The organism is Amycolatopsis sp. NPDC051106 (assembly GCF_040682775.1).
GTDB lineage: Bacteria > Actinomycetota > Actinomycetes > Mycobacteriales > Pseudonocardiaceae > Amycolatopsis.
On record NZ_JBFBBQ010000060.1, the window covers coordinates 1 to 55,885 of the forward strand.

At 71.5% G+C, this 55,885-nt stretch carries 46 protein-coding genes and 1 pseudogene; 27 read left to right on the top strand and 20 right to left on the bottom strand.

Going from position 1 to position 55,885, the window contains the following annotated elements; translation table 11 throughout:
* Positions 1-344 (bottom strand): annotated as a pseudogene (locus AB0M83_RS33820) (fructosamine kinase); the annotation flags it as partial.
* 55 nt (positions 345-399) lie between these two features.
* On the opposite strand from AB0M83_RS33820, the gene AB0M83_RS33825 reads away from it, so the two are divergent.
* Positions 400-756, top strand: coding sequence for an MmcQ/YjbR family DNA-binding protein (locus AB0M83_RS33825; protein WP_364523345.1), 357 nt, complete (start codon positions 400-402; stop codon positions 754-756).
* Here the strand turns inward: AB0M83_RS33825 and AB0M83_RS33830 are convergent.
* The 5 genes from AB0M83_RS33830 to AB0M83_RS33850 all read right to left on the bottom strand — a co-directional run bounded on the left by AB0M83_RS33830 (position 681) and on the right by AB0M83_RS33850 (position 6,651).
* Positions 681-1,544 (bottom strand): GNAT family N-acetyltransferase, encoded by an 864-nt coding sequence (locus AB0M83_RS33830; RefSeq protein ID WP_364523258.1) that lies wholly within the window; start codon positions 1,542-1,544, stop codon positions 681-683. The genes AB0M83_RS33825 and AB0M83_RS33830 overlap by 76 nt on opposite strands.
* A gap of 56 nt (positions 1,545-1,600) precedes the next feature.
* On the bottom strand, positions 1,601-3,673 hold the full coding sequence (locus AB0M83_RS33835) for a putative Ig domain-containing protein (RefSeq protein WP_364523347.1): 2,073 nt from the start codon (positions 3,671-3,673) through the stop codon (positions 1,601-1,603).
* Between the two features lie 107 nt (positions 3,674-3,780).
* Positions 3,781-4,002: a hypothetical protein gene (locus AB0M83_RS33840; RefSeq protein WP_285478150.1), complete on the bottom strand. Its 222-nt coding sequence runs from the start codon at positions 4,000-4,002 to the stop codon at positions 3,781-3,783.
* A 199-nt stretch (positions 4,003-4,201) separates the two neighbouring features.
* Positions 4,202-5,773: an acyl-CoA synthetase gene (locus tag AB0M83_RS33845; RefSeq protein ID WP_364523261.1), complete on the bottom strand. Its 1,572-nt coding sequence runs from the start codon at positions 5,771-5,773 to the stop codon at positions 4,202-4,204.
* Between the two features lie 287 nt (positions 5,774-6,060).
* Positions 6,061-6,651 carry a hypothetical protein gene (locus AB0M83_RS33850; protein WP_364523263.1) on the bottom strand — a complete coding sequence of 197 codons (591 nt, stop codon included), beginning with the start codon at positions 6,649-6,651 and terminating at the stop codon, positions 6,061-6,063.
* A 56-nt stretch (positions 6,652-6,707) separates the two neighbouring features.
* Between AB0M83_RS33850 and AB0M83_RS33855 the strand changes: the two genes are divergently transcribed.
* Entirely contained in the window at positions 6,708-7,073 is a 366-nt protein-coding gene (locus AB0M83_RS33855) for a DUF488 family protein (RefSeq protein WP_364523265.1), read from the top strand.
* A 46-nt stretch (positions 7,074-7,119) separates the two neighbouring features.
* Here AB0M83_RS33855 and AB0M83_RS33860 read toward each other — a convergent pair whose 3' ends face one another.
* Together AB0M83_RS33860 and AB0M83_RS33865 are read right to left on the bottom strand one after the other, a co-directional pair.
* Positions 7,120-9,513 (bottom strand): glycoside hydrolase family 2 TIM barrel-domain containing protein, encoded by a 2,394-nt coding sequence (locus AB0M83_RS33860; protein WP_364523267.1) that lies wholly within the window; start codon positions 9,511-9,513, stop codon positions 7,120-7,122.
* 82 nt (positions 9,514-9,595) lie between these two features.
* Positions 9,596-10,630: a LacI family DNA-binding transcriptional regulator gene (locus AB0M83_RS33865; protein ID WP_364523269.1), complete on the bottom strand. Its 1,035-nt coding sequence runs from the start codon at positions 10,628-10,630 to the stop codon at positions 9,596-9,598.
* Positions 10,631-10,780: 150 nt separating this feature from the next.
* Between AB0M83_RS33865 and AB0M83_RS33870 the strand changes: the two genes are divergently transcribed.
* The 9 genes from AB0M83_RS33870 to AB0M83_RS33910 all read left to right on the top strand — a co-directional run bounded on the left by AB0M83_RS33870 (position 10,781) and on the right by AB0M83_RS33910 (position 21,875).
* Positions 10,781-12,298 carry a sugar ABC transporter ATP-binding protein gene (locus AB0M83_RS33870; protein WP_364523271.1) on the top strand — a complete coding sequence of 506 codons (1,518 nt, stop codon included), beginning with the start codon at positions 10,781-10,783 and terminating at the stop codon, positions 12,296-12,298.
* Positions 12,295-13,350: an ABC transporter permease gene (locus AB0M83_RS33875; protein WP_364523273.1), complete on the top strand. Its 1,056-nt coding sequence runs from the start codon at positions 12,295-12,297 to the stop codon at positions 13,348-13,350. The genes AB0M83_RS33870 and AB0M83_RS33875 overlap by 4 nt, the downstream gene beginning before the upstream one ends.
* Positions 13,343-14,356, top strand: coding sequence for an ABC transporter permease (locus tag AB0M83_RS33880; protein WP_364523275.1), 1,014 nt, complete (start codon positions 13,343-13,345; stop codon positions 14,354-14,356). The genes AB0M83_RS33875 and AB0M83_RS33880 overlap by 8 nt, the downstream gene beginning before the upstream one ends.
* A gap of 5 nt (positions 14,357-14,361) precedes the next feature.
* A complete protein-coding gene (gene rhaS / locus AB0M83_RS33885) occupies positions 14,362-15,426 on the top strand; it encodes a rhamnose ABC transporter substrate-binding protein (RefSeq protein WP_364523277.1) in 1,065 nt (354 codons plus the stop codon).
* Positions 15,427-15,491: 65 nt separating this feature from the next.
* Positions 15,492-15,836 carry an L-rhamnose mutarotase gene (locus tag AB0M83_RS33890; RefSeq protein ID WP_364523279.1) on the top strand — a complete coding sequence of 115 codons (345 nt, stop codon included), beginning with the start codon at positions 15,492-15,494 and terminating at the stop codon, positions 15,834-15,836.
* Positions 15,833-17,008 (top strand): L-rhamnose isomerase, encoded by a 1,176-nt coding sequence (gene rhaI / locus AB0M83_RS33895; protein ID WP_364523281.1) that lies wholly within the window; start codon positions 15,833-15,835, stop codon positions 17,006-17,008. The genes AB0M83_RS33890 and rhaI overlap by 4 nt, the downstream gene beginning before the upstream one ends.
* A 2-nt stretch (positions 17,009-17,010) precedes the next feature.
* Positions 17,011-19,041, top strand: a complete 2,031-nt coding sequence (locus tag AB0M83_RS33900) for a bifunctional aldolase/short-chain dehydrogenase (protein ID WP_364523283.1) — start codon at positions 17,011-17,013, stop codon at positions 19,039-19,041.
* Between the two features lie 9 nt (positions 19,042-19,050).
* The gene (locus tag AB0M83_RS33905; protein WP_364523285.1) at positions 19,051-20,472 is read left to right on the top strand and encodes an L-fucose/L-arabinose isomerase family protein; all 1,422 of its coding nucleotides are present in this window, start codon (positions 19,051-19,053) and stop codon (positions 20,470-20,472) included.
* A gap of 5 nt (positions 20,473-20,477) precedes the next feature.
* Positions 20,478-21,875, top strand: coding sequence for a rhamnulokinase family protein (locus tag AB0M83_RS33910; protein WP_364523349.1), 1,398 nt, complete (start codon positions 20,478-20,480; stop codon positions 21,873-21,875).
* 755 nt (positions 21,876-22,630) lie between these two features.
* On the opposite strand, the gene AB0M83_RS33915 is transcribed toward AB0M83_RS33910, so the two are convergent.
* From AB0M83_RS33915 to AB0M83_RS33930, 4 genes are read right to left on the bottom strand one after another with little or no spacing between them, the layout of a single operon-like run.
* Complete coding sequence (locus AB0M83_RS33915; RefSeq protein WP_364523287.1) at positions 22,631-23,833, bottom strand: FAD-dependent monooxygenase; 1,203 nt, start codon at positions 23,831-23,833, stop codon at positions 22,631-22,633.
* 48 nt (positions 23,834-23,881) lie between these two features.
* Complete coding sequence (locus tag AB0M83_RS33920; protein ID WP_364523289.1) at positions 23,882-24,490, bottom strand: response regulator transcription factor; 609 nt, start codon at positions 24,488-24,490, stop codon at positions 23,882-23,884.
* On the bottom strand, positions 24,487-25,563 hold the full coding sequence (locus AB0M83_RS33925) for a sensor histidine kinase (protein WP_364523291.1): 1,077 nt from the start codon (positions 25,561-25,563) through the stop codon (positions 24,487-24,489). Before AB0M83_RS33925 ends, AB0M83_RS33920 begins: the two co-directional genes overlap by 4 nt.
* Before the next feature lie 10 nt (positions 25,564-25,573).
* A complete protein-coding gene (locus tag AB0M83_RS33930) occupies positions 25,574-25,963 on the bottom strand; it encodes a hypothetical protein (RefSeq protein ID WP_364523293.1) in 390 nt (129 codons plus the stop codon).
* Positions 25,964-26,095: 132 nt separating this feature from the next.
* Here AB0M83_RS33930 and AB0M83_RS33935 point away from each other — a divergent pair, with 132 nt between their 5' ends.
* The 3 genes from AB0M83_RS33935 (at position 26,096) to AB0M83_RS33945 (ending at position 31,031) form a co-directional block, all read left to right on the top strand.
* Positions 26,096-27,139: a LacI family DNA-binding transcriptional regulator gene (locus tag AB0M83_RS33935; RefSeq protein ID WP_364523295.1), complete on the top strand. Its 1,044-nt coding sequence runs from the start codon at positions 26,096-26,098 to the stop codon at positions 27,137-27,139.
* Between the two features lie 17 nt (positions 27,140-27,156).
* Positions 27,157-27,645, top strand: coding sequence for a DinB family protein (locus AB0M83_RS33940; RefSeq protein WP_364523297.1), 489 nt, complete (start codon positions 27,157-27,159; stop codon positions 27,643-27,645).
* Between the two features lie 173 nt (positions 27,646-27,818).
* Positions 27,819-31,031, top strand: coding sequence for a TIM-barrel domain-containing protein (locus AB0M83_RS33945; RefSeq protein WP_364523299.1), 3,213 nt, complete (start codon positions 27,819-27,821; stop codon positions 31,029-31,031).
* Positions 31,032-31,505: 474 nt separating this feature from the next.
* Here the strand turns inward: AB0M83_RS33945 and AB0M83_RS33950 are convergent, their stop codons facing one another.
* Together AB0M83_RS33950 and AB0M83_RS33955 are read right to left on the bottom strand one after the other, a co-directional pair.
* Positions 31,506-32,042, bottom strand: a complete 537-nt coding sequence (locus AB0M83_RS33950; protein WP_364523301.1) for a DUF305 domain-containing protein — start codon at positions 32,040-32,042, stop codon at positions 31,506-31,508.
* Positions 32,039-32,971, bottom strand: a complete 933-nt coding sequence (locus AB0M83_RS33955; protein WP_364523303.1) for a DUF1996 domain-containing protein — start codon at positions 32,969-32,971, stop codon at positions 32,039-32,041. Before AB0M83_RS33955 ends, AB0M83_RS33950 begins: the two co-directional genes overlap by 4 nt.
* Positions 32,972-33,184: 213 nt before the next feature.
* Between AB0M83_RS33955 and AB0M83_RS33960 the strand changes: the two genes are divergently transcribed.
* The 4 genes from AB0M83_RS33960 to AB0M83_RS33975 all read left to right on the top strand — a co-directional run bounded on the left by AB0M83_RS33960 (position 33,185) and on the right by AB0M83_RS33975 (position 38,019).
* Complete coding sequence (locus tag AB0M83_RS33960; RefSeq protein WP_364523305.1) at positions 33,185-35,317, top strand: discoidin domain-containing protein; 2,133 nt, start codon at positions 33,185-33,187, stop codon at positions 35,315-35,317.
* Positions 35,318-35,876: 559 nt separating this feature from the next.
* Positions 35,877-36,311, top strand: coding sequence for an XRE family transcriptional regulator (locus tag AB0M83_RS33965; protein ID WP_364523307.1), 435 nt, complete (start codon positions 35,877-35,879; stop codon positions 36,309-36,311).
* A 19-nt stretch (positions 36,312-36,330) separates the two neighbouring features.
* Complete coding sequence (locus AB0M83_RS33970; RefSeq protein WP_364523309.1) at positions 36,331-36,921, top strand: hypothetical protein; 591 nt, start codon at positions 36,331-36,333, stop codon at positions 36,919-36,921.
* A 9-nt stretch (positions 36,922-36,930) separates the two neighbouring features.
* Positions 36,931-38,019, top strand: a complete 1,089-nt coding sequence (locus tag AB0M83_RS33975) for a hypothetical protein (protein ID WP_364523311.1) — start codon at positions 36,931-36,933, stop codon at positions 38,017-38,019.
* Between the two features lie 16 nt (positions 38,020-38,035).
* On the opposite strand, the gene AB0M83_RS33980 is transcribed toward AB0M83_RS33975, so the two are convergent.
* Both AB0M83_RS33980 and AB0M83_RS33985 read right to left on the bottom strand, forming a co-directional pair.
* Complete coding sequence (locus tag AB0M83_RS33980) at positions 38,036-38,548, bottom strand: 2'-5' RNA ligase family protein (protein WP_364523314.1); 513 nt, start codon at positions 38,546-38,548, stop codon at positions 38,036-38,038.
* Between the two features lie 33 nt (positions 38,549-38,581).
* Positions 38,582-39,001 (bottom strand): hypothetical protein, encoded by a 420-nt coding sequence (locus tag AB0M83_RS33985; RefSeq protein WP_364523317.1) that lies wholly within the window; start codon positions 38,999-39,001, stop codon positions 38,582-38,584.
* A gap of 155 nt (positions 39,002-39,156) precedes the next feature.
* Here AB0M83_RS33985 and dinB point away from each other — a divergent pair, with 155 nt between their 5' ends.
* From dinB to fdhD, 4 genes are all read left to right on the top strand, one after another.
* Entirely contained in the window at positions 39,157-40,347 is a 1,191-nt protein-coding gene (dinB, locus tag AB0M83_RS33990) for a DNA polymerase IV (protein WP_364523319.1), read from the top strand.
* Positions 40,348-41,018: 671 nt separating this feature from the next.
* Complete coding sequence (locus AB0M83_RS33995) at positions 41,019-41,429, top strand: Lsr2 family protein (RefSeq protein WP_364523321.1); 411 nt, start codon at positions 41,019-41,021, stop codon at positions 41,427-41,429.
* Between the two features lie 618 nt (positions 41,430-42,047).
* On the top strand, positions 42,048-43,358 hold the full coding sequence (locus tag AB0M83_RS34000) for an MFS transporter (protein ID WP_364523323.1): 1,311 nt from the start codon (positions 42,048-42,050) through the stop codon (positions 43,356-43,358).
* A 1-nt stretch (position 43,359) separates the two neighbouring features.
* On the top strand, positions 43,360-44,193 hold the full coding sequence (fdhD, locus tag AB0M83_RS34005; protein WP_364523325.1) for a formate dehydrogenase accessory sulfurtransferase FdhD: 834 nt from the start codon (positions 43,360-43,362) through the stop codon (positions 44,191-44,193).
* Here the strand turns inward: fdhD and AB0M83_RS34010 are convergent.
* The 4 genes from AB0M83_RS34010 to sucC are packed head-to-tail and all read right to left on the bottom strand — an operon-like array spanning position 44,181 to position 47,568.
* A complete protein-coding gene (locus AB0M83_RS34010; protein WP_364523327.1) occupies positions 44,181-45,113 on the bottom strand; it encodes a LysR family transcriptional regulator in 933 nt (310 codons plus the stop codon). The genes fdhD and AB0M83_RS34010 overlap by 13 nt on opposite strands.
* Positions 45,113-45,538 carry a carbonic anhydrase gene (locus tag AB0M83_RS34015; protein ID WP_364523329.1) on the bottom strand — a complete coding sequence of 142 codons (426 nt, stop codon included), beginning with the start codon at positions 45,536-45,538 and terminating at the stop codon, positions 45,113-45,115. The genes AB0M83_RS34010 and AB0M83_RS34015 overlap by 1 nt, the downstream gene beginning before the upstream one ends.
* A complete protein-coding gene (gene sucD, locus AB0M83_RS34020) occupies positions 45,538-46,419 on the bottom strand; it encodes a succinate--CoA ligase subunit alpha (protein ID WP_364523331.1) in 882 nt (293 codons plus the stop codon). Before sucD ends, AB0M83_RS34015 begins: the two co-directional genes overlap by 1 nt.
* Positions 46,420-46,422: 3 nt before the next feature.
* Entirely contained in the window at positions 46,423-47,568 is a 1,146-nt protein-coding gene (gene sucC / locus AB0M83_RS34025) for an ADP-forming succinate--CoA ligase subunit beta (RefSeq protein ID WP_364523333.1), read from the bottom strand.
* A gap of 283 nt (positions 47,569-47,851) precedes the next feature.
* On the opposite strand from sucC, the gene AB0M83_RS34030 reads away from it, so the two are divergent.
* The 5 genes from AB0M83_RS34030 to AB0M83_RS34050 form a co-directional block, all read left to right on the top strand.
* Positions 47,852-49,588, top strand: coding sequence for a thiamine pyrophosphate-binding protein (locus AB0M83_RS34030; protein ID WP_364523335.1), 1,737 nt, complete (start codon positions 47,852-47,854; stop codon positions 49,586-49,588).
* A gap of 11 nt (positions 49,589-49,599) precedes the next feature.
* Entirely contained in the window at positions 49,600-50,829 is a 1,230-nt protein-coding gene (frc, locus tag AB0M83_RS34035) for a formyl-CoA transferase (RefSeq protein ID WP_364523337.1), read from the top strand.
* A complete protein-coding gene (locus AB0M83_RS34040) occupies positions 50,830-52,956 on the top strand; it encodes an acetate--CoA ligase family protein (protein WP_364523339.1) in 2,127 nt (708 codons plus the stop codon).
* Positions 52,957-53,059: 103 nt separating this feature from the next.
* Positions 53,060-54,442: an OFA family MFS transporter gene (locus AB0M83_RS34045; RefSeq protein ID WP_364523341.1), complete on the top strand. Its 1,383-nt coding sequence runs from the start codon at positions 53,060-53,062 to the stop codon at positions 54,440-54,442.
* 55 nt (positions 54,443-54,497) lie between these two features.
* Positions 54,498-55,885 (top strand): OFA family MFS transporter (locus AB0M83_RS34050; RefSeq protein ID WP_364523343.1); only part of this gene is annotated, 1,388 nt, incomplete at its 3' end.

The following is a 55,885-nucleotide window of genomic DNA, read 5'->3' on the forward strand; positions in this document are numbered from 1 at the left end:
GCGCATCGAGGAGCTGAAGAAGCCGCCGGAGCGGCTCGAGGACCTCGACGAGCGGATGCAGCGGACGGTTGCCGTTCGGCCGCCGCGGCCGACGAACGCCCCTCCGGGATGCGGTCGATGACCAGCCAGTTCTCGTCGTGGCCGGCCACCGACGGCACCGGGACCGCCGCCGCCGAGGCCAGCCAGCGCAGGCCCGCCGCCTCGGCCGTGGTCGCCCCTGGAGCGTGCCCGCGCTTGAGCATGACGACGCGGCCGTCGTCGAGGACGGCTTCGCGGAGGTCGCCGGCCATCGGGCGGGACTCGGTGACGCTGTGCCCGGTGAGCCGGGCCACGGGCTCGGTCATGTCCCGCACGGTACCGGCGCGCTACGGTGGCTGTCGCAGACACAGGGGAGCGGCGGTGACGGTGCGGGTCGAGGAATTCGAACGGGTGCTCGGCGAACTGGCGGAGGTCGAGCGGTCCGAGGCGCGCGACTATTCGTCGTTCGGCGTGCGGGGCAAGCGGTTCGGCTACTTCTGGCCGCGGACGCGGACCGTCGGCCTGAAGCAGACGATCTCCGAACAGCTCGCCCTGGTGTCCGAACGGCCGGACGTCTTCGAGGTCCAGTTCACCGCCGGCGGCTTCGGCTGGGTCGTGGTGTACCTCGACGGCATCGACGCCGACGAGCTGGCCGAGCTCCTCTACGAGGCCTGGCGGCTGTCGGCGCCGGAGGAGCTCGTCGCGGAGGTCCCCTTCACCAGGATCGCCCGGGCGTAGAGCAGGTCGAACCCCTGCCGCTGCGCGTTCTGGTGCGACTTCGAACCCGGCTGCGTGGTGACGACGGCGACGTCGCACCCGGCTGCTGCGGCCGCCGCGAGCCGCGCCCGCAGCAGCGCGGTCTGCACACCCTGGCGACGGTGGGCGGGCACGGTCGCCGCGCCGGTGAACTGCGCGATCCCGTCGGTGACGCGGAAACTCGCGCCGCCCGCGAACTCGCCACCGCGCCATGCGGCGTACCGCGTCACCCCGGCCATGTCCGCCATCGCGTCGATGACGGTCTGCCGGGGGAAGTCTTCGTGGGACGGCAGGCCTTCGGTGTCGGCGACGGCGAACGCGTCGGCGACCTCGGACAGCCACCGGTCCAGTTCGTCGTCGCGGATGAGCCGGACGTCCTCCGGGACGTCGGCCTCCGTGACCCGGCGGCCGAGGACGTTCTCGAACGACTCCAGGCGGTATCCGCGCCCGGTCAGGAACGCGCCCAGCGCGGGGTCGGCGAGCTGGCACAGCTCGACCTGCGCCGGCGCGCCCAGCTCGGCGAACGCGGCTTCGACCTCGTCGAGAGCCGCCGCGTCCGGCACCGCGGAGAAGCCCAGCCCGGCGATCTTGTTGAACGGCGAGTCCGCCTCGGCGAAGCTCGCGACGCCGCCGGCGAGCGGCCGCGCGAACCCGATGGTGTCCCCGCGCCGCACGCGCGCGGCGTCGCTGCTTTCGGCGATCAGCCGCGCTTCGGCGCGTTCGATCCGCTCGGCCAGCGCGGTGCCGCAGAAAAGCCGTTCCCCGTCCATGCCCCCACAGTGGCGGACACGGACGGGGAACGAAACCCGATTATCAGCCCCCAGTGTCAGCCCTCGACACGATGCGACGCCCAGAACGACGTCAGGTCGGTCGACCCGGCCGCCGCCTGCGCCGCGGCCTTGAACTCGGCCGTCGTGGACACGCCGTACCAGTGCGACTGGGCGTACGACTTCAGCAGGTTCGCCATCGCCGTGTCGCCGATGGTCCGCCGCAGGTCGTGCAGCGTGCACTTGCCGTAGTTGTAGACCACCGTCGAGTACCGGGACGAATGCGCGTCCCAGTAGGCCATCGAGTTGGTCAGCTTCTCCGCGCTCGACTGCCACGTGATGCCGCAGCCGCTGCCGGTGACTCCGCGGTAGAGGTCGGTGGCGTAGTCGGTGAAGCTCTCGTCCAGCCACGGGGAGTTGTACTCGTCGTCGCCGACGATCCCGTAGAACCACTGGTGCGCCAGCTCGTGGGGGAGTGCCGTCGTGGACACGAGGTCGAGCACGAAGCCCGGGTACTCCATGCCGCCGAACCAGAAGTTGTTGTCCAGCACCACGTCCACCTCGCCGTACGGGTAGTCGCCGAAGCGGCCCGAGTGGACGTCGATCGAGTCGGCGGCCAGCGTCAGCATCTGGTTCGCGCTGCTCGTGGAGATCCCGCTGACCGAGTAGACGTTGACCCGCACGCCCTTGCCGGACGTCGTGGTGATCTTCGCGAACGGCCCGGCGGCCCACGCGAAGTCCCGCACCTTGTTCGCGACGGCGTGCGTGGTGGTCGTGGTGCCGCTGGTCGTCTCGGTCGACGAGCCGGTGGCCGGTGTCAGCAGCGACGTCGGGTGCACGAGGGTGACGTCGAAGTCGCCGATCACCGTGTAGAAGGACTCGCCGTTGTTGGTGTACGGGTCGAGGTGCCAGCCCGCGCCGTCTCGGACGGCCAGCACCGGCAGCGCGTTGCCGATCATGTTGTACGCGCCGTCGTGGCCGAACCGGTCCGCGCCGCTGGGCACGACGATGCTCAGGTCGAAGCCGACGGTCGCGGACTGGCCCTGGGCCAGCGGGCTCGGCAGCGTGACCTTCATGGCCGTGCAGTTCACGCTCAGCGCGGACGCCGTGCCGCCGGTGACGTTCGTGACCGTGATCGGCGTCGTCGGGCAGCTGCCGTGGTAGTTGTCCCAAAGCCGCAGGTAGACCTCGGGCAGCGCGGTCGCCGAGCCGTTGGTGAAGCTGACGCTTTGGTGCCCGGTCCACGTCGTGCCGGCCGCGTTCGAAGTCAGGTTGACCGTGTAGGCGGGGCTGATCGGCGTGCGCGTGGAGTCCGCGGGCGCGGCCGTGATCGTCCAGGCGAAGGTGGCGCTGCCGCTGTTGCCGGCCGGGTCCTTGGCCGTGACGGTCACCGAGGACGTCCCGGCGGTGGTCGGCGTGCCGGTGATCCGGCCGGAGCTCGCGCCGATCGCCAGCCCGGCGGGCAGGCCGGTCGCGGTCCAGGTCAGCGCGTCGCTCTGCGGGTCGGTGGCCTGGACCTGCAGCGACACGGCCTGGCCGGCGGCGCTCGACTGGGCGCCCGGCGAGGTGACGACCGGTGACTGCGGGTTGCTCGTCCCGGTCGTGGTCAGCGAAAAGTCGTCGAGGAGGAAGTTGGTCGCGAGGCTCGAGTCCTCGGTGCCGGTGATCTTGAGCGTGACGGTCTGCCCCAGGTAGCGCGACACGTCGACGGTGCGCTGGACGTACCCGGTGTTCTTGTCGAGGTTCGAGTAGCTCGCGAGGGTGTCGGAACCCGCCTGCACCACCAGCTTGTCGTAGGCGGTGCCGGTGGTCGTCTCCTTGGTGTCGACGTGCGCCCACCACGACAGCGACGCCGAAGCGCACCCGGCGGGGAGCGTCAGCACCTGGGAGAGGGTGTCGGTGTGCGTGCTGCCGTAGCCGTCCAGCCAGGCGTCCATCGTCCCGCCGTGCGCGGGCTCCGCCGTGGTGGCGGCGGAGATCACGCCACTGGTCTGGGTCCACGGCGCGGTACCGCTCTCGAACCCGCCGTTGCCGACGACCTGGTCACCGCAGACCGCGGCGGCTTCGGCCGGCGCGGCGACGACGACTGTGCCCAGCAGGCCGACAGCGGCACTGAGCGCAGCAGAAAGCACCCTCGATCTCATGGGGGGAGTCCTTTCCCGGCCCCGTCCGTCGGGGCCAGGAGAAAGCGTGCGCCGCCGCCGGGGCGGCAACAACCCGCCATGAGTCGGGTTCCGCGTCAGGCCTGCTGGAGCACGTTCAGCAGGATGAAGAGCAGCACGAGGGCGCCGACCACCGCGACCAGAGCCGACACCGCGGACCGGATCATCTCCCCGAACCCCTTGGCCGTGCGGGCCCGGTAGGCGGAGTAGTTCGAGCGTGCCTCGCGGGCGCTGTGGACGCGGCTGCCGACCAGCAGCCCCGCGGCCAGGGCGAGCAGAACGGCGAGGAAAACGGACACGGGAGATCCTTTCGGGGTTCGGGAACGAGGAACGGCCTCATTACTAGACCCGACGGACGTCGCGCGCCATGGCTTTTGGCCGATTCGTTTCCGGGCCGGTCGGCCCTGGTGGGACGCATGTCCCGCGTTCCTCGGAAGGCGGCGGCGCCGCCCCGACGGTATCCGCCGTCTTCCGTGTCACGCAAGGAGTTTTCGGTGGTCAGCCCTCGGTCGCGAGTCCTTTGTGCCGCTCCCGCAATTCGCGCTTGACGATCTTTCCGCTCGGATTCTTGGGAAGCCGGTCCGTGAACACGACGTACTTGGGGCATTTGTAACCGGCGAGGTGTACCTTTGCGTGGTCGATCACTTGCGCAGCGTCGAGAACGGCGCCGTCGCGCGGCACGACGACCGCGGTCACCGCTTCGATCCAGTGTGGATGACCGATCCCGAACACGGCGACTTCGGCAACACCGTCGAGCAGGTACAGCGCTTCTTCGACTTCGCGGCTCGCGACGTTCTCGCCGCCGGTCTTGATCATGTCCTTCTTGCGGTCCACGACGGACAGGTAGCCGTCTTCGTCGACGACACCGAGATCGCCGGAGTGGAACCAGCCGGCGCGGAACGCTTCGGCGGTCTTGGCTTCGTCGCGGTAGTAGCCGAGGGTGGCGTGCGGGCTCCGGTGCACGATCTCGCCGATCTCGCCCGGCGCCACGGGGTTGTCCTCGTCGTCGACGATCCGCGTTTCGACGTTGAGCGAAGGCCGCCCGGCCGAGCCGGCGCGGTCGAGCTGTTCGTGCGGGCGCAGGATCGTGGCCAGCGGCGCCATCTCGGTCTGGCCGTAGAAGTTCCACAGCTCGACTTCGGGCAGGCGCCGGCGCAGCTCGCGCAGCACCTCGACCGGCATCGCCGACGCGCCGTAGTACCCCTTCCGCAGGCTGGACAGGTCGGTCCGGTCGAAGTTTTCGTGGCGCAGCAAGGAGATCCAGACGGTGGGCGGGGCGAACAGTTTCGTCGCGCGTTCCCGCTCGACGGCGGCGAGCAGCGCGGCGGGGTCCGGGCCGGGCAGGATCACGCTGGTCGCGCCGAGGTAGACGTCGACGGAGAAGAAGCAGTCCAGCTGCGCGCAGTGGTACAGCGGCAGGGAGTGCACCTCGACGTCGTCGGCGCTCATGCCCCCGTCGATGACGCACGAGACGTACTGCGCGATGAGCGACCGGCTCGACAGCAGCACCCCCTTGGGGCGCGACTCGGTGCCGGAGGTGTACATGATCCGCAGCGGGTCGTCATCGGCGACGAGGACGTCGGGTGCGGTGCTGTCCCCTTCGGACAGCCAGGGGCCGATGTCCTCCGAGTCGCCGCCGCTGCTTTTCGGGATGCGGCCTTTGACCACGTCTCCTCGCTCGGCCAGTTCGAGGGCTTTGGCCGCGGTCGTCTCGAGGGCGTCCTCGGCGACGAACGCTTTGACTTCGGCGTGGCGGAGGATGTAGGCGATCTCGTCGGCACCGAGCATGAAGTTGACCGGCACGAGGAGGACACCGAGCTTGGCGGTGGCGAAGGCGAGGGCGCCGTACTGCCAGCAGTTGTGGCTCAGCAGGGCGAGCCGGTCACCTTTGCGGAGCCCCCGCGCGGCGAGCGCGCGGGCACAGCGGTTGGCGGCGGCCTCGAACTCGGCGAAGGTGAGCTTGACATCCCCGTCGACGATCGCGAGCTTGTCCGGCAGCCGCAGAGCGGTCCGGCGAAGCAGATCACCGAGCGAGTGCTGCCGGGCGCGGTCGACGAGGTCCTGATCCATCCCGGCAGTCTCGGCCGGGTCGGGGAAACTCGCAAGCTTCAGGCGCGCTCCAGCCAATCGGCGAGGGCGCGGCGGTGCGGCCTGTGGCGTTCGTCTTGCTCGTCGACTTCGGACGACTCGGGCCAGTCCACGAAGGCGAGCGGCGGGAGCCGGCCTGGGCTGGGCACCATCGCACCGTCGCGGTCAGCCGGGCGGTTACCCGAGGATGTGCGCCGCTCGTGTCTCGAGTGGGCGGCATCCCGGCAGTCTCGGCCGGGTCGGGGAAACTCGCAAGCTTCAAGCCGGGATCAGCGGGCGCTGTCGTCGATCTGCACGGGGTAGCCGGCGCGCAGGACGGCGATCGTGGCCGGTGGGGTCAGGACCGGGACGGTTCCTGCCTTGGGCAGCTGCTGCTTCCGGCCGTAGCCGCCGGTCGTCCACGTGGTCAGGTGCCCGTCGACGACGAGTTCCGGGTGGTTGCCGCGGAGTACGAAGACGCCGTCCGGGAGATCTGCCCAGCTCAGTTCGTGGAGCCGGCGGGCGTGGGTGCCGCGGAGCAGGCGTTCCGAGTGCAGCCGCCGGTTCATCTCCGTGGCCGAGGGCGTGCCGGGCCAGGCGTCGCGGTAGGCGGTGTACGCGGGGCGGCGGCACTCGGCGCAGGGCCGGTGCCCGGCGGCGAACGAGACGGCTTCGTCGTGGAAGTACAGGTGCGTGTAGCGGTTCGGCAGCCACTGCTCGCGCCACCTGCCGCCGAACGTGAGCGCGCAGGTGATCCACAGGTCGCCGCCGTGGAAGCGGACGATCTCGTGGCCCCGGTGCAGCACGCCCCGGTTGCCGGTCCACGCGCCGCGCAGCGGGATGTCGGCGATGTCACCGGCCGGCGTCACGCGGTTGCGCACCGGAGTCCTCGCTTTCCGGAGTGGCGGGGCACGCGGGCGCGCCGCAGAATGCGCGCATGCAGCCGACGGTCGTCCGGGTGGCGCGGCTGGCCGACCCGGCCGGGCCCGCCGACGGCGTCCGCGTGCTCGTCGAACGCCTGTGGCCGCGCGGGACCGCCCGCACGGCGGTGGTCCTGGACGGCTGGTACCGCGGGCTGGCGCCGTCCGACGAGCTGCGCACCTGGTACGGCCACGATCCCGGGCGGTTCGCGGAGTTCGCCGAGCGGTACCGCGCGGAGCTGCGCGAACCCGATCGGGCGGCGGCCTTGGAGCGGCTGCGCGCGCTGGCGGCGGGTGGGCCGCTGACGCTGCTGACGGCGAGCGGCTCGCCCCCGATCAGCCAGGCGGCGGTGCTGGCCGAGATCCTCGCCGGCGAGGGGTGACACCGGCCGCGATGGCTGCCGGCGAAGTTCTGCTCCAGCTGCCCAGTCACGACCGGGACCCGCCTTCCGAGCCACTCGCGGTCGTCGTCACCGTCGCGGTTGCCGTCCCCAGCGTGTCGTGGCGGGCGGTCAGCGTCAGCACCCCCGGCGGTCCCGCGAACGGCCGCAGCCACACCGCCGCCGCGCCACCCGTCGCGCCCAGATCCATCGTCGTCTCACCGACCAGCTCCGCAGGGCCGGTCAGCGCCAGCGACACCTTCCCGGTCGCGCCCGCGCGCAAGGTCCCGAAGCGGTCCGAAGCGGACACCACCACGCGAGTCGCGTCGCCGCCGTCGGCGCGCAGCTGCGGGTCGTCCGGGACGCACGCCAGCACGTCGTGGCTCCGATCGCCGCTGAACCGCCGGGACACCACCAGGCGGTCACCCACATAACCGTCGATGCGCAGCTGGGGACGCCGCCCGCGCGGCACCGTCAGGTCGGCGGCGAACGGTGGATACCGGAGGTGCGGGAACTCCGCGCGACGGCTGCGCGCCGAACCCACCGGCCGGTCGTCCAGGAACAGCTCGAGCCGGTCGCAGTTGGACCAGATCGTCGCGGCCCGCCCGGGTCCGGCCGGCGACGCGGTGAAGTCCCAGGCGAACCCGGGCTCGACGACCGCGCGCGCCCGGGGATCGCCCTGCGAGGCGTAGAACGCGGCCGCGGGCTTGGGGATCCGGAAGAAGTCCGAGACGCCGCAGAACTTCGACCCGCCCAGCGAGCGCTGCCAGCCCGACGGGTAGTCGAACGCGCACCACGCGAGCAGCCCGCAGTAGCGGTCGTCGGCGGCGGCCAGGTCGTGGGCCTTCGCGTGCAGCTCGGCTTGCAGCTGCTGGGCCGCGGCGGGGTCCGTCCGGCGGTAGGTGCGGGGGCCGGCGAGGGTGCCGATCGTCTCCGTGACCAGGTACGGGACTCCCGCGCGCGGCGGGCGCAGCTGAAAGGGCGCGCCTCGGCGGGCGGTGTAGTCGTTGTAGGCCAGGACCTCGACGTCGCTGCCGGCGAACCGCGCGCCCGTGGAGCTGGCCAGCGCGCCGCTCGTGGGCCGGGACGGGTCGAGCTTCCGCGCGAGCCGCCCGGTCCGGCCGTACATCGCCGTCGTGCCGTTGGCCTCGTTCACGCGGGTGCCCCACACGACGATGCTGGGGTGGTTGCGGTCGCGGATGATCATGCCCGAGACGTCCCGGAAGTTCTGCTGCTGCCAGGCGGCGTCCCCGATCCGGCCCCAGCCGGGGATCTCCTCCCACACCAGCAGGCCCAGCTCGTCGCACGCGTCGAGGAACGCGCTCGACTGCGGGTAGTGCGAGCAGCGGACCATCGTGCAGTTGAGCTCGCGCCGCAGGATCTCGGCGTCGCGACGCTGCACGCGGTCCGGCATCGCCCCGCCCGCGAACGGGTACCACTGGTGCCGGTTGAGGCCGAACAGCTTGAGCCGCCGGCCGTTGAGGAAGAAGCCGTCCGGCGTGAACGCGGCCTCGCGGAACCCGACCCGGACGACCTGCTGGTCGAGTGCCCGCGGCCCGGACCGGACGCTCACCACGACGTCGCAGAGCGCCGGGTCCTCGACGTCCCACAGCCGGACCGCGCCCAGCCCGCCGACGTCGAACTCGACGGTCTTCGTGCCGACCGGCATCGGCGCGACACCGGTGCTGCCGCGCGCGATCTCCCGGCCGGCTTGCCGCACGGACGCGGTCACCTGCAGCGGCTCCCCGATTGCGACCGTCGTGTCCAGTTCGCAGGTCAGGTGCAGCGACCGAGCGGGACCGAGGACGTCGACCGGGCGGGCGAAGACGTCGGCGAGCCGGGTGCGTGGCACGGTGCCGATCGAGGCCGGCCGGTAGATCCCGGCCGGCTGGTAGAAGTCGATCGCCGAAGGACCCGCCGTGCTCGGCAGGTTGGGCGGGACGTCGAGCTGCCAGCGCCCGTCGACGACCACGGCGAGCACGTTGTCGCCCACCGTCACCTGCGGCAGCTCGACCTCGAAGGGCAGGTAGCCGCCTTCGTGGGTCGCGACGAGCGCGCCGTTCAGGTACACCGACGCGTTCGTCATGACACCGTCGAAGCGGGCTCGCACGCGTTCGGCCGTCATCGCCGCGGTCACGGTGAAGTGCTTGCGGTAGATCCACCGGTCCTGCCACGACGACGGCGGCCAGCCGGTCCACGAAAGCGGCGTCACGCAGTGGGGGAGCTGCACCGGCGAGAGGTCGACCTCGTCGAAACCGAGGTCCGCGCACCCATCCTCGTAGCGCCCGAACAACCAGAAATCGCCCAGCCGCACGGCATCCGGATCCGGCTCGCCGAGCCCGGCCGACCCGGCGACGGTGCCGACGGCGGCCACCCCGAGCAGCGCGGCCCCGCTCGCGGCGAGGAACCCGCGCCGCGACACGCGCGGCTTCTCCTCGGCCATCGACGACCTCCGTGCTCGGTGTCCCACCCCGGGGAATCGCTCCCGACGGCTAAGACGTCACAAGCGAGCGAAGGGTTGGCTCTCAGCGCAGAGTCGAAGCCCGGACCACCAGCTCGGGGGTGAAGACGACCTGCCGGTGCTCGTGGCCCGGCTCGGACTCGGCCAGCAGCAGCTCCGCCGCCGTGCGGCCCAGGCGCCGCCGGGGCTGGCGGACCGACGTCAGCGGGACCGCGGCCGCCGCCGCGAACTCGATGTCGTCGTAGCCCACGATCGCCATGTCCCGGGGGACGTTCATGCGCAGGTTCGCGCACGTCTGCAGCAGGCCGAGCGCCACCAGGTCGTTGGCGCAGAACGCCGCGGTCGGCCGGACCGACGCCGGCAGCCCGGCCAGCCGTTCACCCGCACCGCGGCCGTCGGCCACGGTCAGGGCCGTCGTCGTGAGGTCGACCAGGTGATCGGGGCCGAGCCCGGCCGCGCGAAGGGCCCGCAACGCGCCCAGCCGCCGGTCGCGGACCTGGCCGACCGTCGTGTGGTTGCCGATGAACGCGATGCGGTCGTGGCCCTGCTCGATCAGGTGCCGCACGGCGATCTCGCCGCCGTAGACGTCGTCGACCGCGACCGAGCAGTGCGCGGTTCCGCCGGGCGTGCGGTCGACGACCACCACCGGCGTCCCGCGGCGCGCGATCTCGCCCAGCAGCGGGGCGTCCGGGTCGACCGGCGTGATGAGGATGCCCTGCACCCGCTGCTGTTCGAGGCGGCCGAGGTAAGCCTCCTCTCGCGCGGACTGGTGGGCGCTGTTGCAGAGGAACAGCGAGAGATCGCCGGCGTCGGCGGCGTCTTCCATGCCGGCCGCGACGTCGGTGAAGAACGGGTTGCTGCCGTCGAGCATCACGTACGCGAGGACGCGGCTGCGCCCGGCCCGCAGCTGGCGCGCGGATTCGTTGCGCACGAACCGGAGCTCGGCCATCGCGGTCTCGACCTTGGCGCGCGTGGCGGGGCTGACGCGGTCGGGCCGGTTGAGCACGTTGGACACCGTGCCGAGGGAGACGCCCGCGGCGGCTGCGACGTCCTTCATGCCGGCCGCTCTCGGCTCGGCACCGGACTCCTGGACCGTCATGGGACCCCCTCATTGAAACGTAACATCGCCACGAACAGTCCGGCCGTGAAGACGTTGGGCCACGGTTCGATGGATTCATTGACTTGCTCTTCGCTCGCATAGTAGCGTCACCGCACCAGATTTGTGAAACCTTTCAATCCGGAGGTCGCGATGACGCGGCAGGACTCGGACCGGCCGCCTCTGCTGGAGGTGCGCGGCGTGACGAAGTCGTTCGGCGCCGTCGCGGCGGTCGCCGGGGTGAGCTTCGGCCTGCACCCCGGCGAAGCCCACGCGCTCGTCGGTGAGAACGGTGCCGGCAAGTCCACGATCGTGAAGATGCTCGCCGGGGTGCACAAGCCCGACGACGGCACGCTGCTGCTGGACGGGCGCCCGGTGGAATTCGGTTCGCCGGCCGACGCCAAGGCCGCCGGCATCGCGGTGATCTACCAGGAACCGACGTTGTTCCCGGATCTTTCGGTCGCGGAGAACATCGTGATGGGCCGCCACCCGCGCAAGAGCCTCGGCCGCATCGACCGGGCCGCGATCCGCGCCGAAGCCGACCGGCTGTTCACCCGGCTCGGCGTCCGGATCGACCCGGCCCGCCCGGCCCGCGGGCTGTCGATCGCGGACCAGCAGATCGTGGAGATCGCCAAGGCGCTCAGCGCGGACGCCCGCGTGCTGGTCATGGACGAGCCGACCGCCGCGCTGAGCCGCGTGGAGGTCGAGCGGCTGTTCACGGTCGCGCGGACGCTGCGCGAAGAAGGTGCGGCGATCATGTTCATCTCGCACCGCTTCGAGGAGATCACCGAGCTGTGCCAGCGCGTGACGATCATGCGCGACGGCAAGCACGTCTCCACCGACCTCGTCGCCGACGTCAAGGTCGACGAGATGGTGAAGCGCATGGTCGGCCGGGATCTGGACGCGCTGTTCCCCAAGCAGGACGTCGAACCCGGCGCGGTGGTCCTCGAGGTCGAGGGCCTGGCGCGCGAAGGCGTCTTCCGCGACATCTCCTTCTCCGTGCGCGCGGGGGAGATCGTCGCGTTCGCCGGGCTCGTCGGCTCCGGCCGCTCCGAGGTCGTCCAGGCCGTGTTCGGAGTGGACGAACGCGACGCCGGAACCGTGCGGGTGAACGGGAAGAAGCTCAAGGCGCACTCGTCGCGGGCCGCGATGAACGCCGGGATGGCGCTGGTCCCCGAGGACCGGCGTCAGCAGGGCCTGATCATGGACCTGTCGATCGAACGCAACGTGACACTGCCGCGCTCCGGCGCGCTCGCGAACTTCGGGTTCCTGAGCGGCGCGAGCGAACGGCAGGAGGCGCGGCGCTGGACCGAGCGGCTGCGCACCAAGTACCGCCGCCTCGGTGACCCCGTCGGCACGCTTTCGGGCGGCAACCAGCAGAAGGTCGTCCTGGCGAAGTGGCTGGCGATGGCACCGAAGGTGCTGATCGTGGACGAACCGACCCGCGGCATCGACGTCGGCACGAAGGCCGAGGTGCACCGGCTGATGTCGGCGCTCGCGGCCGAAGGCGTCGCCGTCGTCATGGTGTCGTCCGAACTGCCGGAGGTGCTGGGGATGGCCGACCGCGTGCTGGTGATGCGGGAGGGGCGGATCGTCGCCGAGATCCCGCGCGCCGAAGCCACCGAAGACTCGGTCATGTTCGCCGCGATGGGACAGGGGGCCGCCGCGTGAACGCGACCAAGGTGGCCGCGCCGCCGCGGGAATCGCCGGTGGACCGGCGGTCCTGGACCGCGAACGTCTTCAAGGCCCGCGAATCCGGCATCGTCCTCGCCCTGATCGTCCTGGTCGTGTTCACCGCGACGCAGAACTCCCGGTTCCTGTCCGGCCAGAGCATCCGCGACATCCTGCTCGGCACGGCGATCCTCGCGGTGCTGGCCGTCGGGCAGGCGGTCGTGATCATCACCCGCAACATCGACCTGTCGGTGGGGTCCGTGCTGGGGCTGTCGGCGTTCGCCGTCGGCTCGCTGATGCGGGACAACCCGGGCCTTCCGGTGCTCGTCGCGCTGCTCGCCGGCCTCGCCGTCGGCGCGGTCTGCGGGCTGCTCAACGGGGTGCTCGTCCGGTACGGGCAGGTGCCGGCGCTGGTCGTCACCCTCGGCACGCTCTACGCCTTCCGCGGGGTCAGCTTCTTCTGGGCCGGTGGCCAGCAGATCAACGCCGACAAGCTGCCGGCGTCCTTCCTGGACTTCGGCACGGCGTCGGTGCTGGGGATCCCGTGGCTGGTGCTGATCGCGCTGGTCGTGCTGGTGATCGCGGGGATCGTGCTGCGCAGCTACCGCGCCGGCCGCGAGCTGTACGCGATGGGCTCGAGCCCGCAGGCGGCCCAGCTCGCGGGCATCAAGGTCGGCCGCAACACCAGCGCCGCGTTCCTGGTCAGCGGCGCGCTCGCGGGCCTGGCCGGGGTGCTGTTCGCCGCGCGGTTCGGCACCGTCGACGCCGCCGCGGGCACCGGCTACGAGCTGAACGTCGTCGCCGCGGCCGTCGTCGGCGGGGTCGCGGTGTTCGGCGGCAGCGGCTCGGTCTGGGGCGCCGGCCTCGGCGCGCTCCTGCTGACGGTCATCGGCAGCGCCCTGGCCGTGCTCGACATCAACCAGTTCTGGCAGCAGGCGATCGTCGGCGCGCTGATCCTGCTGGCGATCGGCGCCGACCGGCTGGTCGCCGTCCGGATTGAGAGAACACTGCGAAGGCGCTCAGGAACGCAGGAGAGGGATTCCCATGTCTGACCCCGGGAACCGGTTCGGCCGGCTGTTCAGCTGGGACGCCGCCGTCGTGCTCGTGACGGTCGTCGTGGTGCTGGTGGCCTCCGGCGCCGTCGAGAACTTCGGCACCAGCCGCAACTTCACCTTCCTGCTGCTCGACCTGCTGCCGATCGCGCTGATCGCGCTGCCGATGACGTTCATCATCGTCACCGGCGAGATCGACCTGTCGGTGGCGAGCACGCTCGGGCTGACGTCCGCGGTGATGGGTTCGCTGTGGGACGCGGGCCTGTCGATCGAGACGATCATCCCGCTCTGCATCCTGCTGGGCGCGGTGCTCGGTGCGGTCAACGGCTTCTTCGTCACCGTCCTGAAACTGCCCGCCCTCGCCGTCACGATCGGCACCCTCGCCTTGTACCGCGGCCTGGCCTTCGTGGTGCTCGGTGACGGCGCCGTGGCCGACTTCCCGCGGGCCTACACGGGCTGGGTCACCGGGACCATCGGCGACGGCCCGATCCCGAACGTGCTGATCCCGCTGATCGTGGTGGCGGCGCTGTTCGGCCTCGTGCTGCACGCGACGCCGATCGGCCGCAGCGTCTTCGCGGCCGGCGCGGGCGAACAGGCGGCGCGGTTCGCCGGGATCCGCACCGGGCGGCTCAAGTTCTGGCTCTACGTCGTGAGCGGCGCGGTGGCCGGGATCGCCGGGGTGCTGTGGACGCTGCGTTATTCCAGCGCCCGCGCCGACAACGGCTTCGGCCTCGAACTGGCCGTCGTGGCCGCCGTGCTGCTCGGCGGCGTGTCCATCTTCGGCGGCAAGGGCACGCTCCCGGGCGTGCTCGCCGGAGTGGTCCTGCTGGCGTCGCTGCAGAACGCGCTGCGTCTGCAGGATGTTTCGAACGAAGCCCTCAACATCGTGACCGGCGTGCTGCTCATCGTGTCGGTCCTGCTGCCCAACATCGTGTCCTCGGCCCGCACGGCACTCCGGCGCCGGCACCGAGCGGCCACTCCCAGCGCGGTATCCCCAGAAAGGTGACAAAGATGTCCCGACGGTTCCTCACCGGCGCAGTGTCGGCCGGGCTGGTGCTCGTGCTGGCCGCCTGCAGCGGCACGACGAAGAACGACGACAGCGGGGGGTCCGGCGCCCAGCAGCCGACCGCCGCGGCGAACCCGAACGCCGCGGCCAAGGAAGGCGTCAAGATGGCCTTCCTGCCCAAACAGCTCAACAACCCCTACAGCGACATCGAGGTCAGCGGCGGGAAGGAGGCCCTCGGCGAGCTGAAGGGCGAGTACAAGCTCGTCGGGCCGAACGACGCCAGCGCGTCGTCGCAGGTCAGCTACATCAACACGCTGATCCAGCAGCAGCAGGACGTCATCGGCATCGCCGCGAACGACCCGAACGCCGTGTGCCCGTCGCTCAACCAGGCCCGCAGCGCCGGCATCAAGGTCGTCGCGTTCGACTCCGACGCCGCCAAGGACTGCCGCGACGTCTTCATCAACCAGGCCACCACCCAGGGCATCGGCGAGGCGCTGGCCAAGCAGGCCAAGGACCTTTCCGGCGGGTCCGGCGAGATCGCGGTCCTGTCCGCGACGCCGAACGCCACCAACCAGAACGCCTGGATCGAGGTCCTGAAGAAGGAGCTGGCCAAGCCGGAGTACGCGAACATCAAGCTGGACAAGGTCGCCTACGGCAACGACGACGACCAGAAGTCGTTCCAGGAGGCCCAGGGCCTGCTGCAGTCGTTCCCGAACCTCAAGGTGATCGTCTCGCCGACCACGGTCGGCATCGCGGCCGCCGCGCGCTACGTCAGCTCGTCGAGCTACAAGGGCAAGGTCGCGGTGACCGGGCTCGGCACGCCGAACCAGATGCGCGCCTTCGTCAAGGACGGCACCGTGAAGCAGTTCGCGCTGTGGAACCCGGCCGACATCGGCTACCTCGCCGCCTACGCGGGCGTCGCGCTCAAGTCCGGCCAGATCTCGGGCAAGGAAGGCGAGACGTTCAAGGCGGGCAAGCTCGGCGACTACAAGATCGGCGCGAGCGGTGAGATCGTCCTCGGCCCGCCGACGACGTTCGACGCGAACAACATCGACAAGTTCAACTTCTGATGAGTCCCCGCGGCCGGGCCGGATCGCCGCCCCGGCCCGGCCGCGGGATCCACAAAGGATGGCCAGTGCCCCGATATTGCTTCTGCCTGCAGGTGAAGCCGGACCGGAAAGCCGAGTACGCGCGGCGGCACCGCGCGGTGTGGCCCGAGATGCGGCAGGCCCTGCTCGACACCGGCTGGCGCAACTACTCGCTCTTCCTGCGTGACGACGGCCTCCTGATCGGGTACGTCGAAGCCGACGACCTCGACGCCGCGCAGGCGGCCATGGCGGAGACCGAGGTCAACGCCCGCTGGCAGGCGGAGATGGCGGAGTTCTTCACCGGTCTCGACGGCGGCCCGCCCGACGAAGGTTTTCAGCTCCTGGACGAGGTCTTCCACCTCGAACCCTCCACCGTCGCGGAAGGACAGTGATCGCCGTGGGCGACTTGACGGCCGTGAAACAGGCCCTGCGGGCCCAGCGCATCGAGACGCCGTCGTGGGCGTACGCGAACTCGGGCACCCGGTTCAAGGTGTTCCCGCAACCCGGTGTCCCGCGGACACCCGAAGAGAAGATCGCCGACGCCGCGACCGTGCACCGGTTCACCGGGGTCGCCCCGAGCGTCGCGCTCCACATCCCGTGGGACCGCGTCGACGACTACGGCGCCCTGACCGCGTACGCGCGTGAGCAGGGCGTCGAGATCGGCGCGATCAACACCAACGTGTTCCAGGACGAGGACTACAAGCTCGGCTCGGTCACCAACCCGGACGCCGGCATCCGCCGCAAGGCCACCGACCACCTCCTCGAGGCCATCTCCATCATGGACGCGACGGGCTCGCGCGACCTCAAGCTGTGGTTCTCCGACGGCATCAACTACCCGGGCCAGGACGACATCCGCGACCGCCAGGACCGGCTGGCCGCGGCGCTTCGCGAAGCGTACGACCGGCTGGGCCCGGACCAGCGGATGCTGCTGGAGTACAAGCTCTTCGAGCCCGCCTTCTACGCCACCGACGTCCCCGACTGGGGCACGTCCTATGCGCACTGCATCGAGCTGGGGGAGCGGGCGACGGTGTGCATCGACACCGGCCACCACGCCCCGGGCACGAACATCGAGTTCATCGTGGCGTTCCTGCTGCGGGCCGGGAAGCTCGGCGCGTTCGACTTCAACTCGCGCTTCTACGCCGACGACGACCTGATGGTCGGGGCGGCGGACCCGTTCCAGCTGTTCCGGATCATGTACGAGATCGTCCGCGGCGAGGCGCTCGACCCGTCCTACGGGATCGCGTTCATGCTCGACCAGTGCCACAACATCGAGGCCAAGATCCCGGCGATCATCCGTTCGGTGATGAACGTCCAGGAGGCCACGGCCAAGGCGCTGCTCGTCGACCGGCCCGCGTTGCGCGTGGCCCAGCAGGCGGGGGACGTGCTCGGCGCGAACGCGGTGCTGATGGACGCCTACAACACCGACGTCCGGCCGCTGCTGGCCGAGCTGCGCGAGGACGCCGGGCTCGACCCGGACCCCGTCGCGGCTTACCACCGCAGCGGGTACCAGGAGAAGATCGTGGCCGAGCGCGCCGGTGGCACGCAGGCCGGATGGGGAGCATGACGATGACCGTGCCGGAGCAGCTCATCGCGCGCAGCAACGCGCTCGGAGCCGACCCGCGCAACACCAACTACGCCGGCGGCAACACCTCCGCCAAGGGCGACGTCACCGACCCGGTGACCGGCGCCCCCACGGAGGTCCTGTGGGTCAAGGGCTCCGGCGGCGACCTCGGCACGCTCACGGAGGCCGGGCTCGCGGTGCTGCGGCTCGACCGGCTGCGGTCCCTGGTGGACGTCTACCCGGGCGTCGAGCGTGAAGACGAGATGGTCGCCGCGTTCGACTACTGCCTGCACGGGCGGGGCGGCGCGGCGCCGTCGATCGACACCGCGATGCACGGCCTGGTCGAGGCTCCGCACGTCGACCACCTGCACCCGGACTCCGGCATCGCCCTGGCCACCGCGGCCGACGGCGCGGCGCTGACGAAGGAGTGCTTCGGCGACCGCGTCGCGTGGGTGGACTGGCGGCGGCCCGGGTTCCAGCTGGGCCTGGACATCGCCGCCGTGAAGAAGGCGAACCCGCAGGCGATCGGCGTCATCCTCGGCGGGCACGGCATCACGGCGTGGGGTGCGACCTCCGAAGAGTGCGAGCGGAACTCCCTCGACATCATCCGCACCGCGGAGAAGTTCCTGGCCGAGCGCGGGGTCGCCGAGCCGTTCGGGCCGGTCGTGCCCGGGTTCGAAGCGCTTCCCGAAACCGAGCGCCACGCGCGTGCGGCGGCGTTGGCGCCGGTGGTCCGCGGGCTGGCCTCGACCGACCAGCGCGTCGTGGGGCATTACACCGACAGCGACGTCGTGCTGGAATTCCTCTCGCGGGAGAAGCTGGCGCCGTTGGCCGCGCTGGGGACGTCGTGCCCGGACCACTTCCTGCGCACCAAGGTGCGTCCGCTGGTCGTGGACCTCCCGGCGACTGCGCCCCTCGAGGACGTCGTCACGCGGCTGAAGGAACTGCACGGCGAGTACCGCGACGCCTACCGCGCCTACTACGAGCGGCACGCCGTCGCCGATTCGCCGGCGATGCGTGGCGCCGACCCGGCGATCGTGCTCGTCCCCGGGGTCGGGATGTTCTCCTTCGGCAAGGACAAGCAGACCGCGCGGGTGGCGGGCGAGTTCTACGTCAACGCCATCAACGTGATGCGGGGAGCGGAGGCGGTTTCCTCCTACGCGCCGATCCCCGAGAGCGAGAAGTTCCGGATCGAGTACTGGGCCCTCGAAGAGGCCAAGCTGCGGCGGATGCCGAAGCCCAAGCCCCTGGCCGGGCGGATCGCCCTGGTGACCGGGGCGGCGTCGGGCATCGGCAAGGCCATCGCGCAGCGGCTCGCCGCCGAGGGGGCCTGCGTCGCCATCGCCGACCTGAACGCCTCGGCCGCCGCGGAGACGGCGTCGGAGATCGGGAACGCGGACCAGGCCATCGCGGTCACCGCCGACGTCACCGACGCCGCCGCGGTCCAGGCCGCGATCGACGCGACCGTGCTGGCCTTCGGCGGGATCGACCTGGTCGTCAACAACGCCGGGCTGTCGATCTCGAAGCCGCTGCTGGAGACCACCGAACGCGACTGGGACCTGCAGCACGACGTGATGGCCAAGGGCTCGTTCCTGGTCGCCCGGGCGGCGGCGAAGGCGATGATCGACCAGGGCATCGGCGGCGACGTCGTGTACATCTCGTCGAAGAACTCGGTGTTCGCCGGCCCGAACAACGTCGCCTACGGCGCGGCCAAGGCCGACCAGGCCCACCAGGTCCGCCTGCTGGCGGCCGAGCTCGGCGGGCACGGCATCCGCGTCAACGGCGTCAACCCGGACGGCGTCGTCCAGGGCTCCGGCATCTTCGCCGGTGGCTGGGGCGCCCAGCGCGCCGCCGTCTACGGCGTCGAGGAGTCGAAGCTCGGCGAGTTCTACGCCCAGCGGACCATCCTCAAGCGCGAGGTGCTGCCCGAGCACGTCGCGGCCGCGGTGTTCGCGTTGACCGGCGGCGACCTCACCCACACCACCGGCCTGCACGTGCCGGTGGACGCCGGGGTGGCCGCCGCGTTCCTGCGTTAAGGAGGATCGATGACCCTCGATCGCATCACCCCGCGCAAGACCCGCGTCGGCCTCGTCTCGGGCGGGCTCGGCGCGTACTGGCCGCAGTTTCCCTCGCTGTTGCCGCAGCTGGAGGCCTCGGCGCGGCGCGTCGCTGCCCGACTGTCCGAAATGGACTGCGAGGTGGTCGACGCCGGGTTCGTCTCGGACGCGGTCGAAGGCGCCGCCGCGGCCGAGAAGCTCCGGGTGGCCGGGTGCGACCTGATCGTCGGGTTCCTCACGACGTACCTGACCTCCAGCATGCTGGCGCCGGTCGCGCAGCGCTCGGGCGCGCCGGTGCTGCTGCTGAACCTGCAGCCGACCGAGGCGATGGACCACGAGTCCTTCGACACCGGCGCGTGGCTGGCCTACTGCGGGGCCTGCCCGCTGCCGGAGATGGCCAACGCGTTCCGCCGCGTGGGCGTCGAGTTCCGGTCGGTGTCGGGGTACCTCGAGGATGCCCGGGCGTGGGCGCGGATCGAGCGGTGGATCAAGGCGGCCGGCGTCCGGGCGGCGCTGCGGCACGGGCGCCACGGCCTGCTCGGGCACCTCTACCCGGGCATGATGGACGTCTCCACCGACCCGACCCTGGTGTCCGGCCAGCTCGGCGGGCACGTCGAGATCCTGGAGATCGACGACCTGCGGGTGCGGGTGGAGAAGGTCACCGACGACGAGACTGCGGCGCGCGTCGCCCTGGCGCGTGAAGTGTTCACTGTGGACTCATCGGTGGTCGATGAAGACTTCGCCTGGGGCGCGCGGGTTTCGGTTGCGTTGGACCGGCTGGTTTCGGACTTCGCGCTCGACTCGCTGGCCTACTACCACCGGGGTCTCGACGGCGAGACGCACGAGCGCGTCGGCGCCGGGTTCATCCTCGGCGCGTCCCTGCTCACCGCGCGCGGCATCCCGGCGGTCGGCGAGTACGAGCTGCGGACGTCCCTGGCGATGCTGGTCATGGACCGGCTCGGCGCGGGCGGCTCGTTCACCGAACTCCAGGCGCTGAACTTCCGGGACAACGTGGTCGAGATGGGCCACGACGGCCCGGCGCACCTCGGCATCAGCGCCCGCAAGCCGCTGCTGCGCGGCCTCGGCGTCTACCACGGCAAGCGCGGCTGGGGCGTGTCGGTCGAGTTCGACGTCAAGCACGGGCCGGTGACCCTGTGCGGGCTCGGGCAGCGGCGCGACGGGACGTTCTCGCTCATCGCGTCCGAGGGCACGGTCGTGCCCGGGCCGCTGCTGCGGATCGGCAACACGACGTCCCGCGTCGACTTCGGGTGCGACCCGGGGGAGTGGACCGACGCGTGGTCGGCCAGCGGGATCGCCCACCACTGGGCGCTCGGCACCGGCCACCGGGTCGCCGAGCTGACGGCCGTCGCGGACCTGCTCGGGCTGGAGCTGACCGTGGTGAACCCGTGAGACGAGTGGCGGCCGTCGACCTCGGCGCGTCCAGCGGGCGGGTCATGGCGGGGACTGTCGGCAGCTCCACGTTGAGCGTCGAGGAGGTGCGCCGGTTCCCGAACGGCGGCATTCAGGCGGGACCGACGCTGTACTGGGACGTCCTGGGGCTGTACCGCGAAACGCTCGCCGGGATCCGGGAAGCCGGCGCGGTGTCCGGGGTCGGGATCGACTCCTGGGCGGTCGACTACGGCCTCCTGGACGAACGGGGAGCGCTGCTCGGCAACCCCGTCCACTACCGCGACTCGCGCACGGACGGAGTACCCGCGACGGTGGCTGCTTCCGTGTCCGCGCGCAAGCTGTACGACATCACGGGGCTGCAGCAGCTGCCGTTCAACACGCTCTACCAGCTGGTGTCCGAGGGTGACCGGCTCGACGCGGCCCGGACGGTGCTGCTGATCCCGGACCTGCTGAACTACTGGCTCACAGGGTCGGCCGGGGCCGAGCGGACGAACGCGTCGACCACCCAGCTCTACGACGTGCGGGCGCGGACCTGGGCTTCGTCGCTCGCCTCGCAGGTCGGGATCCCGCCGCGGTTGCTGCCGCCGTTGCGCGACCCGGGCACGGTGGTGGGCACTTCCTCCGAGCTGTCCGGACTGCCGGTGGTCGCGGTCGGCTCGCACGACACGGCGTCCGCGGTCGTCGCCGTGCCCGCTTCGCCGGGGACGAACTTCGCTTACATCTCTTCGGGTACGTGGTCCTTGGCCGGCCTGGAGCTGCCCTCGCCGGAGCTGAGCGACGCGGCGCTGGCGGCGAACTTCACGAACGAAGGCGGCGTCGACGGCACGATCCGGTTCCTGCGCAACGTAATGGGCCTGTGGGTGCTGTCGGAGACGCTGCGGACGTGGTCCACTTCGGACTTGCCGGGGCTTCTCGCTGCGGCGGCCGCTTCGCCCGGGCTGGCGGCGGTCGTGGACATCGACGCGCCGGAGTTCCTGCCGCCGGGCGACATGCCGGCCCGCCTCGCGGCGGCCTGCACGGCAACCGGCCAGCGGCCGCCTTCGGAGCGGGGCGAGGTGGTCCGGTGCATCCTGGACAGCCTGGCGCTGGCATACCGCCGCACGTTGCGCGCGGCGTCGTCGATCACGGGCCGCCCGATCGACGTGGTCCACATCGTCGGCGGCGGGGCTCGCAACGAGCTGCTGTGCCAGTTGACGGCGGACGCGTGCGGAGTCCCGGTCCTGGCAGGCCCGGTCGAGGCGGCGGCGCTGGGGAACGTGCTGGTCCAGGCTCGGGCGCTGGGGGAGGACCTCCCGGATCTGGCGGCGATGCGGGCTTTGGTGAGGGAGACCCAGGAGGTCCGCCGCTACGAGCCATCGGGGTCGGGCGACTGGGCGGCGGCCGAGGCCCGGCTGGCCGGGTGACTTGGCGCGCTCGGTTCGCCGGGTTGGCCCACTGAGTTGGGCCGGCTCGCTCGCCGGGTTGGCCCGGCCCGGCAAGCGGGCGCGCTCGACTGGCCGGGTTGCCTCGCCAAGCTCGCCCGCCGAGCCGGTCCGCTCGTTTGGCTAGGCTGGCCCGCTGGGCTGGACCGGTCTGCTCGCCGGGTTGGCCCGGCCCGGCAAGCGGGCGCGCTCGACTGGTCATGTTCGCTCGCCAAGCTCGCCCGCCGAGCCGGTCCGCTCGACTGGCCAGGCTGGCCCGCTGGGCTGGACCGGTCTGCTCGCCGGGTTGGCCCGGCCCGGCAAGCGGGCGCGCTCGACTGACCGGGCTGCCCGATGGGTTGGCCCGGTTCGCTCGGTGCTGCGCACCTCGCTGAACAAGGCCGCGAGCGATCCCGGCCTCGCCGCCGTCCGGGAGCTTGACCCCATATCACCGGTGCTCGCCGAGCTGGGCCATTAGGCTGGCGGGTTCGCTCGCCGACTGGCAGGTTGAGCTGGCGCGCTCGACCGGCCAGGTTTGCCCGCTGAGCCGCCCGCTCACCAGAGCGTCCCGAATGAGTCACTCGCGGCGCCGGAGGTCCCGGATGAGTCATTCGCGACCTTCCCGTGGCGCCTCCGCCCGTCCGGCCCGGTCCGAACGCAGTGAATGACCCATTCCTGTCGTCCAGCGCCAGGAATGAGTCATTCACTGCATCGCGAAACCGGCCGGGATCCCGTTCGACGAGAACGCCTGACACCGCCTACACAGTGACGGCCACGGAGCCGGAGTCCGGCAGCCCGGCGTAGTCGGGCAGCTCGACGCCGTTGAGGGCGCGCTCGACCAGCTCGGTGAACGCCGCCATGTCGGGCTCCTCGGCCGGCCTGGCGTCCGGCCCCGGCGCTTCGAGGCTGCGCACGTGCAACCGGCCGATCTCCTGGTTGGCCTCGACGAACGAGCGCATCCGGCGCTCGTAGGCGGCGAACCCGGCCGCCGGGTCCCACCCGGCGGCGGCCAGCTCTCCGGCCAGCAGGTAGGCGCCGACCAGGGCCAGCCCGGTGCCCTGCCCGGACATCGGCGACGCGCTGTACGCCGCGTCCCCGATCAGCCCGACCCGGCCGTCCGACCAGCGGTCCATCACCACCTGGGCGACCTGGTCGAGGTAGAAGTCCGGGGTGTCGTCCAGGTGCGCGAGGATGCGCGGGGCCAGCCAGCCCAGGCCGGCCGTCCGCTCGCGCAGCAGCCGCTTCTGGGCCTCGACGTCGCGGTAGTCGACGTCGAAACCGGCCGAAGGGAAGGAGAACATGGCCATCGCCCGGGTGGCGTCCCGGATGGGCCGCAGGCTCGCGGAGCGCCCGGACTCGTGGTAGTCGAGCAGCCAGCGGTCCAGCCCGAACTCGTTGGGCACGCTGTAGAAGGCCAGCACGAGCCCGAGGTGGCGGACGAACCGCTCGCGCGGCCCGAAGACCATCGCCCGCAGCGCCGAGTGCAGCCCGTCCGCCCCGACCACCAGGTCGAAGCGCCGCCGGTCGCCCCCGGCGAAGACCACGTCGACCCCGTCGGCGTCCTGGGTGAGCTCGGCGATCCGGTCGCCGAAGACGTACTCGACACCGTCGCGGGTGTCGTCGTAGAGCACCTGGGACAGGTCTCCGCGCAGGATCTCGATCTCCGAGATGTACCCGTCGCCGCCGTCGTCGTCCGCGCTGAAGGTCTCCAGCACGTTCCCCTCCGCGTCCACGGTGTGCGCGCCGGCGGTCGCGGTGCGGGCCGCGCGGACCGCCGCGTCCAGCCCCATCCGCCGGATGACTTCCTTGGTCACCCCGCGCGCGTCCACCGCCTGCCCACCGGGCCGCAGCCCGGGGGCCCGCTCCACGACGGTCACCTCGGCCCCACGCCGGCGCAACCAGTGGGCGAGCGCGGGTCCCGCGATGCTCGCCCCCGCCACCAAGACCCTGATACCGCTCACCGTGCCCCCTGCCCGCGTCGTGATTCAGGTCCGGAGTGTACGGCGTGCCTAGAGCCAGCCGCGCTCGTCCGCGATCCGCACCGCGTCGACGCGGTTGCGCGCGCCGGTCTTGGTGATCGCCGCGGAGACGTAGTTGCGGACCGTGCCTTCGGACAGGTACAGCCGCGACGCGATCTCGGCGACCGTGGCACCGGTGCGGGCGGTGATCAGCACGTCCCGTTCCCGCGCGGTGAGCGGCGACTCGCCCGCGGCCAGCGTGGCCACGGCCAGTGCCGGATCCACCACCCGCTCGCCCTGCCGCACGCGGCGGATCGCATCGGCCAGGACGTCGGCCGGGGCGTCCTTGACGACGAACCCGGCCGCGCCCGCGTCCATCGCTCGGCGCAGGTAGCCCGCGCGCCCGAACGTCGTGAGCATGACGACGCGGCAGTCCGGCACCTGCGCGGCGAGCACCGCCGCGGCCGCGAGCCCGTCCAGGCCCGGCATCTCGATGTCCAGCAGCGCGACGTCGGGACGGTGGGCGCGCGCCGCCGCGACGACCTCGTCGCCGCGGCCCACGGACGCGACCACCTCGAAGTCGTCCTCCAGCGCGAGCAGCGCGCACAGCGCCTGGCGGACCAGCTCCTGGTCGTCGGCGAGCAGCAGGCGGATGGTCACAGCGTCACCCGCAGGTGCCAGCCGCGCGGCCGGACCGGCCCGGCGCGGAACTGCCCGCCGGCGGCCTTGACGCGTTCGCGGAGCCCGGCCAGCCCGGAGCCCTCTTCGGGGGAGCCGCCCACACCGTCGTCGACGACCTCCACAGTGGACTCGGTCACCGTGACCGCGCACCGCGTCGCGCGTGCGTGCCGCGCCACGTTCGTGAGGCCTTCGCGCACGACCCACCCGAACAGCTCCTGCCGGGCGGGGTCCACGACCTCGGCCGCCGTCGGCAGGTCGGCGGTGACGCCGCACGCGCGCAGCAGCTCGCGGCCGCGGGCGAGCTCGCCGGCGAGGGTGACCTCGCGGTAGCCCGACACCGCCGCGCGCACGTCGGTCAGCGCCTGGCGGGCGAGCGTCTCGACCGCCGTCATCTCCTCGCCCGCGCGGGCGCCGTCGGTGTCCAGGAGCCGCCGGGCCAACGTGCTCTTCACGGTGATCGCGGTCAGCGAGTGGCCGAGCAGGTCGTGGAGATCTCGGGCGATCCGGGTCCGTTCGGCCTCGGACGCCAGCCGCGCGACCTCGGCCCGGGCCTCGACGAGCGCGGCGTTGGCGCGGACCGCTTCGGCGAAGACGTGGACGACCAGCACGGTGAACACGAGCGCGACCGCCTGCGTCCACCCCGCGGTGCCCCACACCACCCACGGGACGACGAGCGCCGCGAGCGCGGCGACGACCACGAGCGAGCCGCCGTACCGCGGAAGCCGCGGCACGGCGAGGGACACGACGACGGTGGCGAGGAAGAACGCCTCGGCGTGGGCGAAGGGGAGCGCGGCGCCGAAGAGGACGGCCAGCACCCCCAGGAGGGGCCAGAACCTTCGCGGCGCCCGCCGCGCCGCGGCCCGTGCCGCGGCGACGTAGCAACCCACGAAGACGGCGACGATCACGCAGCCCGCCACCGCGGCGTGCCCGCTCGAGTGCTGCAGCACGCCGGGCACGGTCACCGCCGGGTAGACGAGCATGCCCGCGTCGAGCACCATCACCCGCCAGCCGCGCACCCAGCGCTGCACGTCGGCCGGCTCCGTCCTGTCCATCACCGGCACGCTACCGGGCCCGCGCCCGCCGGCCGTTGACGAGCACCGTGACGCCGAGCAGCAGCAGTCCGCAGACGGCCTGCTCGATCCGCAGCCACACCGGGAACAGCCCGGGCAGGGCGACGATGACGACGATCGCCACGAGCATCACGCCGGCGACGATCCGCAGCCTGAGCAGGCCCTTCCGCGACCCGCGGGCCGCACTGCGGGCGAAGGCGAACGTCAGCAGCGAACTGGCGACGACCAGCGTGGCGCGCACCCAGACCGCGTCGGTCACCATGGCGTGGTCGTTCCGGAAAAGGATGATCGCGAGCAGGGTGAGCACGGAAAGCGCGGCGTAGCCGCCGGTGAGCAGCAGCACGGGCCGGAAGCCCGTGGGTTCGGTTCGAGTCGTGGTCATGCCGGAAATGCTCGTCGCGCGAGGCGCCCGGGCGGCAGTGCCGTCCCTCAGCGGCGGCTCATGACATTTGTCAGCGGCCTGTCCTCCGCCGGAAGCTGGGAGAGCGCTCTCACAGCGTGCTACAAAGGGAGGGTGACGACGCACCCGCCCTCGGCGCCGCCGACCCTGGAGGACGTCGCGCGGGTCGCCGGCGTCTCGCGGGCCACGGTGTCCCGCGTGGTCAACAGCGTGCGCAACGTCGACCCGAAGCTGCGGGAGACCGTCGAACGCGCCATCGCCACCACCGGGTACGTGCCGAACCGCGCGGCGCGGTCGCTGGTCACGCGCCGCACCGGCGGGGTGGCGCTGGTGGTCTCCGAGCCGGAGCGGCACGTCGAAGCGTTCACCGGCGGAGTGTTCGGCGACCCGTTCTTCGGCCGGGTCGTCGAGGGCGTGGTCGCGCACCTGCGGCCGCAGGGGCTGCACCCGCTGCTGATGCTCGTCGACAGCGACGAAGAGCGGGAGAAGCTCGTCCCGAAGCTGCGGCAGGAGCAGGTGAGCGGCGTGCTGCTGATCTCGCTGCACCCGGCCGAGGACCCGCTGCCGCGCATGCTGACCGACGCGGGCGTCCCGACGGCGCTGTTCGCGCGGCCCGGCCGCCCGGCGCCGGTGAGCTACGTCGACGTCGCCCACCAGGACGGCGCCCGGCTCGCGGCCGACCGGCTCGTCTCCCGCGGCTGCCGCCGGGTCGCGACCATCGCGGGCCCGGCGGGGACGCCGGCGGGGCAGGACCGGCTGGCCGGGTTCCGCGACGCGATGGCCCGCCACGGCCACGCGTACGTCGCGGTGGCCGAGGGCGACTTCACCGAGCACGGCGGTGAGCGGGCGATGGAGCGGCTCCTGGCCGAGGAACCCGCGCTGGACGGGCTGTTCGTGGCCAACGACCTGATGGCGTACGGCGCGTTGACGGTGCTGCGCGAGGCCGGCCGCCGGGTCCCCGCCGACGTCGCGGTGATCGGCTTCGACGACAGCCGGGTGGCGCTGAGCTGCCGTCCCCGCCTCACCACGGTCCGCCAGCCGGTGGAGGAGATGGGCGCGGCGATGGCCCGGATGGTCCTGGACCGCATGGCCGACCCGGACGGCCGCGCTGAGTCGGTGATCTTCGACCCCGAGCTGGTGGTCCGCGACTCCGCCTGAGCGCTAGGTTCGGCGCCATGGCCGAAACCCAGCGGAAACCCGTCCCGCGCGACGACGGTGGCGAGCTCGACACCGCGACGGCGTTCCTGGCTTTCGCGCGCGAAAGCGTCGTCAAGAAGACGGACGGGCTCACCGAGGAGCAGCTGCGCCGGGTCCTGGTCGGCTCCGGCACCACGCTGCTCGGGCTGGTCCACCACCTGACCGGGGCCGAGCGGGTCTGGTTCGGCCACCACGTCGCGGGCGGCGAGGACACCGGGGACCTGGGGATGGACGTGCCCGAAGGGCTCACCGCGGAAGACGTGCTGGCCGGGTACCGCGCGGCGATCGCGGAAAGCGACGCGGCGATCCGTGCGGCGGGGGACCCGGAACGGCCGGTGGCGGTCGCGGTCGACGGCACCTTCCCCACCCTGCGGTGGGTGCTGGCGCACATGACGAGCGAGACCGCCCGCCACGCCGGGCACGCCGACATCCTGCGGGAGCAGATCGACGGCGTCACCGGCCGCTGACGTCTCCAGGTCGATAGTCCGGGCGCGTGGCCTGCCGGGCAGACCGCCCGGCCTGTCCGGACAGTTTGGCCCGGTGGTCTGGACATCCGGCCGATGGCTGTGCTCAGATCTGAACGGCCTTTTCCAACGTTGTAAAACCGGCTGGGTCCCTCTGACCGGAACGGAGTTCCGCCGTGCGGACGAGAACCGCGAAAACCCTCCATCTGACGTGCGCGCTGGCGGTCGCCGCCGCCGTCGTGACCGTCGCGACCCCGGCCGAAGCCGGGCACGCGGCGCGTCAGACCGTCACCGCCGGAAACGCCCGTTTCCAGGTCCTTTCCCCGACGCTGATCCGCACGGAGTACGCGGGCGACGGCCGCTTCACCGACGCCGCCACCTTCAACGCCGTCGGCCGGGGATCCTTCACGCCCCCGCCGTTCACGTCCACGACCGCGAACGGCGTCCTGACGATCCGCACCAGCGCGACGACCTTGACCTACAAGCTGGACTCCGGGCCGTTCGACTCCGGCAACCTCCAGATCCGCACCACGGCCGGCGCCGCGCCGGTGACGGCGGCGCCGTGGCGCCACCTGACCTGCGCGACCGGCGCGCTGTGCGAGGCCGAAGACCTGACCGCCGACGGGCTGGGCGTGGCGACCGACCACACCGGCTACACCGGGGAGGGCTTCCTCGCCGGGTTCGAGAGTGCCGGCAACTCGGCCACCGCCGACGTCGCCGCCGCCACGGCCGGGACCTACAACGTCACCGCCCGGTTCGCCAACGGCCAGGGCGGGGACGGCCAGCACGTCACGCGCACCCTGAGCGTGTCCGTGGACGGCGGTGCGCCGCAGAAGCTCACCCTGCCCGCGACGGCCGACTGGAACAGCTGGGCCACCGCGTCGGTGCCGGTCACCCTCACCGCCGGCCGCCACAACCTCCGCCTCGAGCGGACCGCGGCGGACTCCGGCAACGTCAACGTCGACGCCCTCGCGGTGCTGACGCCCGGCGCGTCCTTCCCGCCCGCGTCGGCCCGCGCGTTCACCGGCTGCGCCCTCGACGTCAGCTGCGAAGCCGAAGCCGGCCTGCGCACCGGCTCGGCCGTGGTCGCGGCCGACCACGCCGGGTACGCCGGACGCGGGTTCGTCGCCGAGCTCAACCGCGGCTCGTCGCTGACCCACCGCGTCGTGGCCGTCCCCGCCGCCGGCACGTACCAGCTGTCCGTCCGCTACACCAACGGAACCGGCGGTGACGGCCGGCACGAGACCCGGACCGCGACGGTCGCCGCGTCCGGCGTGACCCGGACGCTGTCGCTGCCGATCACCGAGAACTGGGACAGCTGGGGGACTGCGTCGGTCCCGGTCGACCTCAAGGCCGGCACGAACGACGTCGTCCTCGGCTGCCCGGACGACACGAGCTGCCACGTCAACATCGACACTGTCGCGGTCACCCGCACCGGCGCCGCGGCCCCGGCGCCGCACCTCACGCTGGGCGGTTACCGGCGCGGCCTCGACGGCGTCAACGGCGACAACGGCACGCCGTCGCTCACCGAGGGGCTCCTGCACCGGGACGGCTGGTACCTGCTCGACGACACACCCTCGGCCCTGTACGACACCGCCACCGAGAAGGTGACGCAGCGGCCGTCGCACGGCGGGAACCCCTACCAGGACGGCTACGTCTTCACCTTCGGCCACGACTACAAGGGCGGCCTGCGGGACCTGGCGACCCTGACCGGGCCGTCGGAGCTGCTGCCGCGCTGGGCCTACGGCGTCTGGTACTCGGAGTACATCGACCGCACCGCGGCCGACTACCGCGACACGATCCTGCCGAAGTTCCGCAGCGAGGGCGTGCCGCTGGACGTCCTGGTGACCGACACCGACTTCAAGGCGCCGGACACGTGGAACGGCTGGCAGGTCGACACGAACAAGTTCCCGGACCCGGCGGGGTTCTTCGCTTGGTCGGCGTCGCAGGGCCTGCACAACACCCTGAACATCCACCCGAGCATCATGGGTTCGGACCCGCAGTTCGCCCGCGCGCAGGCGACGGCGAAGGGCAAGCTGGCGAAGTCCGGGTGCGGGACGGACTGCTACGTCTTCGACTGGGGCGACCCCGACCAGCTCAAGGCGTACCTCGACCTGCACGGCGACATGATGAAGCAGGGCAACGACTTCTGGTGGCTCGACTGGTGCTGTGACTCCTCGAAGTCGAGCCTGCCGGGCGTCACGCCGGACTCGTGGATCAACCAGAAGTACGCCGACCTGGCCGCCCCGGCGGTCGAGCGCGGCTTCGTGACGTCGCGGGCGTACGGCTCGCTGCAGGCCGGCGGCTACGGCGGCCCGGTCGGGCTGCCGACCGGACCGTGGGCCGACAAGCGCAGCACCGTGCACTTCACCGGCGACACGTCGTCGACGTGGGGCACGCTGCGGATGGAGGTCGGGATCACCCCGGCGGAGTCGGCCGCGACCGGCCTGTCGCCGATCAGCCACGACATCGGCGGCCACAACGACACGACCGGCCTGCGCGGCAGCGAGACCTACACCTCGGGCGGGCAGCAGCACCAGACGTTCAAGCTGCCCGACGACCTGTACGCGCGCTGGGTCCAGCTCGGCACGTTCCAGCCGATCGACCGGCTGCACAGCAACCACAGCGACCGGCTGCCGTGGCAGTACACCGGCGCGGCGAAGGCGTCGGCGACGAAGTTCCTCAACCTGCGCGAGAACCTGGTGCCCTACACGTACACGCTGGCGCAGCAGGCGGCGGCGACGGGCGTGCCGGTGGTCCGGCCGACGTACGTGGAGTACCCGGAGGAGCCGGCGGCGTACACCGCGGCGCAGAGCGAGTACTTCTACGGGCCGGACATGCTGGTGGCGCCGGTGACGTCCCCCGGGACCTCGTCGACGACCTCGGTCTGGTTCCCGCCGGGGCAGTGGACGGACTACTTCACGGGCAAGCCGTACGCCGGCGGGACGACGCAGCAGGTGACGTCGGACCTCGGGACGATGCCGGTGTTCGTGCGAGCGGGCGGCATCACGGTGACACGGACGGCGGACGTCCCCAACGACGTCCAGAGCCCGCTGAACCGGGCGACGGTGACGGTGGCGCCGGGCGCGCCGGGGTCGTTCTCGCTGTACGAGGACAACGGCACGTCGTCGAAGAACAGCTCGACGACCCGGATCACGTACACCGAGCGGCGCGGAGCCCACACGGTGACGGTCGAACCGACTAGGGGCCGCTCCCAGGTCGCTTCCCGGGAGTGGACGGTCAAGTTCCTCGGCGTGCCGTCGGCGCCTTCCCGGGTGCGGGTGGGCGAGGGCTGGGCGCCGTCGCAGAGCTGGAAGTGGGACGCGGCAACGCAGACGCTGACGGTGACGGCCCACAGCGGGCGCGGGCCGGTGACCGTGACGTACTGAGACTGCCGGCGGGCGGAGCCGGTATGGCCGTCGAGGTCACCACGTGGGGTGGTGGCCTCGACGGCGCCCGGCTCGGCCACCGTTGTGGGGTCGGTGGCCTCCCACGGTCCGTTCCGGGGTCATGTCGACCTCAGTCCGGGCCGTAGCTTCTTTGCGGCAGAGCGGGCGTCGGCCTCGCCACAAAAGGCCACGTGCACCTCGCCCCGCGACGGCCGGCGCCCGGCTGACCATCGCGCGCTGCCGACCCGGCTCTGGCGCGAAGCCAGGTTCGCCCTGCGCACCTGGACCGAACGGCGAGCGCCCGGCTGGTCACCGCGCCACCGACCCGGGTTGGCCAGAGCCGCACCGCTATCGATGCGCGCAGCGAGCTTTCTCAGCGAGTCCGTGAATGGCTCATTGAGGGACTTCAAGTCCCTCAATGAGCCATTCACGGCTTCTGCCGATGTGGTGCCGGCACGGCTGCTGGTCGGTCGCTCAGGCCGCGTTCGCGAGCGCCTTCTCCTGCTGCGCCCCCTCCGCGCCGACCTCGCCGGCCAGCCGCTTCGTCTCCGCGTCCGCCCCCGAGGTCTGTTCCCCCTTCGCCAGCACCACCAGCTGCGCCGCATGCGCCCGCAGCAGCGCGACCAGCCGCCGGTCGAAGTCCGGACCGCTCCCGGTGCGCAACGCCACCAGGTCCGCCGCCGTGATCATCCCCGGCATCCGATGTCCACTGTGGACATCCGCCGCCGGCAACCCCGCCCGGTCGCGGGCCGCCTTCAACCGCGCCAGCAGCTTCTCCTCCGGTACCGCGACCGCTTCCGCGGCCGCGCGCACCGCCGGGCTCGCCGCACGCGAAGGAGCCAGCCGGGCCGCCGACAGCGCGTTCTCCGTCATCGGCACGACCAGCTGCAGCCACGCGACGTCCGTGGGGTTGAAGGGCGAGGCGGGGCCGGCGGTGGGGGCGGGGCCGGTGGTGGCGCACCCGCCCATGGTCAGCGCCACCACCGCCGCCCCCAGAACCAGCCGTCTCACGGACGGCCGGGCAGCCGGTAATTCGGCCCGAGCACCGTGCCGCGGTCCGGTTTGTACAGGTCGAACCCGCGCGGGTCGCACTGCAGCCCGCCGTTGATGCAGTGCGTCACCAGCGCGGCGAGGGTCGGCGGGTCCCACGCGTTGAAGAAGTCGTAGTGCCACGAGTACCCGCGCCCGCTGGCCAGGTGCACCCCCGACATGTCCCCGCTGACCGGGAACGCGATCTTGAACTCCAGCATCGGCACCGCCACCGGGTGGTCGGCCGGGCACGTCAGCGTCGCCCGGTCCGGGTACGCCATGTGGCTCTTGTGGTCGGCCGAATCCAGGTGGACGCCGTCCCAGCAGCTCGGCGCCTGGTAACGGATGTTGAGCTGGCTGCCGGGCACGCACTGCACCGGGATGTCCCAGTTGTGGAAGCTGTCCCCGCACTCCCAGCCCTCGACGGCGCCGGTCGCGTGCTGGAACTCGTCCTGGGTCGCCGTCACGGTCCCGGCGACGTAGCGCAGGCCGGGCGGGAACGGCACCACCTTCGTGTAGTCGAGGATGCCGGACTTGTAGTACACGACCTGCGCGAAGTTCGGCAGGATCACCTGGTTCCCGTTGTAGACGGTGGGGAACCAGTACGCGGACAGGTCGTCCGGCGCCAGGCACGTCGTGTTGCCGACGCCCGCGGCCTGCAGCGACTGCGTCGTGCTGGCCGCGTTGGTCGTCTTGTTGCCGATGAACGTGTGGTCGTGCGACGCGCCGGGCAGCCCGGGGAAGACGATCGGGTCGTCCGGCTGGTGGTGGCTGGGGGAGCAGTTGACCTGGAACTCGTGGTGGGTCACCAGGTCGTCGGCTCCGGCGGGCGACCAGGTGGCCGCGGTCAGGAAGGCGCCTGCCAGCACGGTGGCGGCGGTGCAGGCGAGGAGCGCGGCTTTCGTTGCCAAGGGTCCTCCACGGTGAGGTGCCAAGGATGGGAGAGCGCTCTCCAACAGCATGCGCATCCAGCCGCCGCCGTGTCAAGGAGTACCCGGACCGGCCACGAGACAGCGATTGTCCGATTCCTCGCCGAATCTTGACAATGCGGGGGCCGGTGCCGTTCCATCGGACGCGCCGGAGAGCGCTCTCCAATCTCCGTCCCCTGTCGTACGGGAGTCATCGTGGACCGACCGTCGCTCCTCCGTGCCGTCCCGGCACTGGTGGCCCTGCTGGTGCTGGGGCTGCTCGCCGGCCCGTCCCCGGCGCACGCCGCCACCTTGCTGTCCCAAGGCAGACCCGTGACGGCGTCGAGCAGCGAAGGCGCGGGAACCCCGGCGTCGGCGGCCGTCGACGGTGACGCCGGCACCCGCTGGGCGAGCGCCTGGAACGACCCGCAGTGGCTGCAGGTCGACCTCGGCGCGTCCGCGGACATCAGCCAGGTCACGCTGAACTGGGAAGCGGCCTACGCGACTGCCTACGAAATCCAGGTTTCGGACGACGCCAGTACATGGCGGACTGTGTACAGCACGACGACGGCGATAGGCGGCATACAGAATCTCGCCGTCACGGGCAAGGGCCGTTACGTGCGCTTCTACGGCACCCACCGCGTCGGCGGCTACGGCTACTCGCTGTGGGAATTCCAGGTCAGCGGCACTCCGGGGACGCCGACGCAGGACGGTCCCGGCGTCACGCGGGTGACCGGTACGCAGGGCAACTGGCAGCTGACAGTCGACGGGACACCGTGGACCGTGAAGGGGCTCACCTGGGGCCCGCCGGTCAGTGAAGCGGCCACGCGGATGCCGGAGCTGCACTCGATCGGCGTCAACACGGTCCGCACCTGGGGCACCGACGGCACCACCCAGCCCCTGCTCGACGCCGCCGCGGCCAACGGCATCAAGGCCATCAGCGGCTTCTGGCTGCAACCCGGCGGCGGCCCGGGCAGCGGCGGCTGCGTCGACTACACGACGGACACCGCATACAAGAACACGATGCTCGCCGAGATCCAAAAGTGGGTCACTGCCTACAAAGCACATCCCGGCGTACTGATGTGGAACGTCGGCAACGAGTCGATCCTCGGCATGCAGAACTGCTACTCCGGCACGCAGCTGGAACAGAACCGGATCGCCTACACCCGCTTCGTCGACCAAGCCGCGCAGGCGATCCACGCGATCGACGCCAACCACCCGGTCACGTCGACCGATGCCTGGACCGGCGCCTGGCCGTACTACAAGGCGTACGCGCCGAGTCTCGACCTTTACTCCGTCAACTCCTACGCCCAGGTCTGCCAGGTGAAGCAGGACTGGCTCGCGGGCGGCTACGCGAAGCCGTACATCATCACCGAGACCGGCCCGGCCGGTGAGTGGGAGGTGCCGGACGACGCGAACGGCGTGCCGGCCGAGCCGACCGACCAGCAGAAGCGCGACGGCTACGTCAACGCCTGGAACTGCGTGCTCGCGCATCCCGGTGTCGCGCTGGGTGCGACGCTCTTCCACTACGGCACCGAGGGCGACTTCGGCGGCGTCTGGTTCAACATCACCACGGGCAACGAGAAGCGGCTTTCCTGGTACGCCGTCCGGCGGATCTACAGTGGACAGACGGGTGGGAACACGCCGCCGGTGATCTCGTCGATGAACCTCAGCCGCAGCACCGACGTCCCGGCGGGCGGCACGTTCACCCTGACGGCCGGGGTGTCCGATCCGGACGGTGACCCGATCACCTACACCATGGGCTACAACAGCAAGTACATCAACGACGCGGCCGGGCTGATCCCGGCGCAGTTCACCGGGAACGGGACGTTCACCGTCACCGCGCCGCAGCAGCTGGGGGTGTGGAAGATCTACCTCTACGCCCGCGACGGACACGGCAACGTCGGCATCGAGACGCGTTCGCTGCGTGTGGTCGCCCCACCGGTGCCGGGCACGAACCTGGCCCGCGGCGCGGCGACCACGGCGTCGACCTACCAGGCCGACGGGCCCGGCGCGCCCTACCCTCCGCAGGCCGCGACGGACGGCAATACCGCGACGCGCTGGGCGAGCGCGTGGGCCGACCCGCAGTGGCTGCAGGTGGACCTGGGTAGCCGGCAGGCGTTCGACCACGTCCAGCTGGTCTGGGAGTCGGCCTTCGGGAAGGCCTACGAGATCCAGGTCAGCGACGACGCGGCGAACTGGCGATCGGTGTACGCGACGACCTCGGGCGACGGCGGCGCCGACGACCTGGCGATCTCGGCCACGGCTCGGTACGTGCGGATGTCCGCGACCCAGCGCGGCACCGGGTACGGCTACTCGCTGTACGAGTTCGGCGTCTACCGCCGGTAAGCCGGCCCGGGAGAGAGTTCGACCCACTCGGCGCCACCAGGCTGGAAGCACGGCTTGGTGGCGCCGGGCATGCTCGCCATCTCGCCAACCGTGATGCCCCTTCAGCCACGCGAGATGCGCGCCCGATCACGCGAGATGCGCGCCCGATCACGCGAGATGCGCGCTCAATCACGCGAGATGCGCGCTCAAGCACACGCGATGCCCGGCCAACCACGTGCGACATTCCTCGCCTGCGCAACAGCTCGCCCGCGTGAAGCTCAATCGGCTGAGGTCCGTGCCAGGACGGTACTTTTGCCGGACCACGCCCCGTCCCCGGCGCCCTACGCTCCCCATGATCGCGCTGAGGTGGGGCGGCGCGGCGGGAGCGCGGGCTGGGCGCGTGGCCACCCCCAGCGGCCACGTGACTTCGCCCCGCGGCCGCTGCGCCACCCCGGGGTCCGATGTCCTGTTTTCGAAACACCGAACGGGAGTATCGTAGTCTTTCCGGGACAGGCTGTGTCAAGTTTTCGGAACAGCTACGCTGATGGTTGTCACGTTTCCTGGCTGAAGGTGGTGTGTGGTGAGCGATGAGCGCAGTTTCGCCGAACGACTGGCGCACTTGATCGCGACCGTGCACCCGCCGGACCGCAAGCCGTACTCGTACCGGGAGATCGCGCACGGCGTCGCCGACCAGACCGGCGTGACGATGTCCGCGACCCACGTCCAGCAGCTCGCCGTCGGCGCGCGCAAGGACCCCAAGCGCTCGCACATCCAGGCCCTCGCCCAGTTCTTCGGCGTGCCGGTGACGTACTTCTTCGACGACGAGGTCGCCGGACAGGTCGATCGTCAGGTCGAGGACGTCGTCGCGTGGCGCGACACCGAGGCGCGGCACCTGGCGCAGCGGGCCATGCAACTCTCGCCACGCGATCGCGAGACCGTCACGGCGCTGCTCGATCAGCTGGCCGGCTACGACGAAACCCGGCGCCGCGACGGCCGGCGGCGGAAGCCGGAGTGACGGCGGGAATTCGGCTACGATGACCTCGTCCGTGATCGCGCCCCGGTGCACCCGGCTGGCGCCAGGTGACCGGGGAGGACCCATCGACGAGCGCGGCCTGACGGACCTCCGGGCCCGCGCCCGGCAGCGGGTGCGGACCGTGCTCGCCGCCGTCCCGGTGCCCCGGCCGTGGTCGATGAACGCCTGGGTCGACGGCCTCGAGGCCTGGCGCGGGCGTGAGATCGACCTCGTGCCGGTCGAGTACCGGCCCGGCCGGCCGTCGGGCGCGTGGCAGGCCCGGCCGGACTACGACCTGATCGCCTACGTCGAGCACACGTCGGCGCTGCACCAGGACCACATCATCGCCCACGAGCTCGCCCACATGCTGTGCGCGCACACCGGGACCTGCCAGATGTCGGAGTCCGAAGCCGCTCAGCTCGCGCCGGACCTGGCGCCGCAGGCGCTGTCGCACCTGCTGACCCGGGTGACTACCGGCACCGACGAGTACGAGGCCGAGCTGATCGCGGTGCTGCTGATGAGCGCGGCGACGAGCGAACCACCCGCCGTTCAGCCGGGCGCGTCCGGCCGGGCGGCGGATCAGGCTAGGCGGCTGGCCGCACTCCTGGGATAGTCGCGTCTCGTGATCGACATACTGTTCGTCGGGGTCGGGCTTTTCGCGTTGGCCATCGGAATCTGGCGGGCGGTCCGTGCCCGGCGCACCGGGGCGGGCACCGGCCTGGCCGTCTCGTTGATCGCGCTCGGCGCGGCGTTCTGTTTCCTCTCCAATCGCGCGCAGCAGTTCGAGAGCGAGCTCTACCCGAGCCTCGGCCGGCTGCTGTCGAACCTCGCGACGATGGTCGCCGCCTACGGGATCGGGCTGACGGTCGCGGAGATCAGCGGCACCCGCGACCGCGGCCGGCGCACGCGGCTGGTCGCGCTGGGCGTCGCGCTGGTGCTGCTGACCGTCATGTTCTTCAGCACGCAGGACCTGCCGCGCGGCGTCGGCGTGTTCGACGCGCTCTACGGCACGCACCCGACGCTGGTCGTCTACGTCTTCGTCTACACGGTCTACCTCGGGTTGGCGGTGCTCGACATCGGCGTGGTGGCGGCGGTGACGGTCCGCGCGAGCGGCGGCGCATTGCGCGCCGGTCTCGCTCTGTTGTTGCTGGCCTCGGCGTTCGCGATCGCCTACCTCGCGGGCAAGATCGTCTCGACGATCCGGGCGCTGCAGGACGACCACCCGGCGAAGGCGTTGTGCCGCGGACCGTTCTCGACGCTGCCGTGCACGCTCGACGTCGGGTTCCCGGCGGTGTCGGTGCTGCTCATCGTGGTGGGGCTGACGATCCCGTCGATCCCGGGTCTGGTGGCCGGCCGCCGCGACGCGAAGACGCTCCGCCTGCTGCGGCCCCTGCGTGCGCACCTGACCCGGCGGTTCCCGGAGATCGTCCGCATCGACCCGGGCGGCCCGTCCCGCCGCGAGCGGCTGCTGACGGCGATGAGCGAGACGAACGACGGTTTGATCCTGGCGGGGGTGACGCCGGAACTGGCGGCGCCGGCCGCGGCTCGGCTGGTGCGGGACCTGCCGGACGAGCCGGGGGAGGAGGAGCCGCCGCCGGTCGCCCAGGCGGAGCCGTTCGCCGCCGACGTCGCGCGGCTTCGCGCTATCGCGCTTGCGTACCGGAAATTGGACGGCGAGACAGCGGGCGAGGTCGCCGGCTCGGTGCGGTGACTTCGCGGCGCGCGGCTCACCCGGTGAAAGGCGCGTCCAGCCGCGGCTGCCAGCCGTGTTCGGTGAGCGCCACCAACTGCAGCGACGTCGCGTGAGCGGTCAGCGGCAACAGCGGCCGCACTTCGTCGCCCACCCGCGAAAGCGTCTCCTCGTCGCCACCCATGGCGACCGTCACGTGGGCTGGCGGACGAGGACCGAACCGTCCACCGTAGGGCGCGACCTCCGGCCACCGGTCGCACACCGCATCAGTGATCGGCTGGAGCGAAGGAGCCGGCAGCGCCACGAACCCCGGCGTGGTCAGCAACTCGGCGAGCCGGACAGAAGCGGGCGCCACAGCCGAAGCGAGCGACCGGACCGCGGCCAGCACCGTCGGAGTCACCGAGTCGTCCGGCAGGAAGGGGTACAGAGCCGTCACGTGGGCGGGCAACCCGGGACGGACCACAGCCGGATCGACCCGCCGGGCCGCGGCGAGCGCCGGTTCGGCGCCGGGTAGCAGGATCACCAGCGCGGTGGTTCCGGGTTCGGGCACTCCCGCATCATGGCAGTCAGGCGACCACAGCACTCAAGCGGCAGCCGTCTCCGGGAACCTTCCCGAGCGGGCCAGCGCGAGGCTGCGCCGGCACAACTCCACCAACTCCAGGTTCGCGCGGCTTCGCGGGCTGCGGCCGCACAACCCGCAGTGGATCGCCACCTCGCCGGTCAATTCGTCCACCGCGACCAGCGCCTGGTGGTCGCACCTGCGGCACCACCGGTACCCGATCGCCGGGTTCGTGTGCACCGGGGACGAGACGCAGTCGTGCAGCCAGCGGCGGTGCGTGCGGCACGTGACGCGGTCGGTCGCGTCCAGCCGGCCGTCGTCCTCGGCGTGGTCTTCGCCCGCCAGCGTCGAAGCCAGCAGTGGCTGCCGCGCCGCCGCCGGCTGGTCCTGCGGGTTCGGACTGGCCCACGCGTGGTGGTCGCCGCATCGGCACTTCTCGGACATGTCGCCCCCAGTGGTCGGGTCGTACGATCCGTCGAGTGTGACGGCGGCAACAGAGGGTGGACAACCGGGAAAACGCTCAGTTTCGACCAGCGGCAGGGGTTCCGCGGCGGACGGAGAAGCGGACATCGGCGCCCGCGTATGCGAACATATGTTCTATGACCGACGAGGGGCCCATCCTGCACGCCGACCTCGACTCGTTCTACGCGTCGGTGGAGCAGCGCGACGATCCGGCCCTGAAAGGGCGCCCCGTGATCGTCGGCGGTGGGGTGGTCCTGGCCGCGAGTTACGAGGCCAAGGCCTATGGCGTGCGCACCGCGATGGGCGGCGCGCAGGCCCGCCGGCTGTGCCCGCACGCCGTCGTCGTGCCGCCGCGGATGTCCGCGTATTCGGCCGCGAGCAAGGTCGTCTTCGAGGTCTTCCACGACACCACCCCGTGGGTGGAAGGCCTCTCGATCGACGAAGCCTTCCTCGACGTCGGGGGGTTGACGAGGATCGGCGGACGGCCCAGTCACATCGCCGAACGGCTGCGGGCCGACGTCGCCGAGCGCGCCGGGCTGCCGATCACGGTAGGGGTTGCGCGGACGAAGTTCCTCGCGAAGGTCGCCAGCCGCGTCGCGAAGCCGGACGGCCTGCTGGTCGTCCCGCACGACGCGGAGCTGGAATTCCTGCACCCGCTGCCGGTCGGCGCGCTCTGGGGCGTCGGCAAGGTCACCGCCGAGAAACTGCGCGCGCGGGGGATCACGACGGTCGGCCAGCTGGCGGAGTCCGAGCCGGTGGACCTCGTGAGCATGCTCGGCCGGGCGGCGGGCGGGCACCTGCACGCCTTGGCGCACAACCGCGACCCGCGCCGCATCGAAGTCGGGCGGCGCCGCCGGTCGATCGGCGCCCAGCGGGCGCTCGGCCGCGGCCGGCGGACCCCGGCCGAGCTCGACGTGGTGCTGGTCGCGCTGATCGACCGGATCGCCCGCCGGCTGCGCGCCGCCCGCCGCGTCTGCCGCACGGTGACGATCCGCCTGCGCTTCGCCGACTTCACCCGCGTCACGCGCTCCCGCACGCTGCACGATCCGACCGCGGGCACGGGCGTCCTGCTCGCTGCGGCGCGGGAGCTGCTCGTGGCCGCCCTCCCGCTGATCGCCGACCGCGGCATCACCCTGCTGGGCGCGGCGCTGTCCAACCTGGCCGACGAAGATCCGTTCCAGCCGGCGCTGCCGTTCGAGCGGCAACGGGCGACCCAGCTCGACACGGCGCTGGACGCGGTGCGGGACCGGTTCGGCAAGGCGGCGGTCACCCGGGCGGTCCTGCTCGGCCGCCCGGACGACCTCGAAGTGCCCCTGTTGCCGGATTGACGGCCGAACGGGCTCACGCTGTCCGCCGCGACGGGTGCGACGGCGCCGGCGTAACCGTTTCCGGCCCATTTCGGGTCTGAAACCGCCGGGATCCGTCAATGTGGTGAAAATCGCCTTCCGCGTCAGGTACCTGGTGACCCGGGCCGGCCGACGAACACGGGGTGAACGGGTCGAGTCCACTCTGGACGAGCCGTTCCGGACCGGGTCGGTTTCGGAGCCGACCGGGATGCGTCCCGATGAGCGAACGAATCGATCCCCGTGCCCAGAATCACATACTGGTCTATACCGGAATGGGGCGAAAGAAGTCGTCATTCGGTGAACAGGCCTGGTACGGGCGTCGGCCGAAGGCGCGGGGACACGATCGGCTCGGCATCGACGAGTAAATGTGCCGCTCGTGCGGCGGCCGTGGTGAACGCCGTGCGGGGAGCACTAGCGGAAAAGTCGACGGGATCGTGTCGAACAGGGTACCGATTCGATTTCGACTGTATCACGATACAAATATCCGCCGCGAGAACGCGCATTCCGGCTCCGGTGCGGTCACTCTGGACGGGGACGACGCGGTCGCCCGGCGGCCATTGTGGACGCTTGCCGGGTGTCGCGCGTGCCGGACGGGATTCGACAGGTTAGGGTCTGTCCGACCGTGTTCTGGAGAAGATGAGGAACGACGAACCATGGCGCAACGGGTGCACGTCGAGATGGTGGACGACCTCGACGGGAGCGAGGCTTCGCAGACCGTCCCCTTCAGCCTTGACGGGGTGACGTACGAGATCGACCTGTCCGAGGACAACGCCTCCGCGCTCCGGGACGAGCTCGCCCGCTTCGTCGCGGTCGCGCGGCGGACCGGTGGCCGCAAGGTGCGCCTCGCGACCGGCCAGTCGCTGTCGGGCTCCTCGAGCTCGGGCACCGACCGCGAGCGCAACCGGCAGATCCGCGAGTGGGCGCAGGCCCACGGCTACGAGGTCGCGGAGCGGGGCCGGCTGTCGAGCGAGATCATCGCGGGCTTCGAGGCGGACCAGGCCGCGGCCGCCGAGCCGGCCGAAGTCAAGCCGGCGCGCAAGCGGGCGTCGCGCAAGAAGGCCTGACGTCGGAACTGCTTGCCGGACAAGGAACTCCGCGCGATCGCATCGGGTGAGCGCGACCGCGGCGGAGTTCGGTGGCGGTGTTTCGCGCGCCTGGGATCGGGGAGATCCCGGCGCGCGAAAAGGCACGCCTGCGGGTGTGGTCCGCCGAATCGACGGGCCGGGCAGCCGGGCGCGGTACTCGTCCCGGCTCGCGTTTGTTTGTTTCCCACTGTGCCTTCTTCGCCCGGTGGATCGGGTTCGCCGGGACTGTCCTGATCGGCTCGTCGCGGGCCGGACGGTCGCTCTCCGTCGCGTGTGGATCTTCCGCCGGCGGCACGCGGACATTTCCCGGCCGGTAAAGCTTGTCGGAGGTGCCTCCGATGGCCAGACTGGCAGTGCTCCACGCGGCCGGTACCGCGCCGGAGCACGGCCCGGTGGCCGCCTCCTCCCTCGATGGCCGCCGGGCCGCCTTTCTCTCCCCTTCGAGAGCGCGCTGTGTGTCGAGTCGCAGCTGACGCCGCGAAGCGCTTCGTGAGGCCGATCGAGCACCCCTGTAGACAAGCGGCCGCGATAGGCGGACACTCAGACTACTTCATACTGCATACAATCTGCAGTCGAGGCGCTGAGGAGGCGGTCACGATGACCGAAGTCCGCGAGCTCCGGGACGTCTACGGACGCCGGTACCGCGTCGGGGAGTCCGACCGGGAGCTGCTCGGCCGGCCGCGGACGTGGATCACCTGGCTGGCCGCCGCGGCGATGCTCGCCGCCGGGGTGCAGCAGTACGGCTTCGGCGCGATCGTCCCCGAGCTGAGCCGGGCGCACGGCTGGACCTTCGGCGGCGTCGTCCTGTCGCTCGCGGTGTGGGCGATCTGCCAGGCCGGCACCGCGTTCCCGGCGGCGTGGCTGCGGGAACGCGGCTTGCTCCCCGCACCCGCGGCGATGGCGGCCGGTGCGGTGCTGTGCGCCGCCGGACTGGTGACGCTCGGGCACGCGACCAGCCTGCTCACCGTGTTCCTCGGCTACTCCGTGCTCGGCGGGCTCGGCACCGGCCTGGTCTACGCGACCTGCGTCGGCGCGGTGCTGGCCTGGTTCCCGGACCGGACCGCGCCCAGCGCGGGCATCGTGAGCGGCGCGTTCGCCTACGGCAGCGTGCCCTTCGTCGTGCTGGCCGCCGCTCTGCCGGCCGCGCGGCCGGCGCTCCTGGACGTCACCGCGGCCGTCGTGCTCGTCGTGATCGCCGGGTGCGGCGCCCTGCTGCGCTATCCGCCGCGACACTGGTGGCCCGCGACGCCCGAGCCCCGCGCCTGGGCCCTCGACCGGGCGCACAACCGGCGGCCGGCCGTCCGGCACTACCGGCCGGCGGAGCTGTTCCGGTGTGGCGCGACGCCGGCGCTCTACCTCGTCGTCGTGCTCGCGGCCGCCGTGCTGCTGTTCGATCTCGCTTACCTGGCAACCTTCGTCGCCGAGCGCAGCGGGCCCGGGCTCGCGGCTGCCGCGTTGGGGTTGCTCGCCGCGGCGACCGGCAGCGGGCGGGTGCTCATCGGCCGGCTCGCCGACCGGCTCGGCCGGCACCGGATCCTGCGGTTCGCGCTGCTCGCGGGCGGTCTCGCCCAGTTCGTCCTCTTCTACTCGGGCGAACACCGGCACGCCGTCGGGCTGTTGCTGGGCGTCGCGCTCGCCGGTCTCGGAAACGGCTGCTGCTACACGCTGCTGGTCGGCCTCGTGCGCGAATACTTCGGCGAGGAGTCGGCGGCGCAGAACTTCGGGATCCTGTATTCGGCCAAGGCCGTCGGCGCGGTCGTCGGGATCGGGCTCGCTGCGCTCGTCGTGACGTCGCACGGGTTCTTCGGCGCGTTCGCCGCGGCCGGGGTGCTGAGCCTGGCCGGTGCGGTGCTGTCCGGACGGCTGACCCAGCCGGGCCGGCCCAAGTCGCTGCTGCCGGCGGCCTGACGTGGGGCGGATGACCAGCCGGCGCCGGGTGCTGCGCGTGCGCGACGGCGTGCCGACCGCGCGCCCGGACACGCTGACCGTCGAGGAACCCCTCGAGATCCGGGTGGCCGGGAAAGCGCTGTCGATCACGATGCGGACCCCGGGCGACGATTTCGACCTCGCGGCCGGGTTCCTGGTCGGCGAGGGCGTGGTGCGGGCGGCCGCGGACCTTCATTCGATCCGCTACTGCGCCGGGGCCACGGCCGACGGCGGCAACACGTACAACGTGCTCGACGTCGTGCTCGCGCCGGGCGTCGCACCGCCGGACGCGTCGGTGGAACGGAACTTCTACACGACATCCTCGTGCGGGTTGTGCGGCAAGGCGAGCCTGGACGCCGTCCGGACGACGGTGACGTGGCCGATCGCGGACGACCTGTTCGGCACCGACCCGGCGTCGCTCGCCGGGCTCCCCGACGAACTCCGCGCGGCGCAACGGGTCTTCGACCGCACGGGCGGCCTGCACGCGGCGGGGCTCTTCGACGCCGAAGGGAAGCTGCTGTGCCTGCGCGAGGACGTCGGCCGGCACAACGCGGTGGACAAGGTCGTCGGCTGGGCGACCCGCGAAGGCCGGCTGCCCCTGTCCGGGACGGCGCTGATGGTGAGCGGGCGGGCGTCGTTCGAGCTGGTGCAGAAGGCGGCGATGGCCGGGATCCCGCTGCTGGCGGCGGTTTCCGCACCGTCGTCGCTGGCGGTGGACCTGGCCGCGGAGCTGGGGCTGACGCTGGTGGGGTTCCTGCGCGGCACGTCGATGAACGTCTACACGCGACCCGACCGGCTGGGATTTCAGCCGAGCTGAGCGAGCAGGGCGGCGACGGCGGCCGAGGGGTCACCCCGGTGCAGCGCGCCGAGCTGCCACGGCGGCGGCCGGTCGAACCGCCGGACGGTGAGGTCCGGGAACCGCGCGGCCGCCGACGCGGGCAGGACGCAGGCGGCCAGCCCGGCCCGCACGAGCCCGGCGGCGACGGCAGGATCATCCACCTCGAGCGAGCGCCGGCGGCAGGGAAACGCCTGGTCGACGGCTTCGCGAAGGGCCCACCCCGGCGGGAAGTCCACGAGGGACAGTTCGGAGAGATCGGCGGGTGCGGAAGGTGAGCCGCCGGGCGCGGTGGCGAGGACCAGTTCATCGCGCGGGAGCGGAGTGGTGACCAGGTCGTCGGGTGCCGGGCGCGGAAGAGAACCGGGGGCGAGGTCCTTCGTGGCTGACCCGGCCGCGAGGTCGGCACCGCCGTCTGCGGCGGCGTGACCGTTGAGACCCGCAGAATACTCAGCCGAAGCGCCGCAGCTCGCGACCACCGTCAGTACCACGTCCACAGTGGACTGCCGGAGAACCGTTCCCACCGCACCGGCCCGAACCTGCAGCACCTCCACCGCCAACGCCGGGTGGACGTGCCGCAGCGCCGCCAGCGCCCGGTGCCAGTCCGCCAGCAACCCCGGGCACACCCCGAGCCGGACCCGGCCGCCCACCGGCGAGACGGCGGCCCGGGCTCGGGCCGCCGCGTCCAGGGCCGCCCGCGCGGCGGGCATGAACGCCTCGCCGGCGGGCGTCAGGACCACCCGGTGCGTCGTGCGGTGGAACAACGGCGTCCCCAGGTCGCGCTCCAGCGCACGGACCACGGTGGACACCGTCGACTGGACCGTCCGCAGCCGCTGCGCGGCCGCCGTGAAGCCGCCTTCCTCGGCGACCGCCACCACCACCGCCAGCTGGCGCAGCTCCATCACGGCACCTCGTCGAGCGCGCCGGTCCGTTCGTCGAGGACGTAGCCGCGCACGGCGTCGGTGTGCCGCAGGAACGGGGACGCCCGCAGCCGGGCGATGCACTGGCGGATGTCCTGGACCGGGTCGGTGAACGTCTCCGCCGCCCAGCCCGGCCGGATCCCCGTCGTCGATTCCAGGCGCCGGGCGAAGTCCGTGTCCGTGAACTTCCGCATGCCGCAGTCCTGGTGGTGGATCAGCACGATCTCCCGCGTGCCCAGCAGGTGCTGGCTCACCGTCAGCGACCGGATCGCGTCGTCGGTGACCGCGCCGCCCGCGTTCCGGATCACGTGCGCGTCGCCGTCACCGAGACCGAGCAGCCGGTGGACGCTGAACCGCGCGTCCATGCACGCGAGCACCGCCAGCTTCAACCGGGGCTTCGCGAACATCAGCCCAGCACCTCGCGCACCAGCGCCGCCGTCTCGCTCGGCGTCCGCCCGACGCGGATTCCCGCCGCCTCCAGTGCTTCCTTCTTCGCCGACGCGGTGCCGGCCGAGCCGGAGACGATCGCGCCCGCGTGACCCATCGTCTTCCCCTCCGGCGCGGTGAACCCGGCGACGTAGCCGACGACCGGCTTCGAGACGTTCGCTCGCACGAAGTCCGCGGCGCGCTCTTCGGCGTCGCCACCGATCTCGCCGATCAGCACGATCAGGTCCGTCTCCGGGTCCTTTTCGAACGCCTCGACGGCGTCGATGTGCGTCGTCCCGATGATCGGGTCGCCGCCGATGCCGACGCAGGTCGAAAACCCGATGTCGCGCAGCTCGTGCATGAGCTGGTAGGTCAGCGTGCCGGACTTGGACACCAGCCCGATCCGCCCCGGGCCGGTGATGTCGGCGGGGATGATGCCCGCGTTCGACTTCCCGGGGGAGATGATGCCCGGGCAGTTCGGCCCGATGATCCGGGTCCGCCCACCCGCCGCGATGGCGTGCGCCCACAGCCGGGCGGTGTCGTGCACCGGAACGCCTTCGGTGATCACCACCGCGAGCCCGATCCCGGCGTCGACAGCTTCGATCACGGCGTCCTCGACGAACGGCGGCGGCACGAACAGCACGCAGACGTCGGCCCCGGCGGACGCGATCGACTCCGCGACACTGCCGAACACCGGCAGCGACCGACCGGAGATCTCCACGTTCTGCCCGGCTTTGCGCGGGTTGACGCCGCCGACGACGGTGGTCCCGGCCGCCAGCATCCGCCGGGTGTGCTTGGCGCCTTCGGAACCGGTGATGCCGGAGACGACGATCCGGCTGGTCTCGTCCAGGAAGATGGCCACGTCTCAGACCTCCGCGATCGCGAGCTTCGCCGCCTCGCGGGCGGCGTCGTCCATGGTGGCCACCACGGTGACCAGGGGGTGGGCGGCTTCGGCGAGGATCCGCCGGCCTTCGGTGACGTTGTTCCCGTCGAGGCGGACGACCAGGGGCTTGGTGGCGCGGGCACCCAGGATCTCCAGCGAGCGCACGATCCCGGTCGCGACGGCGTCGCACGCGGTGATCCCGCCGAAGACGTTGACGAACACGCTGCGCACCTGCGGGTCGCCGAGGATCACGGTCAGGCCGTTCACCATCACTTCGGCCGAGGCGCCGCCGCCGATGTCGAGGAAGTTCGCCGGTCCGCGCGCGCCGGCTTCCGCGGCGGCCGCGGCCACGACGTCCAGAGTGGACATGACGAGGCCGGCGCCGTTGCCGATCACGCCGATGTCGCCGTCGAGCTTGACGTAGTTGAGGCCCCGGGAACGCGCCTCCCGCTCCAGCGGGTCACCGTCGTGGGGGTCCTCGAAGGACGCGGAGCGCCGGAAGGAAGCGTTGTCGTCCAGGGTGATCTTGCCGTCGAGGGCGACGATCCCCGTCGACGTGCTGGCGAGGGGATTGACCTCGACGAGCGTGCAGTCCTCGGCGACGAACACGTCCCACAGCTTCTCGACGACGCCGGCGATCTCGCCGCGGACGTCGGCGGGGAACCCGGCGGCCACCGCGGCCGCGTCGACGCCGGCGAGCGCGTCGACCGGCACCCGCACCAGGGCGTCCGGCCGCGACGCCGCGACCTCCTCGATCTCCATCCCGCCTTCGGTCGACGCCATGGCGAGGAACGTCCGCCCGGCGCGGTCGAGCAGGAAGGAGACGTAGTACTCGTCGGCGATCTCGCTGGCTTCGGTCACCAGGACGCGGTGCACGGTGTGGCCCTTGATGTCCATGCCGAGGATGTCGTCGGCGGCCTGCTCGGCGTCATCGGCTGTATGCACTACGCGGACACCACCCGCCTTGCCGCGCCCGCCGGTCTTCACCTGGGCCTTCACCACGACCGGGCCGCCGAGTTCGGCGGCCGCGGACCGGGCCGCGGCGGGATCGGCGGCGACGCGGCCACGGGGGACGGGTACGCCGTACTTCTCGAAGAGGTCTCGGGCTTCGTGTTCGAAGAGGTCCATGCGGGGGCGTCCTTTCCGCGGCGGGGCTGGGCAAGGAGGTCCGCCGTGTCCGGGCACGGAGTGGCGGTCCGCGGGGCCGGGTCGAAGCGCCGGAAAAACCCTGCGGATGGCCCTGGACACGGGCTGCTTGAGGAGTGACTATATGCCTACCCCATACGGTATGCAATCTACAGTCTGCCGCGAAGAGGCCGCTGACCTCGACGGACAGGGGGCGGCGGCGAGCGGACCGGAGTACGGAGCGCCGGACAAGAGAGATCCGGCGGCGGACCAGAGGAGTTGAGCAATGGCGCTGACCACGACCGGCACCACCGCGGGGGAGAGTGCCCGAGCGACGAACGGCGCCGAGCCCGCGCCGACCGAGATATCCGGCGGCCACCTGGTGGCGAAAGCCCTCAAGGCCGAAGGCGTCGACACCATCTTCACCTTGTGCGGCGGCCACATCATCGACATCTACGACGGCTGCGTCGACGAAGGCATCCAGGTCATCGACGTCCGGCACGAGCAGGTCGCCGCCCACGCGGCCGACGGCTACGCGCGGATCACCGGCAAGCCCGGCTGCGCGGTGGTCACCGCCGGCCCCGGCACGACCGACGCTGTCACCGGGGTCGCGAACGCCCTGCGTGCGGAGAGCCCGATGCTGCTGATCGGCGGCCAAGGTGCCCTCACCCAGCACAAGATGGGGTCCCTGCAGGACCTTCCGCACGTGGACATGATGACGCCGATCACCAAGTTCGCCGCCACCGTGCCGCACACCGCGCGCGTCGCCGACCTGGTCTCGATGGCGTTCCGCGAGGCCTACGCCGGCGCACCCGGGCCGTCGTTCCTGGAGATCCCGCGCGACGTCCTCGACGCGCGCGTACCGCTGGAGCAGGCCCGCATCCCGGAAGCCGGCCGCTACCGCGCGTCGACGAAGAACGCCGGTGACCCCGCCGACATCGAGAAGCTCGCCGACCTGCTGGTGCACGCCAAGAAGCCGGCCATCCTGCTCGGCAGCCAGGTCTGGACCACACGGGCCACCGAGCCGGCCGTCGACCTGGTGCGCACGCTGAACATCCCGGCGTACATGAACGGTGCCGGCCGCGGCACGCTGCCGCCGGGCGACCCGCACCACTTCCAGCTCTCGCGCCGGTACGCCTTCGACAACGCCGACGTCATCGTCATCGTCGGCACCCCCTTCGACTTCCGGATGGGCTACGGCAAGCGGCTGTCGAAGGACGCCACCGTCGTCCAGATCGACCTCGACTACCGCACGGTCGGCAAGAACCGCGACATCGACCTCGGCATCGTCGGTGACGCCGGGCAGGTGCTGGCCGCCGTCGCGCAGGCCGCGTCCGGCCGCGGTGACAACGGCGCCGTCGCCCGCAAGGTCTGGCTGGAAGAACTGCAGGCCGTCGAGGAGAAGGCGAAGCAGAAGCGGCTGCCGCTGCAGCACTCCGACGCGAGCCCCATCCACCCGTACCGGCTGGTGCACGAGATCAACGAGTTCCTCACCGAGGACTCGATCTACATCGGCGACGGCGGCGACATCGTCACCTTCTCCGGCCAGGTCGTGCAGCCCAAGTCGCCCGGCCACTGGATGGACCCCGGCCCACTCGGGACGCTCGGCGTCGGCGTCCCGTTCGTGCTGGCCGCCAAGCACGCCCGGCCGGACAAGGAGGTCGTCGCGCTCTTCGGCGACGGCGCGTTCAGCCTCACCGGCTGGGACTTCGAGACGCTCGTGCGGTTCAACCTGCCGTTCGTCGGGATCGTCGGCAACAACTCGTCGATGAACCAGATCCGCTACGGCCAGGCCGCGAAGTACGGCCTGCCGCGCGAACGCGTCGGCAACACCCTCGGCGACGTCCGCTACGACGAGTTCGCCCGGATGCTCGGTGGCCACGGCGAAGAGGTCCGCGACCCGGCCGACATCGCGCCGGCGCTGCAGCGGGCCCGCGAGTCCGGCAAGCCGTCGCTGATCAACGTCTGGGTCGATCCCGACGTGTACGCCCCCGGAACCATGAACCAGACCATGTACAAGTGAGCGGAGGCCACATGGGTAAGGCACTGGAGGGCGTGCGCGTCCTCGACATGACGCACGTGCAGTCCGGACCGTCCTCGACGCAGCTGCTGGCCTGGCTCGGCGCGGACGTGATCAAGCTGGAGACCCCCGGCCGGGGCGACATCACGCGCGGCCAGCTGCGCGACCTGCCCGGCGTGGACAGCCTCTACTTCACGATGCTGAACGCCAACAAGCGCAGCATCACGCTCAACATGAAGTCCGACGAGGGCAAGGAGGTCTTCGAGAAGCTCGTGTCCGGAGTGGACGTCCTGGTCGAGAACTTCGGCCCGGGCGTCGTCGACCGGTTCGGCTACCCCTGGGACAAGCTCTCCGCCCTGAACCCGCGGCTGATCTACGCCTCCATCAAGGGGTTCGGGCCCGGCCGCTACGCCGACTTCAAGGCCTACGAGGTGATCGCGCAGGCCATGGGCGGCGCGATGAGCACCACCGGCTTCGAGGACGGCCCGCCGACCGCGACCGGCGCGCAGATCGGCGACTCCGGCACCGGCATCCACCTGGTGGCCGCGATCCTCGCCGCGCTGTTCCAGCGGACGTCCACCGGCCGCGGCCAGCGCGTCCAGGTCGCCATGCAGGACGCCGTGCTCAACCTCTGCCGAGTCAAGCTGCGCGACCAGCAGCGCCTGGCGCACGGGCCGCTCGGCGAGTACCCGAACGACCAGTTCGGCGACGAGGTCCCGCGCTCGGGCAACGCCTCCGGCGGCGGCCAGCCCGGCTGGGCGGTCAAGTGCGCGCCCGGCGGGCCGAACGACTACATCTACGTGATCGTCCAGCCACCCGGCTGGGCCCCGCTCGCCCGGCTGATCGGCAAGGACGAGCTGGCCGAGGACCCGGCGTGGGCGACGCCGGAGGTCCGCCTGTCCAAACTGGACAAGATGTTCGCCCTCGTGGAGGAGTGGACCGAAAAGCACTCCAAGTGGGAAGTGATGGAGAAGCTGAACGCGCACAACATCCCCTGCGGCCCGATCCTGTCCACGAAGGAACTGATCGAGGACGACACCCTGGCCGAGCTCGGCTCGGTCGTCGAGGTGTCCCACCCGGAGCGCGGCAGCTTCAAGACCGTCGGCTGCCCGCTCAAGCTGTCCGACTCGCCGGTCGAGATCGAGCGGTCGCCGCTGCTGGGCGAGCACAACGACGAGGTGCTGGCGGAACTCGGCTACGGCGAAGCCGAGCTCGAGAAGTTCCGCGCGGCGGGGGTGATCTGAGTGGTGGATCGAGCAGCGGTCGAGAAGATCCTCGACCGGGCAGCCGCCGACGGCCGGTCCTCGCTGACCGCGCCCGAGGGGCGTGCGGTCTGCGAGGCCTACGGCATCCCGACCCCGGCCGAGCGGCTGGCGACCACGGCGCACGAAGCCGTGGCCCACGCCGAAGAGATCGGCCTGCCGGTCGTGCTCAAGATCGTCTCGCCGGACATCCTGCACAAGACCGAGGCCGGCGGCGTGCTCGTCGGCCTGAAGGACGCCGAATCCGTGAAGGCGGGCTTCACGAAGATCGTCGACAACGCCAAGGCGTACGACGCCGGCGCGCGGATCCTCGGTGTGCAGGTGCAGCAGATGCTCGCCGAAGGCCAGGAGGTGATCATCGGCTCCGTCACCGACCGGACCTTCGGGAAGATCGTCGCGTTCGGTCTCGGCGGAGTGCTGGTCGAGGTGCTCAAGGACGTCACCTTCCGGCTGGCGCCGACCAGCACCGAGGAAGCGCTTTCGATGCTCGACGGCATCCAGGCCGCGGAGATCCTCCGCGGGGTCCGCGGTGCCGAGCCGGTCGACCGCGACGCTCTCGCCGCGGTCATCACCGGGCTCGGGCAGCTGGTCGCGGACTTCCCGCAGCTGTCCGAAGTGGACCTCAACCCGGTGCTCGCGACGCCGTCCGGCGCCACCGCGGTCGACGTCCGGATCCTGGTCGACCCGGACGCGGCGAAGGAACCCTTCCGGTTCACCCAGGAAGAGATCCTCGCCTCGATGAACCGGATCATGAAACCGGCGTCGATCGCGGTGATCGGCGCGTCGGCCGAGGCCGGCAAGATCGGCAACTCGGTGATGAAGAACCTGGTCAACGGCGGCTACGCGGGGGAGATCCACCCGATCAACCCCAAGGCTGCCGAGATCCTCGACCGCAAGGCCTACGCCAGCATCACCGACGTGCCCGGAGACGTCGACGTCGCGGTGTTCGCCATCCCGGCGAAGTTCGTTCCGGCGGCGCTGGAAGAGGTCGGCAAGAAGGGCGCGGCCGGCGCGATCCTCATTCCCTCCGGCTTCGGCGAGACCGGCAACATCGAGCTGCAGGACGAGGTCGTCGCGATCGCGCGCAAGCACGGCGTGCGCATCCTCGGGCCGAACATCTACGGCTACTACTACACGCCGGAGAACCTGTCGGCGACATTCTGCACGCCGTACGACGTCAAGGGCGGCGTGGCCCTGTCGTCGCAGAGCGGCGGCATCGGGATGGCGATCCTCGGGTTCAGCCGCTCGGCGAAGATGGGCGTGTCCTCGATCGTCGGCGTGGGGAACAAGGCCGACATCGACGAGGACGACCTGCTCACCTTCTTCGAGCAGGACGAGAACACCGAGCTCATCGCCATGCACCTCGAAGACCTCAAGGACGGCCGGTCGTTCGCCGAGACGGCGAAACGGGTGTCACGGCGCAAGCCGGTCGTCGTGCTCAAGGCCGGGCGGACGTCGCAGGGCGCCAAGGCGGCCAGCTCGCACACCGGCGCCCTGGCCGGCGACGACAAGGTCTACGACGACATCCTCCGCCAGAGCGGCGTGATCCGGGCCCCCGGGCTGAACGACATGCTCGAGTACGCCCGCGGCATCCCGCTGCTGCCGACGCCGAAGGGCGAGAACGTCGTCATCATCACCGGCGCCGGCGGCTCGGGCGTGCTGCTCTCGGACGCCTGCGTCGACAACGGGCTCGACCTGATGGAGATCCCGCCGGACCTCGACACGGCGTTCCGGAAGTTCATCCCGCCGTTCGGCGCGGCCGGCAACCCCGTCGACATCACCGGCGGCGAGCCGCCCTCGACCTACCGCAACACGATCGCGCTGGGCCTCGAGGACGACCGCATCCACGCCCTGATCCTGGGCTATTGGCACACCATCGTCACCCCGCCGATGGTGTTCGCGGAACTCGTCTCCGAAGTCGTCGAGGAATACCGCGCGAAGGGCATCCACAAGCCCGTCGTCGCGTCGCTCTCCGGTGACGTCGAAGTCGAGGAGGCGAGCACCTACCTCTACGCCCACGGGATCGTCGCCTACCCGTACACGACCGAAAAGCCCGTGGCCGTGCTCGGCGCGAAGTACCGCTGGGCCCGGGCCGCGGGCCTGCTCTGAACGTCTTCCACAGGGGCTGGCCCGACCACACGGAAAGGACGATGATCCACCCGCACGACGGCAGCAGAGGGATTCGAGTCAATGGTGACGAAAGAGAACTCTTATGACCGCAGCTACGTACCAGGAGATCACTGACCCGAACGGGCGGGTCTACCGGGTCGGCGAATCCGACCGGGACATCATGGGCAGACCCCGGTGGACGATGGTCGTCCTGCCCTGGGTGGCCATGATGGCCATCAGCTCTTCGGAATACGCGTTCACTTCGGCCGAGGACACGCTGTCCGCGGCGCACGGCTGGCACGGCGCACACATCTTCTGGCTGCTGGCCGTCTGGGTGTTCTTCCAGGCGGCGGTCGCCTTCCCGGCGGGCAAGATGCGGGAGAGCGGCCGGTTGTCCGCCCGGTCCGCGATGCTGCTCGGCGCGGTCGGCACCGTGCTCGGCTACGTGGCATTGGCCTACTCGCCGAGCGTGTTCTGGGCGTACCTCGGGTTCGGCCTGTTCGGTGGCGGTGGCGCCGGGTTCGTCTACGCGACCTGCATCAACATGGTCGGCAAGTGGTACCCGGAGCGCAAGGGCGGGAAGACCGGCTTCGTCAACGGCGGGTTCGCCTACGGGTCCGTGCCGTTCATCTTCATCTTCACGAACTACCTCGACCTGGGCAACTACGGCGCCATCCTGCCCGCGGTCGGGCTGTTCCTGGCCGCCGCCGTCGCGGTGAGCGGGCTCTTCTTCCGCGACCCGCCGAAGAACTGGTGGCCGGCGCACGTCGACCCGCTGAAGGTGCCGGACGACCCGCGGGTGCGCCGGGCGCTGGCGAAGAACCCGCCCGCCGTCAAGCAGTTCACCCCGCGGGAGGCGGTCCGGACCGGGATGCTGCCGCTGATGTGGATCTGCCTGCTGTGCACGGCGGGGGTGAACATCTTCGGCATTTCCGCGCAGGTCCCGTTCGGCAAGGAAATGGGCTTCGCCGGCGGCATCGTCGCGCTGGCGATGAGCCTGAAGGCGGTCATCAACGGCGCCGGGCGCGGCGTGATCGGCTGGATCTCCGACCGGTACGGGCGGCGGCAGACGCTGCTGCTGGTCTGCGTGGTCCTCGGGCTGGCCCAGGTCGCGGTGTTCCTGTCCGGGTCGATCGGCAGCATGCCGCTGTTCCTGCTGGCGTCGATGGTCTCCGGGTTCGGCGGCGGGGCGATCTTCCCGTTGTTCGCCGCGCTGACCGCCGACTACTTCGGCGAGAACAACAACGCCAGCAACTACGGCCTCGTCTACAGCTCGAAGCTCGTCTCCGGGATCGTCGGGGCGGGCCTCGGCAAGCTGGTCATCGACAGCTGGGGCTACGGCGCGGCCTTCTACCTGGCGGCCGGGACGAGCCTGCTGGCCGCGGGACTGGCGCTGTTCCTCCGCCAGCCGGGCCGCAAGCCCGGCGGGAAGCGCACCCTGCTCGCCGAAACCGAGCTGGTGGCGCGACCGGCGGCTGCCGGCTGACCCGGGTCGCCGCGCACAGAGGGAGACAAGTCAACGGTGACGAAAGAGAACTCTCATGACCGCAGCTAGGTACCAGGAGATAGTCGACGACAACGGACGCGTGTACCGGATCGGCGAGACCCCGCACGACATCATGGGGCGCTCGCGCAGCTGGATGGTCTGGCTGCCGTGGATCGCCATGATGGCGGTCAGCGTGTTCGAATACGGCTGGGGCGCCGTCGAGGGCACCCTCGAGGAGAAATACGGCTGGACGCTGTCGGACGCGTTCTGGCTGGCCAGCATCTGGGCCGTGTTCCAGGCCGCGGTCGCCTTCCCCGCCGGGCGGTTGCGGGAGAAGAACATCGTGTCGGCGAGGACGGCGATGCTCGCCGGCGCGGTGTGCAGCGCGATCGGCTACTTCACCATTTCCCACAGCGGCAACCTCGTGCTGGCGTTCGCCGGCTATTCCGTGCTCGGCGGCATCGGCGCCGGGCTGGTGTACGCGACCTGTATCAACATGGTCGGCAAGTGGTACCCCGAGAAGCGGGGTGCGCGGACCGGCTTCGTCAACGGCGGGTTCGCCTACGGCGCGGTCCCGTTCATCTACGTGTTCGCCGCCTTCCTCACCCCGGCCAACTACTCGGTGATCCTCGACGTCATGGGCGTCTACATGCTCATCGCCGTCGGGATCTGCGGGTTCCTGTTCAAGGACCCGCCGAAGAGCTGGTGGCCGCACGACGTCGACCCGCTCGGCTGGGTCCGCGACCACCGGTCCAAGAGCGGGGGACTGGCGAAGAACCCGCCCGCGGTGAAGCAGTTCTCGCCGGTGGAGGCGGTCCGGACCGGGATGCTGCCGCTGATGTGGGTGTGCCTGGTGATCATCGGCGGGGTTTCGCTGTTCGGCATCAACTTCCAGGTGCCGTTCGCGAAGGTGAGCCACTTCGGCGCGTTCGTCGCGGCTTCTTCGGCCGGGGTCCTGGCGATCGTGAACGGCACCGGCCGCGCGGTCGTCGGCTGGGCGTCGGACAAGCTCGGGCGGCGGCAGACGCTCACGCTCGTGCTGGTGATCGCGGCCGGCGCGCAGTTCGGGGTGCTGTACGCCGGGAACACCCACAACCTGGTGCTGTTCATGGTGTTCGCGTTCCTGACCGGCTTCGGCAGCGGCGCGTTCTACCCGTTGTTCGCGGCACTGGTGCCGGACTACTTCGGGGAGAACAACAACGCCTCGAACTACGGCCTGGTCTACAGCGCGAAACTGGTCGGTGGCGTCGGCGGCGGCGGGCTCGCCGCGGGGGTCATCAGCGTGTGGGGCTACACCGGCGCGTACGTCCTCGCCGGGTGCATCGCGCTCCTGTCGGCGGTGCTGACGCTGTTCCTGCGCCAGCCCGGCCGGAAGCGGGGCCCGCCACCCCCAACCACACAGGGGGGGCGACCCTGGGGGGGCGCCGCGCGGGGGCCCCACGA

Coding starts and splice junctions, on each gene's coding strand:
- dinB (WP_364523319.1), top strand. CDS start 39,157: ATGACCGACGAGGGGCCCATCCTGCACGCCGACCTCGACTCGTTCTAC.
- AB0M83_RS33930 (WP_364523293.1), bottom strand. CDS start 25,963: ATGACCACGACTCGAACCGAACCCACGGGCTTCCGGCCCGTGCTGCTG.
- AB0M83_RS34015 (WP_364523329.1), bottom strand. CDS start 45,538: ATGTTCGCGAAGCCCCGGTTGAAGCTGGCGGTGCTCGCGTGCATGGAC.
- AB0M83_RS33845 (WP_364523261.1), bottom strand. CDS start 5,773: ATGGATCAGGACCTCGTCGACCGCGCCCGGCAGCACTCGCTCGGTGAT.
- rhaS (WP_364523277.1), top strand. CDS start 14,362: ATGTCCCGACGGTTCCTCACCGGCGCAGTGTCGGCCGGGCTGGTGCTC.
- AB0M83_RS34010 (WP_364523327.1), bottom strand. CDS start 45,113: ATGGAGCTGCGCCAGCTGGCGGTGGTGGTGGCGGTCGCCGAGGAAGGC.
- AB0M83_RS33970 (WP_364523309.1), top strand. CDS start 36,331: ATGACCTCGTCCGTGATCGCGCCCCGGTGCACCCGGCTGGCGCCAGGT.
- sucC (WP_364523333.1), bottom strand. CDS start 47,568: ATGGACCTCTTCGAACACGAAGCCCGAGACCTCTTCGAGAAGTACGGC.
- AB0M83_RS33830 (WP_364523258.1), bottom strand. CDS start 1,544: ATGGACGGGGAACGGCTTTTCTGCGGCACCGCGCTGGCCGAGCGGATC.
- AB0M83_RS34030 (WP_364523335.1), top strand. CDS start 47,852: ATGGCGCTGACCACGACCGGCACCACCGCGGGGGAGAGTGCCCGAGCG.
- AB0M83_RS33925 (WP_364523291.1), bottom strand. CDS start 25,563: ATGGACAGGACGGAGCCGGCCGACGTGCAGCGCTGGGTGCGCGGCTGG.
- AB0M83_RS33870 (WP_364523271.1), top strand. CDS start 10,781: ATGACGCGGCAGGACTCGGACCGGCCGCCTCTGCTGGAGGTGCGCGGC.
- AB0M83_RS33995 (WP_364523321.1), top strand. CDS start 41,019: ATGGCGCAACGGGTGCACGTCGAGATGGTGGACGACCTCGACGGGAGC.
- AB0M83_RS33900 (WP_364523283.1), top strand. CDS start 17,011: ATGACCGTGCCGGAGCAGCTCATCGCGCGCAGCAACGCGCTCGGAGCC.
- AB0M83_RS34045 (WP_364523341.1), top strand. CDS start 53,060: ATGACCGCAGCTACGTACCAGGAGATCACTGACCCGAACGGGCGGGTC.
- AB0M83_RS33940 (WP_364523297.1), top strand. CDS start 27,157: ATGGCCGAAACCCAGCGGAAACCCGTCCCGCGCGACGACGGTGGCGAG.
- AB0M83_RS33905 (WP_364523285.1), top strand. CDS start 19,051: ATGACCCTCGATCGCATCACCCCGCGCAAGACCCGCGTCGGCCTCGTC.
- AB0M83_RS34000 (WP_364523323.1), top strand. CDS start 42,048: ATGACCGAAGTCCGCGAGCTCCGGGACGTCTACGGACGCCGGTACCGC.
- AB0M83_RS33985 (WP_364523317.1), bottom strand. CDS start 39,001: ATGTCCGAGAAGTGCCGATGCGGCGACCACCACGCGTGGGCCAGTCCG.
- AB0M83_RS33860 (WP_364523267.1), bottom strand. CDS start 9,513: ATGGCCGAGGAGAAGCCGCGCGTGTCGCGGCGCGGGTTCCTCGCCGCG.
- frc (WP_364523337.1), top strand. CDS start 49,600: ATGGGTAAGGCACTGGAGGGCGTGCGCGTCCTCGACATGACGCACGTG.
- AB0M83_RS33865 (WP_364523269.1), bottom strand. CDS start 10,630: ATGACGGTCCAGGAGTCCGGTGCCGAGCCGAGAGCGGCCGGCATGAAG.
- AB0M83_RS33855 (WP_364523265.1), top strand. CDS start 6,708: ATGCAGCCGACGGTCGTCCGGGTGGCGCGGCTGGCCGACCCGGCCGGG.
- AB0M83_RS33880 (WP_364523275.1), top strand. CDS start 13,343: ATGTCTGACCCCGGGAACCGGTTCGGCCGGCTGTTCAGCTGGGACGCC.